Annotated in this window: 46 protein-coding genes; 21 read left to right on the top strand and 25 right to left on the bottom strand. The window is 69.2% G+C overall.

Going from position 1 to position 56,423, the window contains the following annotated elements:
• The first annotated feature begins 18 nt into the window (after positions 1-18).
• The 4 genes from QSJ95_RS14985 to QSJ95_RS14970 all read left to right on the top strand — a co-directional run bounded on the left by QSJ95_RS14985 (position 19) and on the right by QSJ95_RS14970 (position 3,190).
• Positions 19-1,059 carry an aldo/keto reductase gene (locus QSJ95_RS14985; protein ID WP_064582140.1) on the top strand — a complete coding sequence of 347 codons (1,041 nt, stop codon included), beginning with the start codon at positions 19-21 and terminating at the stop codon, positions 1,057-1,059.
• A gap of 175 nt (positions 1,060-1,234) precedes the next feature.
• On the top strand, positions 1,235-1,909 hold the full coding sequence (locus tag QSJ95_RS14980) for a polysaccharide lyase family 7 protein (protein WP_276215252.1): 675 nt from the start codon (positions 1,235-1,237) through the stop codon (positions 1,907-1,909).
• Between the two features lie 62 nt (positions 1,910-1,971).
• Positions 1,972-2,565, top strand: coding sequence for a GNAT family N-acetyltransferase (locus QSJ95_RS14975; protein WP_285643322.1), 594 nt, complete (start codon positions 1,972-1,974; stop codon positions 2,563-2,565).
• A 196-nt stretch (positions 2,566-2,761) separates the two neighbouring features.
• Positions 2,762-3,190, top strand: a complete 429-nt coding sequence (locus tag QSJ95_RS14970; RefSeq protein WP_058072709.1) for a hypothetical protein — start codon at positions 2,762-2,764, stop codon at positions 3,188-3,190.
• Between the two features lie 9 nt (positions 3,191-3,199).
• Here the strand turns inward: QSJ95_RS14970 and QSJ95_RS14965 are convergent, their stop codons facing one another.
• Complete coding sequence (locus tag QSJ95_RS14965; protein WP_285643595.1) at positions 3,200-4,294, bottom strand: DUF1615 domain-containing protein; 1,095 nt, start codon at positions 4,292-4,294, stop codon at positions 3,200-3,202.
• A 171-nt stretch (positions 4,295-4,465) separates the two neighbouring features.
• Between QSJ95_RS14965 and QSJ95_RS14960 the strand changes: the two genes are divergently transcribed.
• Complete coding sequence (locus QSJ95_RS14960; protein ID WP_285643319.1) at positions 4,466-5,872, top strand: DUF2252 domain-containing protein; 1,407 nt, start codon at positions 4,466-4,468, stop codon at positions 5,870-5,872.
• Positions 5,873-6,276: 404 nt separating this feature from the next.
• Here QSJ95_RS14960 and pcaC read toward each other — a convergent pair whose 3' ends face one another.
• The 6 genes from pcaC to QSJ95_RS14930 all read right to left on the bottom strand — a co-directional run bounded on the left by pcaC (position 6,277) and on the right by QSJ95_RS14930 (position 11,412).
• Positions 6,277-6,672, bottom strand: a complete 396-nt coding sequence (pcaC, locus tag QSJ95_RS14955; RefSeq protein WP_058072711.1) for a 4-carboxymuconolactone decarboxylase — start codon at positions 6,670-6,672, stop codon at positions 6,277-6,279.
• Between the two features lie 29 nt (positions 6,673-6,701).
• Complete coding sequence (locus tag QSJ95_RS14950; RefSeq protein ID WP_285643318.1) at positions 6,702-8,051, bottom strand: 3-carboxy-cis,cis-muconate cycloisomerase; 1,350 nt, start codon at positions 8,049-8,051, stop codon at positions 6,702-6,704.
• Between the two features lie 105 nt (positions 8,052-8,156).
• Positions 8,157-8,762: a protocatechuate 3,4-dioxygenase subunit alpha gene (gene pcaG / locus QSJ95_RS14945; RefSeq protein ID WP_009618058.1), complete on the bottom strand. Its 606-nt coding sequence runs from the start codon at positions 8,760-8,762 to the stop codon at positions 8,157-8,159.
• An 11-nt stretch (positions 8,763-8,773) separates the two neighbouring features.
• A complete protein-coding gene (pcaH, locus tag QSJ95_RS14940) occupies positions 8,774-9,493 on the bottom strand; it encodes a protocatechuate 3,4-dioxygenase subunit beta (RefSeq protein ID WP_058072712.1) in 720 nt (239 codons plus the stop codon).
• 120 nt (positions 9,494-9,613) lie between these two features.
• A complete protein-coding gene (pcaQ, locus tag QSJ95_RS14935) occupies positions 9,614-10,543 on the bottom strand; it encodes a pca operon transcription factor PcaQ (RefSeq protein WP_009618054.1) in 930 nt (309 codons plus the stop codon).
• Positions 10,540-11,412: a helix-turn-helix domain-containing protein gene (locus tag QSJ95_RS14930; RefSeq protein ID WP_249917696.1), complete on the bottom strand. Its 873-nt coding sequence runs from the start codon at positions 11,410-11,412 to the stop codon at positions 10,540-10,542. Before QSJ95_RS14930 ends, pcaQ begins: the two co-directional genes overlap by 4 nt.
• 163 nt (positions 11,413-11,575) lie before the next feature.
• On the opposite strand from QSJ95_RS14930, the gene pobA reads away from it, so the two are divergent.
• From pobA to hppD, 3 genes are all read left to right on the top strand, one after another.
• Positions 11,576-12,760, top strand: a complete 1,185-nt coding sequence (pobA, locus tag QSJ95_RS14925) for a 4-hydroxybenzoate 3-monooxygenase (RefSeq protein WP_285643317.1) — start codon at positions 11,576-11,578, stop codon at positions 12,758-12,760.
• Between the two features lie 128 nt (positions 12,761-12,888).
• Positions 12,889-13,518, top strand: coding sequence for a maleylacetoacetate isomerase (maiA, locus tag QSJ95_RS14920; RefSeq protein WP_285643316.1), 630 nt, complete (start codon positions 12,889-12,891; stop codon positions 13,516-13,518).
• 171 nt (positions 13,519-13,689) lie between these two features.
• Positions 13,690-14,766, top strand: coding sequence for a 4-hydroxyphenylpyruvate dioxygenase (gene hppD, locus QSJ95_RS14915; protein WP_043272420.1), 1,077 nt, complete (start codon positions 13,690-13,692; stop codon positions 14,764-14,766).
• A gap of 208 nt (positions 14,767-14,974) precedes the next feature.
• Here hppD and QSJ95_RS14910 read toward each other — a convergent pair whose 3' ends face one another.
• Positions 14,975-15,763: an IclR family transcriptional regulator gene (locus QSJ95_RS14910; protein WP_058488646.1), complete on the bottom strand. Its 789-nt coding sequence runs from the start codon at positions 15,761-15,763 to the stop codon at positions 14,975-14,977.
• Between the two features lie 101 nt (positions 15,764-15,864).
• On the opposite strand from QSJ95_RS14910, the gene hmgA reads away from it, so the two are divergent.
• Both hmgA and fahA read left to right on the top strand, forming a co-directional pair.
• Positions 15,865-17,154: a homogentisate 1,2-dioxygenase gene (hmgA, locus tag QSJ95_RS14905; protein ID WP_285643311.1), complete on the top strand. Its 1,290-nt coding sequence runs from the start codon at positions 15,865-15,867 to the stop codon at positions 17,152-17,154.
• A gap of 4 nt (positions 17,155-17,158) precedes the next feature.
• Positions 17,159-18,463 carry a fumarylacetoacetase gene (fahA, locus tag QSJ95_RS14900; protein ID WP_061560815.1) on the top strand — a complete coding sequence of 435 codons (1,305 nt, stop codon included), beginning with the start codon at positions 17,159-17,161 and terminating at the stop codon, positions 18,461-18,463.
• 217 nt (positions 18,464-18,680) lie between these two features.
• Here fahA and copD read toward each other — a convergent pair whose 3' ends face one another.
• The 3 genes from copD to QSJ95_RS14885 all read right to left on the bottom strand — a co-directional run bounded on the left by copD (position 18,681) and on the right by QSJ95_RS14885 (position 21,110).
• The gene (gene copD / locus QSJ95_RS14895) at positions 18,681-19,541 is read right to left on the bottom strand and encodes a copper homeostasis membrane protein CopD (RefSeq protein ID WP_069861755.1); all 861 of its coding nucleotides are present in this window, start codon (positions 19,539-19,541) and stop codon (positions 18,681-18,683) included.
• Between the two features lie 19 nt (positions 19,542-19,560).
• Positions 19,561-19,926, bottom strand: coding sequence for a copper homeostasis periplasmic binding protein CopC (gene copC, locus QSJ95_RS14890; RefSeq protein ID WP_069861757.1), 366 nt, complete (start codon positions 19,924-19,926; stop codon positions 19,561-19,563).
• Between the two features lie 320 nt (positions 19,927-20,246).
• Positions 20,247-21,110, bottom strand: coding sequence for an SDR family NAD(P)-dependent oxidoreductase (locus tag QSJ95_RS14885; RefSeq protein ID WP_285643304.1), 864 nt, complete (start codon positions 21,108-21,110; stop codon positions 20,247-20,249).
• A gap of 161 nt (positions 21,111-21,271) precedes the next feature.
• Between QSJ95_RS14885 and QSJ95_RS14880 the strand changes: the two genes are divergently transcribed.
• Entirely contained in the window at positions 21,272-21,964 is a 693-nt protein-coding gene (locus tag QSJ95_RS14880; protein WP_043272413.1) for a Crp/Fnr family transcriptional regulator, read from the top strand.
• Positions 21,965-22,127: 163 nt separating this feature from the next.
• Here the strand turns inward: QSJ95_RS14880 and QSJ95_RS14875 are convergent, their stop codons facing one another.
• The 4 genes from QSJ95_RS14875 to QSJ95_RS14860 are packed head-to-tail and all read right to left on the bottom strand — an operon-like array spanning position 22,128 to position 25,038.
• Positions 22,128-23,381 carry an RNA polymerase sigma factor gene (locus QSJ95_RS14875; protein WP_285643302.1) on the bottom strand — a complete coding sequence of 418 codons (1,254 nt, stop codon included), beginning with the start codon at positions 23,379-23,381 and terminating at the stop codon, positions 22,128-22,130.
• Positions 23,382-23,390: 9 nt separating this feature from the next.
• A complete protein-coding gene (locus tag QSJ95_RS14870) occupies positions 23,391-23,819 on the bottom strand; it encodes a YybH family protein (RefSeq protein WP_285643300.1) in 429 nt (142 codons plus the stop codon).
• A gap of 15 nt (positions 23,820-23,834) precedes the next feature.
• Positions 23,835-24,617, bottom strand: a complete 783-nt coding sequence (locus QSJ95_RS14865) for a DUF899 domain-containing protein (protein ID WP_285643298.1) — start codon at positions 24,615-24,617, stop codon at positions 23,835-23,837.
• Positions 24,618-24,666: 49 nt separating this feature from the next.
• Positions 24,667-25,038 (bottom strand): YciI family protein, encoded by a 372-nt coding sequence (locus tag QSJ95_RS14860; RefSeq protein WP_285643296.1) that lies wholly within the window; start codon positions 25,036-25,038, stop codon positions 24,667-24,669.
• A 353-nt stretch (positions 25,039-25,391) separates the two neighbouring features.
• On the opposite strand from QSJ95_RS14860, the gene QSJ95_RS14855 reads away from it, so the two are divergent.
• The 5 genes from QSJ95_RS14855 to QSJ95_RS14835 all read left to right on the top strand — a co-directional run bounded on the left by QSJ95_RS14855 (position 25,392) and on the right by QSJ95_RS14835 (position 31,448).
• Positions 25,392-25,922 carry a fimbrial protein gene (locus QSJ95_RS14855; RefSeq protein ID WP_009618021.1) on the top strand — a complete coding sequence of 177 codons (531 nt, stop codon included), beginning with the start codon at positions 25,392-25,394 and terminating at the stop codon, positions 25,920-25,922.
• 96 nt (positions 25,923-26,018) lie between these two features.
• Complete coding sequence (locus QSJ95_RS14850; RefSeq protein ID WP_285643293.1) at positions 26,019-26,747, top strand: fimbrial biogenesis chaperone; 729 nt, start codon at positions 26,019-26,021, stop codon at positions 26,745-26,747.
• A gap of 14 nt (positions 26,748-26,761) precedes the next feature.
• Positions 26,762-29,401 (top strand): fimbria/pilus outer membrane usher protein, encoded by a 2,640-nt coding sequence (locus QSJ95_RS14845; protein WP_285643291.1) that lies wholly within the window; start codon positions 26,762-26,764, stop codon positions 29,399-29,401.
• A gap of 20 nt (positions 29,402-29,421) precedes the next feature.
• Complete coding sequence (locus QSJ95_RS14840) at positions 29,422-30,720, top strand: fimbrial protein (protein WP_285643289.1); 1,299 nt, start codon at positions 29,422-29,424, stop codon at positions 30,718-30,720.
• On the top strand, positions 30,717-31,448 hold the full coding sequence (locus QSJ95_RS14835) for a fimbrial biogenesis chaperone (RefSeq protein ID WP_285643287.1): 732 nt from the start codon (positions 30,717-30,719) through the stop codon (positions 31,446-31,448). Before QSJ95_RS14840 ends, QSJ95_RS14835 begins: the two co-directional genes overlap by 4 nt.
• 9 nt (positions 31,449-31,457) lie before the next feature.
• Here the strand turns inward: QSJ95_RS14835 and QSJ95_RS14830 are convergent, their stop codons facing one another.
• From QSJ95_RS14830 to QSJ95_RS14795, 8 genes are all read right to left on the bottom strand, one after another.
• Positions 31,458-32,108, bottom strand: coding sequence for a response regulator (locus QSJ95_RS14830; protein ID WP_009618015.1), 651 nt, complete (start codon positions 32,106-32,108; stop codon positions 31,458-31,460).
• A 63-nt stretch (positions 32,109-32,171) separates the two neighbouring features.
• Positions 32,172-35,435 (bottom strand): hybrid sensor histidine kinase/response regulator, encoded by a 3,264-nt coding sequence (locus QSJ95_RS14825; RefSeq protein ID WP_285643284.1) that lies wholly within the window; start codon positions 35,433-35,435, stop codon positions 32,172-32,174.
• A gap of 45 nt (positions 35,436-35,480) precedes the next feature.
• On the bottom strand, positions 35,481-36,680 hold the full coding sequence (pvrR, locus tag QSJ95_RS14820; protein WP_009618012.1) for a response regulator cyclic di-GMP phosphodiesterase PvrR: 1,200 nt from the start codon (positions 36,678-36,680) through the stop codon (positions 35,481-35,483).
• On the bottom strand, positions 36,677-39,490 hold the full coding sequence (locus QSJ95_RS14815) for an ATP-binding protein (protein ID WP_285643279.1): 2,814 nt from the start codon (positions 39,488-39,490) through the stop codon (positions 36,677-36,679). Before QSJ95_RS14815 ends, pvrR begins: the two co-directional genes overlap by 4 nt.
• Before the next feature lie 83 nt (positions 39,491-39,573).
• A complete protein-coding gene (gene recD, locus QSJ95_RS14810) occupies positions 39,574-41,616 on the bottom strand; it encodes an exodeoxyribonuclease V subunit alpha (protein WP_285643277.1) in 2,043 nt (680 codons plus the stop codon).
• Positions 41,613-45,293, bottom strand: a complete 3,681-nt coding sequence (gene recB, locus QSJ95_RS14805; RefSeq protein ID WP_285643276.1) for an exodeoxyribonuclease V subunit beta — start codon at positions 45,291-45,293, stop codon at positions 41,613-41,615. Before recB ends, recD begins: the two co-directional genes overlap by 4 nt.
• Positions 45,290-48,778 (bottom strand): exodeoxyribonuclease V subunit gamma, encoded by a 3,489-nt coding sequence (recC, locus tag QSJ95_RS14800; protein WP_285643274.1) that lies wholly within the window; start codon positions 48,776-48,778, stop codon positions 45,290-45,292. The genes recB and recC overlap by 4 nt, the downstream gene beginning before the upstream one ends.
• Positions 48,779-49,264: 486 nt before the next feature.
• Complete coding sequence (locus QSJ95_RS14795) at positions 49,265-50,167, bottom strand: LysR substrate-binding domain-containing protein (protein ID WP_285643272.1); 903 nt, start codon at positions 50,165-50,167, stop codon at positions 49,265-49,267.
• 139 nt (positions 50,168-50,306) lie between these two features.
• Here QSJ95_RS14795 and QSJ95_RS14790 point away from each other — a divergent pair, with 139 nt between their 5' ends.
• Positions 50,307-50,909, top strand: coding sequence for a glutathione S-transferase family protein (locus QSJ95_RS14790; RefSeq protein WP_276214911.1), 603 nt, complete (start codon positions 50,307-50,309; stop codon positions 50,907-50,909).
• A gap of 245 nt (positions 50,910-51,154) precedes the next feature.
• Positions 51,155-52,294, top strand: coding sequence for an HPP family protein (locus QSJ95_RS14785; RefSeq protein WP_009618007.1), 1,140 nt, complete (start codon positions 51,155-51,157; stop codon positions 52,292-52,294).
• Here the strand turns inward: QSJ95_RS14785 and QSJ95_RS14780 are convergent.
• Both QSJ95_RS14780 and QSJ95_RS14775 read right to left on the bottom strand, forming a co-directional pair.
• Positions 52,291-53,154, bottom strand: a complete 864-nt coding sequence (locus QSJ95_RS14780) for a LysR family transcriptional regulator (protein ID WP_269964013.1) — start codon at positions 53,152-53,154, stop codon at positions 52,291-52,293. The genes QSJ95_RS14785 and QSJ95_RS14780 overlap by 4 nt on opposite strands.
• A gap of 31 nt (positions 53,155-53,185) precedes the next feature.
• Entirely contained in the window at positions 53,186-54,388 is a 1,203-nt protein-coding gene (locus QSJ95_RS14775) for an MFS transporter (RefSeq protein WP_285643266.1), read from the bottom strand.
• 149 nt (positions 54,389-54,537) lie between these two features.
• On the opposite strand from QSJ95_RS14775, the gene QSJ95_RS14770 reads away from it, so the two are divergent.
• From QSJ95_RS14770 to QSJ95_RS14760, 3 genes are all read left to right on the top strand, one after another.
• Complete coding sequence (locus QSJ95_RS14770; RefSeq protein ID WP_285643265.1) at positions 54,538-54,768, top strand: DUF2789 domain-containing protein; 231 nt, start codon at positions 54,538-54,540, stop codon at positions 54,766-54,768.
• A gap of 70 nt (positions 54,769-54,838) precedes the next feature.
• Complete coding sequence (locus QSJ95_RS14765) at positions 54,839-55,738, top strand: pseudouridine synthase (protein ID WP_285643263.1); 900 nt, start codon at positions 54,839-54,841, stop codon at positions 55,736-55,738.
• 117 nt (positions 55,739-55,855) lie between these two features.
• A complete protein-coding gene (locus tag QSJ95_RS14760; protein WP_009618002.1) occupies positions 55,856-55,990 on the top strand; it encodes a hypothetical protein in 135 nt (44 codons plus the stop codon).
• Positions 55,991-56,423: the final 433 nt, after the last annotated feature.

Genomic DNA, 56,423 nt, shown 5'->3' with positions numbered 1-56,423 from the left:
TCCCGAGGATTGCTCGCCATGCGCTACAGAAAGTTCGGCAACACCGGTCTGTTCGTCTCGGAACTCTGCCTGGGCACCATGACCTTCGGCGGCGAAGGCCAGCTGTGGAGCCAGATCGGCAAGCTGCAGCAGGCCGAGGCCGAGCAGCTGGTCGGCGCGGCCCTGGCGGCCGGCATCAACTTCATCGACACCGCCGACGTGTATTCCGAGGGCCGCTCCGAGGTCATCACCGGCCAGGCCCTGAAGAACCTCGGCGTGCCCCGCGAGGACGTGGTGATCGCCACCAAGGTGTTCGGCGAGACCGGCACCCGCGGCGCCAACTCCCGCGGCCTGTCGCGCTACCACATCGCCGGCGGCGTGCAGGCCAGCCTGGAGCGCCTGCAGCTGGACCACATCGACCTCTACCAGGTGCACGGCTTCGACCCGGCCACGCCGATCGAGGAAACCCTGCGCGCCCTCGACGACTTGGTGCGCCAGGGCCTGGTGCGCTACGTCGGCGTCTCCAACTGGGCGGCCTGGCAGATCATGAAGGCCCTGGGCATCGCCGAGCGCCTGGGCCTGGCCCGCTTCGAGTCGCTGCAGGCCTACTACAGCATCGCCGGCCGCGACCTGGAGCGCGAACTGGTGCCGCTGCTGCGCAGCGAGAAGGTCGGTCTGATGGTCTGGAGCCCCCTGGCCGGCGGCCTGCTCAGCGGCAAGTACGGCCGCGGCGGCGAGGCCGAGGCCGGCAGCCGACGCACCCAGTTCGACTTCCCGCCGGTGAACCGCGAACGCGCCTACGACTGCATCGACGCCATGCGCGGCATCGCCGAAGCCAAGGGCGTATCGGTGGCGCAGGTGGCCCTGGCCTGGCTGCTGCATCAGGAGGCGGTGACCAGCGTGATCATCGGCGCCAAGCGCCTGGAGCAATTGGAGGACAACATCGCCGCCACCCAGGTCGAGCTGAGCGCCGAAGAACTGGCCACCCTCGACCAGGTCAGCGCGCTGCCGGCCGAGTACCCCGGCTGGATGCTCGAACGCCAGGGCGAGTACCGCCGCGGCCAGTTGGGCGGGCGCTAAGCAGGCGCTCTGCGCGCGATTCGCAGGCAGGGCCCCGGCCACCCCGGCGCCCTGCCCCGGCCTACCGCTCATGCGGAAATCCTGAGCATTCGCCGCCGTCGTCAGTCGCATCCATCAGGCAGGCCCCGCGCCTGCCTTTTCGCTTGCGCCCTTCCCACAGCAGAGGACTGACGACATGAGCGTGAACATCGACAACCTGACCATCGGCCTGCCCGTCCCCCGCTCGGCCACCAACCCGGTGGCCCTGGAGATCCCCGGCAGCCAGGCGCTGCAGCAGTACCCGGAGCTGGTCACGCGCCAGCCCGACGGCAGCGTGCAGTTCACCGCGCCGACCCTCGGCGCATCCAGCAAGAGCACCCAGCGCACCCGCTGCGAATGGAAGGAGGCGAAGTACTGGCTGCTGGAAAGCGCGCGCGAGCACAGCAACCGCCAGGAGATGACGCTGACGCGGGTGAACTCGGCGCAGAAGGTGGTGATCTCGCAGATGCACGTGCTCAACGACGACAGCCCGGTGGTCAAGGTGTTCTGGAACAAGGGCAAGATCACCCTGGGCTTTCGTCAGCACTTCGACCAGCCCGACCCGGTGAACAGCACGGTGCTGGACAAGGTGCCGCTGGGCGCACGCTTCAGCATCCTCATCCACGCCACCGCCTCGGCCGTGATCACGGTGCAGGCCAGCTGCGACGGGCGCACCTCCAACCTCGCGCCCATGACCCTCGACCCGGACTGGGCCGGCCACGCCTTCGACTTCCACGGCGGGGTGTACAACCAGGTCGACTACACCAGCGCCACCCTGGCCACGGACGGTTCGGTGTGCATCATCCATGACCTGCAGCTGAGCCACGTCTAGCGTGCGGCTTTGCTTCCGCGCCCGAACGCGGCAAGCTCGGGGGCCCAGCCAAGGAAACCGCCATGACCGCCCCCGAGCCCCAGCCACGCCTCACCGGCGAGCACGCCGAACTCCTGCCCCTGGCCAGCGAACAGGCCGGCGAACTCCTCGCCGCGGCGGCCGACGGCGAGCTGTGGAAGCTCAAGGTCACGGTGGTGCCGGGGCCGGGCAGCATCGACGCCTACCTGGACAAGGCCCTGGCCGGGCGCGACGCTGGCACGGTGCTGCCCTTCGCCATCCGCGACCGGCGCAGCGGGCGCATCGTCGGCAGCACGCGCTTGTGGAAAATCGACCGCGCCAACCGCAAGCTGGAGATCGGCCACACCTGGCTGGCCGCCTCGGCGCAGCGCACGGCGATCAACACCGAGGCCAAGTTCCTGCTGCTGGAATACGCCTTCGAAGTCATGCACTGCGTGCGCGTGCAGTTCACCACCGACGTGCTCAACGAGAAGTCCCGCGCCGCCCTCCTGCGCCTGGGCGCGGTGCAGGAGGGCATCGTCCGCCACGAGCGGATCATGCCCGACGGGCGCAAGCGCGACTCGGTGCGCTTCAGCATCATCGACGACGAATGGCCGGCGGTGAAGGCCGCGTTACTGGCGCGCCTGGGCCGCAGCTGAAGCTCAGCCACCGCGCCGAGCTCGACTCAGCCTGAGCAGAACAGGGACGGGCCAGCCTGCACAAATGCACCTGAAACCAATACCTGGGCGCAGCGAACGCGTTGCCGAACAAAGAAATGGCCACTAGCCACTATCAATGTTAGTCTGCGCCGCCACCAGCAAGTGGCGGTTTTGTGACATGACATGGAGTGACAGGATGTTCGTTAAACGCATTATCGCCGGGGCCGCGCTGATCGCCCTGTGCAGCGGCTGCGCCAGCGGCCTGAGCGCCCCACAGAAAGCCGAGTACGCCCGCTACGAGGCCAAGGGTCAACTGATCGAGGAGAAGAGCCCCGGAGCCGGCGCGGCGCTTGGCCTGCTGCCGGGCGGCGGCTCCTTCTACGGTCGCGAGTACGGCTACGGCGTACTCAACCTGCTGCTGTGGCCGCTGTCGATTCTCTGGGACCCGGTCAGCGGATATGACGCTGCCAAGTCGATCAACTACCAGGCCACCCGCGCCAACCTCGAGTCGAAGTCGGAAAAGGAACTCAGCGCTCTCGACGACCAATTGAAGAACGGCCAGATCGATCTCGCCGCCTACACACTGGAAAAGCGCAAGATCGACAAGAAATACGGCACCGACTGAACCGCCGCCTCAGCGCTTGCCAGCGCGCGCCAGGCAGCGCTGGTAGCGCTCGTCCACGCGCTGGGCGAACCAGGCGGTGGTGAGGTTGCGGGTGATCTTCGGGCTGTGCAGGGTGATGCCCGGCAGCACCGCCCGGGCCAGGGGCTTGCCTTCGTTCTTCTCGGCCAGGGCGAAGACCTTGGCGTAGAGCTTCGTCTCGCCGAATTCGGCGCGCTCGCCCTGCTCCAGGTCGCGGCGGATCTGGCTGTCGCTCAGGCCCAGGCGCGGGCCCAGGGTGCGCACCGCCAGTTCGGTGGCGCCGGCGGCGCTGGAGTCGTAGCGGATCAGGTCGCCGTCCAGCGCCAACGGGATGCCGGTGGCCAGGCTCACCGCGCGCTGGAAGGCGGCGTTGCGGCTGGCGTACCAGCCGGCGTTGAAGTCGGCGAAGCGGTACAGCGGCCGCTGGTAGTCCGCCGGGTAGCCCAGCAGGTGGGCGATGCCGAAGTACATGCCGCCGCGGCGGCTGAACACTTCCTGGCGCACGCTGCCTTTCAGCGGGTACGGGTAGCCCTCGGCGTGCTGCTCGGCGAAGGCCACGCTGACCTGCATCGGCCCGCCGGTGCGCACCGGGTTGAAGCGGCCGAACAGTTGCTGGCCGAGCGGCACCATGCCGATGAAGTCGTCGAAGATGGCGCTCAGCTCGCGCTCGCTGCGCACCGCGTCCAGGCGCTGGCTGTAGCTCTTGCCGGTGGGCGACTTCAGCGCCAGGGCGGCGTCGAGCAGGAAGTTGGGGATGTGCAGGCGCGCGGCGCGCTTCTGCATCTCGCCGCGGGCGATGCGGCCCAGGCCCGGCACCTGCGGGTCGGACTGGAAGTTGGACTCCTGCTCGGTGATCGCCAGCACCGAGCAGAGGTTCTCGGTGCTCGGGCGGATGCGCTGGGCGGCGAAGGCCGCCTGGATGTCCGTGGCCCAGCCACTGCGGTCGCTCACCTTGGCCGGCATCAGTTGCGCCAGGGTGGCGCGCACCTGCGCCGGCGTCGGCTCCGGCGCCTGACGGGCGGACTGCGAGCTGCAGCCGGCCAGGGCCAGCAGGCCGAGGGCGATGCCCAGGGCGCGCCAGGGCATTTTGGCGGGACGGGCGAGCACAATGGCGATGGCGGACATGGACGCTTCCTGACGACGAGACGCCGCGACCATCGCAGAAATGCCCTTTCCAGGCCAGCCCAAGGCGCCGACTTGCAGGCCCCTGGCCAGCCTCTAAGCTCGAACTCATGGCCCCGGGATTGGAGGTGAACGATGGACATCAAGGAACTCCGCAAGCAGGGCAAGGACGCCCGCGACAAGTGCCCGCGCAGCAGCCATTCCGAACCCGGGAAAATCGACCGCGACCCGCTGCCGCTGATCGAGGCCTCCAGCGCCGGCCGCGTGCAATCCCTGGTGGCGCTGCGCTACGGGCGCATGCTGGTGTCGCCCTTCACCTTCTTCCGCGGCAGCGCCCTGCTCCAGGCCCACGACCTCTCGGGCACCCCGGACATGGGCATGGAGCTGCCGATCTGCGGCGACTGCCACCTGATGAATTTCGGCGGCTTCGCCTCCCCCGAGCGCAACCTGCTGTTCAACGTCAACGACTTCGACGAGGTCCACCCCGGCCCCTGGGAGTGGGACCTCAAGCGCCTGGTGGCGAGCTTCCTGATCGCCGCCCGCGACCTGCGCCACGGCGAGAGCGTGGAAGAGAGCGCCTGCCACGAGCTGGTCGCCTCCTACCAGCAGAACATGGCCGAGTGCGCCGAGATGGGCGCCCTGGAGCTGTGGTATGGGCGCATCGACTACGAGGTGGCGCTGGAGCAGGAGAAGGAAAAGGACCTGCGCGAGCACGTGCAGCGCGCCATCGAGAAGGCCAACCGGCGCACCCACGCCGAGCTGCTGCCGAAGATCGCCGAGCGCGACGCCAAGGGCCGCCTGCAGATCCGCGACGACCTGCCGGAAATCTTCCACCTGCACGCCTCGACCTCGCTGCTGGACAAGGACGACGACTGGATGGACCTGGAGCACTGGCAGGACCTGCACGACACCTTCATGCGCGACTACCGTTCCACCCTGCAGGCCGACCGCCGCGACCTGCTCGACCGCTTCGAGGTGCAGGACCTGGTGTTCAAGGTAGTAGGCGTGGGCAGCGTCGGCACCCGCTGCCTGGTGGCGCTGCTGATCGACGCCCAGGAACAGCCGCTGTTCCTGCAGTACAAGGAAGCCCGTCCCTCGGTGCTGGCCGGCTACGTGCGCAGCAAGCTGCGCACCCGCCACCAGGGCCAGCGGGTGGTGGACGGCCAGCGCCTGATGCAGTCGGCCAGCGACCTCTTCCTCGGCTGGACCACCGGCCCCGGCGGCCGCCACTTCTACGTGCGCCAGCTGCGCGACATGAAGGTCTCGGCGGAACTGGAGACCTTCGACGAAAACGCCTTCCTCGCCTACGCCCGCGTCTGCGGCCGCGCCCTGGCCTGCGCCCACGCCAAGTCCGGCGGCCAGGCGGCGAGGATCGCCGGCTACATCGGCAAGAGCGATGCGCTGAACGATGCGCTGGTGCATTACGCCAAGGCTTATGCGCTGCAGAACGAACGGGACTTCGAGCGGTTCCAGCGCGCTTGTCGCAAAGGGCAGTTGGAGGCGCGCTCGGAGGCGGATTTCGTGGCGGATCGGATGCCGTAGGGCGTATAACCATTCGCGGTTATACGCCGCTACACGAAGCCAACGCCAAGGTCAGCCCCGGAGCCGCCGGGAACCAAGGCGTTCTACCGGGCAGGTTTGGTGTGCCCCCTCAAGAGCGCCCTCTCCCTAACCCTCTCCCTGAAGGGAGAGGGGACCGTTGGGCAGAAATGGGAGCTCTGGAGTTAGCCGGCAATCTCGGTGCTATCCGGCTGAAACTGGCCTTTCCGCTGGCACGGACAAGCCCCCTCTCCCTTCAGGGCGGGGCGCGCAGCCGAGGGCTGGGGAGAGGGTGCTCTTGAACCCAACACCGCAGCCACCGACAAACTCCATTCGCGAGCAAGCTCGCTCCTACGAAAAGCGCCATAGCGTAGGGCCGTTCGCGGTTATACGCCGTTAGATCGGGCTCACCCCTCCAGCGACTCCGTCCCCAGCTCGTTCCACACTTCCTCCGCCAGGTGGAAGGTGGCGTTGGCCGCCGGGATGCCGCAGTAGATCGCGCTTTGCAGCAGCACTTCCTTGATCTCCTCGCGGCTCACGCCGTTGTTGCGGGCGGCGCGCAGGTGCAGTTTCAGTTCGCCTTCGCGGTTCATGCCGATGAGCATGGCGATGGTCACCAGGCTGCGGGTGTGCCGCGGCAGGCCGGGGCGGGTCCAGATGTCGCCCCAGGCGTGGCGGGTGATCATTTCCTGGAACTCTTCGTTGAAGGCGGTGCGGTTCTGCAGGCTGCGGTCGACATGGGCGTCGCCCAGCACCGCGCGGCGCACCTGCATGCCGGCTTCGTAGCGTTGTTTCTCGTCCATCGGGTTCTCTCTCGCTTGTCTGTCGCGCCTCAGCCGAGGCGCGCGTGTTCTTCCAGGGCGCGTTCCACCCAGCGGCGGCACTGGCCCAGGTAATGGGCCGGGTCGAGCAACTGGTCGAGTTCGGCTTCGCTCAATTGCGCGCAGACCTCGGCGTTGCCGCCCAGCACCTGGCGCAGGTGCGCGCCTTCGGCCACGGCCTGGCGGCAGCATTGCTCCACCAGGTGGTGCGCGGCGTCGCGGCCGATGCGCCGGGCCAGGGCGATGCTCACCGCCTCGGCCAGCACCAGGCCGCGGGTCAGGTCGAGGTTGCGGGCCATGCGCTGGGCGTCCACTTCCAGGCCCGGCACTACCAGCAGCGCCTGCTGTAGCGCGCCGGAGACCAGGCAGCAAAGCTCCGGCAGGCTTTCCCATTCGGCATGCCACAGGCCGAGGCTGCGCTCGTGTTCCTGGGGCATCGCGCTCAGCATGGTCGCCACCAGGCCCGGCGCGCGGGTGGCGGCGCCGATCAGCACGGCGGCACCCACCGGGTTGCGCTTGTGCGGCATGGTCGAGGAGCCGCCCTTGCCCGGCGCGGAAGGTTCGAAGACCTCGCCGGCCTCGGTCTGCATCAGCAGGCTGAGGTCGCGGCCGAGCTTGCCCAGGCTGCCGGCCACCAGGCCGAGCCAGGCGGCGAATTCGACGAGGCGGTCGCGCTGGGTGTGCCAGGGCTGTTCCGGCAGTTGCAGGCGCAGCTCCTCGGCCAGCGCCTCGGCCACGGCGAAGCCGTCGTCGCCCAGCGCCGCCAGGCTGCCGGAGGCGCCGCCGAACTGCAGGCTGAGCAGGCGCGGCTTGAGTTCGGCCAGGCGCTCGCGGTGACGGGTGACCGCGCCGAGCCAGCCGGCGATCTTCATGCCCAGGGTCACCGGGGTGGCGTGTTGCAGCCAGGTGCGCCCGGCCATGGGCACGTCGGCGTGCTGGCGCGCCTGTTCGGCCAGGGCCGCGCCCAGCCGCGCCAGGTCGTCTTCCAGCAGGCCGACGGCGGCGCGCAGTTGCAGCACCAGGCCGCTGTCCATGGCGTCCTGGCTGGTGGCGCCGAAGTGCACGTAGCGCTCGGCCTGCGCGTCCGTCGCGGCGACCTGCCGGCCCAGCGCCTTGGCCATGGGGATGGCCGAGTTGCCGGCGCTGCAGATGGCCGTGGCCAGGGCGTCGAAGTCGTACAGCTCGGCGCGGCAGGCGGCCTCGATGGGTGCCACCGCGCTGGCCGGGATCACCCCGCAGCGCGCCTCGGCGCGGGCCAGGGCGGCCTCGAAGTCGAGCATGCCCTGCAGGCGCGCGCGGTCGCAGAACAGCTCGCGCATCGCCGGCTGGGTGAAGTAGGCGTCGAAAAGTCGGTTGCTCACGCAAGGGCTCCAGTTTTCTTCGTCATCAGGCACAGCCTACGCCATGCCGTGAACGCCGACGGGCGGACCGCTCGCGCGGCCCGCCCGTTCAGGCGCCGGAACGCATCAGAAATCGAAGAACACTGTCTCGCCTTCGCCCTGGATGCGGATGTCGAAACGATAGGCCAGCTGGCCGTTCACTTCGCAGCGGCGGGCCACCAGGGTCTCGCGGCGCGGCGCTTGTTCGATCAGGTTGAGCACCGGGTCCTTGGCGTTGGCTTCGGCTTCGTCCTCGAAGTACAGGCGCGTCTGCAGGTGGATGTTGATGCCGCGGGCGAACAGCGACACGTTGATGTGCGGCGCCTGCGGGCGGCCGTCGGCGGCCTTGGTCACGCCCGGCTTGATGGTCTTCAGCGTCCACTCGCCGGCATCGAAGGTGGTGGCGGTGCGGCCGAAGCCGTTGAACGCCTTCTCGGCGTCGTAGCGGCTGTCGTAGTTGCCTTCGTGGTCGGCCTGCCAGAACTCCAGGAAGGAGTCGCGCACCAGGTGGCCGTTGCCGTCGTAGACGTGGCCCAGCAGCAGGATGTGCTCGCCGGCGGCGCCGGGCTTGGCCATCTGGTTCCAGATTTCCAGGTCGCGGGTCGGGTTGCCGGCCGCTTCCAGGGCCAGGCCGATGTGCACGTAGGGGCCGGCGGTCTGCGAGGGGGTTTCGGGGAGCAGTTGAACGGGCATGGCGAAGCTCCTCAGCGATTCTCGAAGTGGGTCTGGCGCTGGCCGCGCAGGACGATGTCGAAGCGGTAGGCCAGGCAATCCATGGGGTTGGCCATGCCCATGTCCAGGCGCGCGATCAGGCTCTGCACCGCCTCGGGGTTGGCGATCGACTTGACGATGGGGCACATGGGGATCAGCGGGTCGCCCTCGAAGTACAGCTGGGTGATCAGCCGGGTGGCGATGGATGGGCCGCTGATGGAGAAGTGGATGTGCGCCGGGCGCCAGTCGTTGGGGCCGTTGCGCCACGGGTAGGGGCCGGGCTTGATGGTGCGGAAGATGTAGCGGCCGTCGCTGTCGGTGATGGCGCGGCCGACGCCGCCGAAGTTCGGGTCCAGCGGCGCCAGGTAGCGGTCGTTCTTGTGCCGGTAGCGGCCGCCGGCGTTGGCCTGCCACATTTCCACCAGGGTGTTGGGCACCGGCTTGCCGTACTGGTCGACGACGCGACCGTGGACGACGATGCGCTCGCCGATGGGCAGGGCGCCGGTGTTGAAGTTGAGCAGCAGGTCGTTGTCGTGCTCGCCGAACTTCAGGTGCGAAAAGTCCGGGCCGGTGGTCTCGGAGATCGACTGCGGGATGCTCACCAGCGCCTGGCGCGGGGAGCGGGCGACGGAGGTCTTGTAGTCGGGGGTGAGGGCTTTGGGGTGCCAGTTGCGGTCACGGATGACGAACCGGCTGCTGTCCACTTCGGACATGGCGGTCTCCTGTTGTTGGAGTTATAGGAGCCTGTAGGGCACCAGGCATGTGCTCCGCAGTTTCCGCCAGCTCGACGCGCAGGAAAATTGAAAAGCTGCCCGCAACCCATAACCAAATGGTTATGGATAAACCCCTTCGCGGTATTCCTGCCCCACCTCGCGCAGCACCTCCTGGCACCAGTGCGCGCCGAGGGACAGCGGCAGCGAGGCGTTGCTGCAGATGCCCACCGAGCCGCCGGCCTCCTGCAGCTGCGGCGCCAGCTCGGCCAGCTCGCCCTTGCCCAGGGCCGCGCGCACCGCGTCCAGCGGCGCCATCCACACCGCGTCGCTGTCGTCGACGTAGCGCCGGCTCAGGCTCAGCGAGAGGGTTTCCAGGCGCCGCGACGACTGGCGCAGGCCGTGCTCGACGAACAGGCTGTCGACGCGCTTGCGGATGGTGGTGCCGGCGGTGGGCAGCACCAGCGGGTATGCCTCCAGCTCCGCCGCGTCCAGCGGCCGTCCCAGCAGCGGGTGGCCGGCGCGCACCACCAGGGTCAGCGGCTCGTTGTACAGGTGTTCGAAGGTCAGGCCCTGGATCTGCGGGCTGTCGGTCATGCGCCCGACCACCAGGTCCAGCTCGCCGACGCGCAGTTGCGAGAGCAGGTGCGCGCTGGGCCCGGTGACCACGCTGACCACCAGCGCCCCATGGCGCGCGTGCAGGCGCCGCACCACTTCCGGGAGGAAGGCGCCCTCCACGGTGGAAAGTACGCCCAGGCGCGCGCTGCTGGCCGCGTATTCGCCGCCGCGCAGGCTCTCCACGCCGTCGCGCAGGGCCTGCACGCAGGGCCCGGCGTAACGCAGGAAGGCGATGCCGGCCTCGGTCAGCACGGCGCCGCCCTTGCCGCGCTCGAACAGGCTGGCGTCGAGCACTTCCTCCAGCTCCTTGAGCGTCTTCGACACCGCCGGCTGGCTCACCGCCAGGCGGTCGGCGGCGCGCGCCAGGCTGCCCAGGCGGGCCACTTCGAGGAAGCACAGCAGGTGGCGGAACTTGATGCGTGAGTCGATGTTCATCGGTTACCCCGGAAGGCCCTGGGCGACTGCCCGGTGCCGCGCTTGAAGAATCGCGAGAAGTACGCCGGCTCCGAGAAGCCCAGCTGGTCGGAGACCTCCTGCACGGTCATGTCCGTGTACACCAGGTTGCGCTTGGCCTCCAGCAGCAGGCGCTGGCTGATCAGCTGCAGCGCCGAGACGCCGGCCAGGCGCCGGCACAGGGCGTTGAGGTGCGCCGCGCTGATGCCCAGGCGCTCGGCGTAGCGCTCGATCGGCAGGTGCTCGCGCAAGTGTTCCTCCACCAGCCGGCGGAACGCCTGCAGGTGCTCGCGGCCACGGTCCGGCGCGGCGCTGGCGGCGTGGCTGGCCTGCAGGTGGCGGCGGCCCAGCCACACCAGCAGGGCGCTGACCAGCGAGCGCAGCATCAGCTCGCGGCCCGGCTCCTGGCGCGCGTATTCGCGCTCGATGGAGTCGAACAGGGTGCTCAGGTAGCGCTCGTCCTCACCCACCGCGTAACACTGCGGCTGTTCCAGCACGGCGCGGTCGAACTGGCGCAGCAGTTCCTCGGCGAAGGGCTGGGCCAGGCTGAGGACGTAGCCGTCGATCTGCGCGGTGAAGCGGAAGCCGTGCACGCACAGGGGCGGCGAGACCTGCACTGTGGCCTCGCGCACGCGGGTGACGCTGCCCTCCACTTCCAGCTCGGCCTCGCCGGCGCGCACGTAGAGCAGTTGCACCAGGTCGGCGTGGCGGTGCGGGCGGATCTCCCAGTCGTAGAGGCTGCTGCGCGACGGGATGGTCTCGCAGTGCAGGGGGTCGGGTGTCGGCCAGGCGTGGGTCTCGCCGTAGAGCTGGAACACCGGGACCGGATTCGAAGCGGGCGTCTTGTGCATTTATAGGCCGCCGGGGCTATCCACGAAAAATCCAGATTATCTGTTGGATATTGCCTTCTGCGCAGCGATTCATCCACCAAAAATGCAGGTGCCAATAACAACTACGCGGCCAGGGGGCGTGCCTACGACCAGGCCCCGGCCCGCGACGACGAGGAAAACAACAATGAAAACCCAGGTTGCCATCATCGGCGCCGGCCCTTCCGGCCTGCTGCTCGGCCAACTGCTGCAACGCGCCGGCATCGACAACGTCATCCTCGAACGCCAGAGCCCGGACTACGTGCTCGGGCGCATCCGCGCCGGGGTGCTGGAACAGGGCACCGTGGACCTGCTGCGCGAGGCCGGCGCCAATGCCCGCATGGACGCCGAAGGCCTGCCCCACGACGGCTTCGAACTGGTGCTGGACGGCCGCCGCGAACGCATTGACCTCAAGGGCCTGACCGGCGGCAAGAACGTGATGGTCTACGGCCAGACCGAAGTCACCCGCGACCTCATGGAAGCGCGCCAGGCCAGCGGCGCCCTGAGCATCTACGAAGCCGGCGACGTGCAACTGCACGAAGTACAGGGCGAGAAACCCTACGTCACCTTCAGCAAGGACGGCGAGACAGCGCGCCTGGACTGCGACTACATCGCCGGCTGCGACGGCTTCCACGGCGTGTCGCGGCAGACCATCCCGGCGGACAAGCTCAAGACCTACGAACGCGTCTACCCCTTCGGCTGGCTCGGCCTGCTCAGCGACACCCCGCCGGTCAACCACGAACTCATCTACGCCAGCAGCGAGCGCGGCTTCAGCCTCAGCAGCATGCGCTCGGCCACCCGCAGCCGCTACTACCTGCAGGTGGGCCTGGAGGAGAAGGTGGAGGACTGGTCGGACGAGCGCTTCTGGGGCGAACTCAAGCGCCGCCTGCCGGCCGACGCCGCCGCACGCCTGGTCACCGGCCCGTCGCTGGAGAAGAGCATCGCCCCGCTGCGCAGCTTCGTGGTGGAGCCGCTGCAGTACGGCAAGCTGTTCCTGGTCGGCGATGCCGGGCACATAGTCCCGCCCACCGGCGCCAAGGGCCTGAACCTGGCGGCCAGCGACGTCGACGCCCTGTACCGCATCCTCGTCAAGGTCTACGGCGAAGGCCGCGTCGAGCTGCTGCAGCGCTACTCGGAAGTCGCCCTGCGGCGCATCTGGAAGGCCGAGCGCTTCAGCTGGTGGATGACCAGCATGCTGCACAAATTCCCCGACAACGACGCCTTCACCCAGAAGATGCTCGATACTGAACTGGCCTACTTCCTCGACTCCCAGGCCGGGCGCACCTGCATCGCCGAGAACTACGTCGGCCTGCCCTTCGAACGCATCGACTGAAGGCAGCGCGGCGAGCCCCCGAAGGAGGCGGGGGCTTGCCCTCGGCGGAAAAATTACGCAGAGTGTAAGGCAATTACGAAAACAACAGTGCCCGCCACGACGCGCACGCTGCCTGCGAGTGAGAGTCCATGGACCTCTACACCTACTACCGCTCCACCTCCAGCTACCGCGTGCGCATCGCCCTGGCCCTCAAGGGCCTGCAGCCCAGGCACGTCCCGGTCAACCTGCTGCAGGGCGAGCACCGCCAAGGCGCCTACCTGGCGCTGAACCCGCAAGGCCGCGTGCCAGCCCTGCGCACCGACGAAGGCGAGCTGCTGATCCAGTCGCCGGCGATCATCGAATACCTGGAAGAACGCTACCCCGAGCCCGCCCTGCTGCCGGCCGACGCCCTGCAGCGCGCCCACCAGCGCGGCGTGGCGGCGCTCATCGGTTGCGACATCCACCCGCTGCACAACGTCGCCGTGCTCAACCGCCTGCGCGCCCTGGGCATAGACGAGGGCGGCGTGAACCAGTGGATCGCCCACTGGATCGGCGAAGGGCTGAAGGCCGTGGAAGCGCTGATCGGCGACCAAGGCTTCTGCTGCGGCCCGCAGCCGGGCCTGGCCGACGTCTACCTGCTGCCGCAGCTGTACGCCGCCCGCCGCTTCGAGGTGGACCTGAGCCCATTCCCGCGCATACTCAGGGTAGAGCGCCTGGCCCTGGAGCACCCGGCCTTCCGCCAGGCCCACCCGGACGTCCAGGCCGACAAGCCGGCCTGAGGAGCGCGCCATGCACAGCCTCGGATTCAAAGTCACCATCGGCGACTTCCTCGCCCGCAGCGTGCGCGGCGTGCCCTGCTCGCCGCCGCGCCAGCCGCGCAGCTGACCCCACGACTTTCCGAATCCCGGACGCGCACAAGAAGAAGCGCGTCCACCGCGAGGAACACGAACATGGCAGACCTCTTCGACAACCCCATGGGCCTCATGGGCTTCGAATTCATCGAATTCGCCTCCCCCACCCCCGGCGTGATGGAACCCATCTTCGCCAGCCTGGGCTTCACCAAGGTGGCCAGCCACCGCTCCAAGGACGTGCACCTGTACCGCCAGGGCGAGATCAACCTGATCCTCAACAACGAGCCCAAGAGCCTGGCGGCCTACTTCGCCGCCGAGCACGGCCCCTCGGTGTGCGGCATGGCCTTCCGCGTGAAGAACGCCCACCAGGCCTACGCCCGCGCCCTGGAGCTGGGCGCGCAGCCGGTGGAAATCCCCACCGGGCCGATGGAACTGCGCCTGCCGGCGATCAAGGGCATCGGCGGCGCGCCGCTGTACCTGATCGACCGCTTCGGCGAGGGCTCGTCGATCTACGACATCGACTTCGAGTTCATCGAAGGCGTGGACCGCCACCCCAAAGGCGCCGGCTTGAAGATCATCGACCACCTCACCCACAACGTGTACCGCGGGCGCATGGCCTACTGGGCGGACTTCTACGAGAAGCTGTTCAACTTCCGCGAGATCCGCTACTTCGACATCAAGGGCGAGTACACCGGCCTGACCTCCAAGGCCATGACCGCGCCGGACGGCATGATCCGCATCCCGCTCAACGAGGAATCCTCCAAGGGCGCCGGGCAGATCGAGGAATTCCTCATGCAGTTCAACGGCGAGGGCATCCAGCACGTGGCCTTCCTCACCGACGACCTGGTGAAGACCTGGGATGCCCTCAAGGGCCTGAACATGCGCTTCATGACCGCGCCGCCGGCGACCTACTACGAGATGCTCGAAGAGCGCCTGCCCAACCACGGCGAACCGGTGGAAGAACTGCGCAACCGCGGCATCCTCCTCGACGGCACCTCCGAGGGCGGCAGCCGCCGGCTGCTGCTGCAGATCTTCTCGGAAACCCTGATGGGCCCGGTGTTCTTCGAGTTCATCCAGCGCAAGGGCGACGACGGCTTCGGCGAAGGCAACTTCAAGGCGCTGTTCGAGTCGATCGAACGCGACCAGATTCGCCGTGGGGTGTTGGAGACGAAGTGAGCCAGACCCACCGCTCCGAAGCGCTCTCGTAGGATGGGTTGAGCTTGCGATACCCATCGGGCCACGGTGATTGGTATCGCTTCGCTCAACCCATCCTACGGAGCTTTGTTTGGCCCCGTAGGGCGCATAACGCCTACGGCGTTATCCGCCATCGTCCCCGGCAACGGTGTTCCGACCAACGGCGGATAACCGCGAACGGTTATCCGCCCTACTCCGGCCTACGCCCCGCCATCCGCGCGGTAATCGCCGCCGCCGCTTCCTTGAGCAACTCCGCCGCCCGCCCCTGGGTCTCCGCACGAAAGGCACTCGCTGCCCCCACCACCGTCACCACCCCGGCCAGTTGCTCACCCACCGCAAATACCGGCGCCGACAGCGCATTCACCCCCGGCATCAACAGCCCATGCACATGGTGCAAGCCGGAAGCCCGGATTTCCGACGTCTGCTTGTGCAACTCCGCCTCGTCCAGCGCGCCAGGCATGCCTTTCTCCTCCTCGCGCAGCGGCGCGGTCTCGCCGTCGGGCAGGTAGGCGTTGAACACCAGGCCGGTGGACGAGCCCAATAGAGGCAGCACCGAGCCCACCCGGGTGACCAGGGTCACCGCGCGCAGCGGCTGCTCCACCTGCACCACGGTCGGCCCCTTGTTGCCCCACACGGCGAGGAAGCAGGTTTCGTTCAGCTCGTCGCGCAGCGCGCTCAGGTGCGCCGTGGCGGCGCGCACCACGTCCAGCCGGCCGATGGCGGCCAGGCCGACGAACAGCGCCTCCGGGCCCAGGGCGTAGTGGTTGGTGGCCGCGTCCTGCTCGGCGAAGCCGCTGGCGATCAGCGCCTGCAGGTAGCGGTGGACCTTGGCCGCGGGCATGCCCACGTGCTCGGCCAGGCGCGACAGCGAGGTGGCCGGGGCCAGGTCGGCCAGGCCCTTGAGGATGTCGGTGCCGACTTCGGCGGCCTGCACTTTCTGGCGTTTCGGCGCGTCGCCGGTGTCCCTGGGAATGGCCATGCAATGACTCGTTCGTCGATGGAGGCGCTGTTATAGCTTGACCCCTTCCGGCGTTCAAATTACGTTATTCGTAATTCGATTACAAAAACAACGAGGTCGCCATGTCGTCCGCCGTATCGCTCACCTACCTGTCGGGTTTCAACAACCAGTTCAGCAGCGAGGCCCTGCCCGGCGCCCTGCCCCAGGGGCAGAATTCGCCGCAGCAGGTGCCCTTCGGGCTCTACGCCGAGCAGCTTTCCGGCACCGCCTTCACCGTGCCGCGCAGCGAGGCCCGGCGCACCTGGCTGTACCGCATCAAGCCCTCGGCCAGCCACCCGCGCTTCGAGCGCCTGGCGCGGCAGATTCCCGGCCGCGAACTGGGCCAGGTGAACCCCAACCGCCTGCGCTGGAACCCCCAGGACATCCCCGGCGAGCCCACCGACTTCCTCGACGGCCTGCTGACCCTCGCCGCCACCGCCGACGCCGAGCAGGCCAGCGGCGTCAGCGTGCACCTGTACCGCGCCAACCGCTCCATGGACCGGGTGTTCTACGACGCCGACGGCGAGCTGCTGATCGTCCCGCAACAGGGCCGCCTGCGCCTGGCCACCGAGCTGGGCCGGCTGGACATCGAGCCGCTGGAGATCGCGGTGATCCCGCGCGGCATGAAGTTCCGCGTCGAACTGCTCGACGCCAGCGCCAGCGGCTACATCTGCGAGAACCACGGCGCCGCCCTGCGCATCCCCGACCTGGGCCCGATCGGCAGCAACGGCCTGGCCAACCCGCGCGACTTCCTCGCCCCGGTGGCCCACTACGAAGACATCGACGCGCCGGTGCAGCTGGTGCAGAAGTTCCTCGGCGAGCTGTGGGCCTGCGAGCTGGACCACTCGCCGCTGGACGTGGTCGCCTGGCACGGCAACAACGTGCCCTACAAGTACGACCTGCGCCTGTTCAACACCCTCGGCACGGTCAGCTACGACCACCCGGACCCGTCGATCTTCACCGTGCTCACCTCGCCCAGCGACACCCACGGCATGGCCAACGTCGACTTCGTGATCTTCCCGCCGCGCTGGATGGTGGCCGAGAACACCTTCCGCCCGCCGTGGTTCCACCGCAACCTGATGAACGAATTCATGGGCCTGCTCCAGGGCGCCTACGACGCCAAGGCCGACGGCTTCGCCCCCGGCGGCGCCTCGCTGCACAACTGCATGAGCGCCCACGGCCCGGACAACGCCAGCACCGTGCAGGCCATCGCCGCCGAGCTGAAACCGCACAAGATCGAAAACACCATGGCCTTCATGTTCGAGACCGGCCGCGTGCTGCGCCCGAGCCGCTACGCTCTCGAATGCCCGCAACTGCAGCGCGACTACGACGCCTGCTGGAGCGGCATGGCCAAGACCTTCCAGAGGAACTGAACCCATGAACCAGGCAGACACCCGCCGCAGCTGGCTCGACTCCGCCAACGGCCACCCCGACTTCCCCCTGCAGAACCTGCCGCTGGGCGTGTTCAGCAGCCCCGGCCGCGAACCGCGTGGCGGCGTGGCCATCGGCGAGCACATCCTCGACCTGAAGGCGGCGCTGGCCGCCGATCTGTTCGAAGCCGAGGCCCGCCACGCCGCCGAAGCCGCCAGCGGCGCCAGCCTCAACGCCTTCTTCGCCCTGGGCGCCGGCCCGCGCCGCGTGCTGCGCGAGCAGTTGCAGGCGTTGCTGGCCGAAGGCAGCCCGCAGCAGGCGCGGATGCAGGAGCTGGGCGCCAGCCTGCTGCCGGCCCAGGCCAACTGCCAGCTGCACCTGCCGGCCCAGGTCGGCGACTACACCGACTTCTACGTCGGCATCCACCACGCCAACAACGTCGGCCGCCTGTTCCGCCCGGACAACCCGCTGCTGCCCAACTACAAGCACGTGCCCATCGGCTACCACGGCCGCGCCTCCACCGTGGTCGCCTCCGGCGCCGCGGTGCGCCGGCCCAACGGCCAGACTCTGGCGCCGGGCGCCGAGGCCCCGGGCTTCGGCCCGAGCAAGCGGCTGGACTACGAACTGGAGCTGGGCATCTGGATCGGCCCGGGCAACGAGATGGGCGAGGCCATCGGCATCGGCCAGGCCGAGCAGCACGTGGCCGGCTACTGCCTGCTCAACGACTGGTCGGCGCGCGACGTGCAGGCCTGGGAATACCAGCCGCTGGGCCCGTTCCTGGCGAAGAACTTCGCCACCAGCGTTTCGCCCTGGGTGGTCACCGCCGAGGCCCTGGCGCCGTTCCGCAAGGCCCAGCCGGCGCGCCCGGAAGGCGACCCGCAGCCGCTGCCCTACCTGCTGGACGAGCACGACCAGGCCCATGGCGCGTTCGACATCCAGTTGGAAGTGCTGCTGCAGACCGCCGCCATGCGCGAGCAGGGCATCGAGCCGCTGCGCCTGGCGCTGAGCAACACGCAGAACATGTACTGGACGGTGGCGCAGATGGTCGCCCACCACAGCGTCGGCGGCTGCAAGCTGCAGGCCGGCGACCTGTTCGGCTCCGGCACCCTCTCCGGGCCCGCGCCGGAAGCCTTCGGCAGCCTGCTGGAGAGCACCTTCGGCGGCAAGCAGCCGCTGCAGCTGCCCGGCGGCGAGCAGCGCACTTTCCTACAGGACGGCGACGAAGTGATCTTCCGCGCCTGGTGCGAACGCGAAGGCTACCCGCGCATCGGCTTCGGCGAGTGCCGCGGAGTCATCCTGCCGGCGCGTTGAAACACCTGTTCGCGGTTATCCGCCGATACACCGGGGCCTCAGCCAACGCTCAGATCAACCCCGGAGCCGCCGGGAACCAAGGCCAAACGGCGGATAACGCCGTAGGCGTTATGCGCCCTACGCCAGGCCCGACCTTGACGTAGGGCGAATAACCGTTCGCGGTTATCCGCCGCCTGACCTTGGCCCAGCATCGCGCGGAGCCAACCTTGGCGTCCCTCTACCCCGCCGGTGACAACGTCCCCAACAGCGACACGACGGCCACCGCAGCCACCCCGCACACCCACTCCAGCACCACGCTGCGCCGCAGCGCCAGCAGGCGCTTCTCACGGAAGGCCAGGGCCACGCGGTTGAGCAGGGCCAGGGCGAGCATCCCCGCCACCAGCAGCAGCTTGATCGTCAGCACCAGCCCGAAGGTGGAAGTGCGCGGGTCCGGCCATTGCCCGACCAACGCCCAGACGTTCACCAGCCCACTGGCCGCAACCCCGACCACCAACAGGTAGCCGACGCCACTGAAGCGCCGCAGCGCCTCGCCATGGGTGGAATCCGGCGCGCGGTACAGCAGCGCCGCCAACAACAGCAAGCCGCCGAGCCAGGCGCCGGCGCAGAGCAGGTGCAGCGCCTGGTTGAGCATCAGCCCGACGCCGGCCCAGCCATCGAGCATGGCGCCATGGCCCACCGGCGCCAGGCTGGCCAGCACCGCGCCGGCCAGCAGCACGCGCAGCGGGTTGTCCACCGACAACGGCAGGCACAGCGCAACCAGCAGCACGACGTTCGCCAGCAGGTGCCAGGCCCAGACCTGGCCGAAGAAGGTCTGCCCCAGCACCAGCCGCAGCGTCGGGCCGTCCAGGGCGGCGGACCAGTCGCCGGCCATGCTCGCCGCCACCAGGCCGAGCCAGGCCAGGCCGCTGAGCAGCGCCAGCGCGGCGGCGATGCGTTGCCCGGCCAGCACGTGGCCGTCCAGCGCAGCGAGCACGGCGGGCTCCTGGCGGCGCAGCACCGCACGGAACAGCGCCACGCCGAACAGCGTCAGGGTCAGGGCGAGATGCAGGAAACGGCAGAAGACCAGGGCGTCATCCATGGCGGATGCGGCTCATGGTTCAGGGCGCGACCTTGAAGGCGTAGCTGCCGTTGCTCTTGTGGGTGTCCACCGAAACCGCGTGCCATTCCACCTTGTACTCGCCGGCCGGCAGCGGCTGGTCGAAGGTCACCACCAGCACCTTGGCGTCGCCTTCGGTGGTGGCGATGCCGGTCACCTTCACGGCCTTGCCGTCGGCGGCGGTGACGGTGACCTTGGTGAACTTCGCCTCGACGCCTTCGGAGAAGGTCAGGCGCAGCTCCTTGGGGGGCGCGGCGGTGCTGTCGGCGGCGGGGGTTTCGCTCTTCAGGTGGGCGTGGGCGAAGACGGCGGGGGCGTTGAGAAGGGCGAGCAGGCCAAGGGTGGCGAACAGGGGGGAACGGCGCATGGCGGAACCTCGAATGGATTGCGGCGCCCGGCAGCTTAGCAAACCCGGCAGCTTAGCAAAGAGGTTGGGGGTGTAGGGGGTTGGTGCTTGCTGGTGAGTTCGGTGCTGTGGTTTTGCTCCCCCCCTCTCCCTAACCCTCTCCCTGAAGGGAGAGGGGACCGTTCGGCATGCTTGGGTACTCCTGAGTCAGCCGGCAAACGCCATTCTCTCCGCCGGCACGGACAAGCCCCCTCTCCCTTCAGGGAGAGGGCTGGGGAGAGGGCGCTCTAGAACCCAGCCACCCAACTCCCCTGGAAGCACCATTCGCGAGCAAGACAACATCACCCCTGCAACCGACTCACATCCCCCGGATCGATAGACGCCCCAGCCCCCAACTCCTCCCGCTGCTGCGCCAGACGCGCCCCCTCCTGCGCAACCAGCGCAAAAAGCTTCTCCGGATCAGCCTGCCGCAGTTGCAAGGCCAGCTTCTCCATCCCCTCGGCCACCACGATGTCATGCTGCCGCGCAGCCAGGCCGGCGAGGATGGTCTGGGCCGCCACCGCCGGGTCGATGCCGTTGTCGATGTTGGTGTCCGAGCGGCCGCGCTGGGTGCCGTTGCCTTCCAGGGAGTTCAGCGCGATGGCGGTGCGCACCGAGCCCGGCAGGATCACGCTGACGCCGATGCCGTAGGCCGCCTCCACTTCCGCACGCAGCGCCTCGAAGTAGCCGACCACCGCGTGCTTGGCGCCGCAGTAGCCGGTGCGCAGCGGCGCGCCGACCTTGCCGGCCACCGAGCTGACCACCGCCAGTTGCCCGCCGCGCTGTTCCACCAGGCGCGGCAGCAGGGCCTGGGTCAGGGCCACGGGGGCCAGGTAGTCCACTTCCATCAGCTGGCGGTAGACCGCAAGGCCGGTGTCCAGGGCCAGGCTGCGCTGGCTGACGCCGGCGTTGTTCACCAGCAGGTCGATGCGCCCGCGCCAGGCCCAGGCCTGCTCCACCAGGGCCGGCAGGCGCTCGTAGTCGGTGCTTTCGAAGGGCAGCACCAGGGCCCGATGCGGGGCGCGTCCGGCCAGCGCCTGCAGGGCCTCGACGCGGCGGCCGGAGAGGATCACCTCGGCGCCCTGCTCCAGCAATGCCAGCGCCAGCGCCTCGCCGATGCCGGAAGAGGCGCCGGTTATCCACACTACCTTGGCTGCGAAACTCATCTTGTTGTTCTCCTTGGCCTGCGGGCGCACGCCGCCCGCGCTGCCAGGCAGGCTAGGCCAGCGCGCGGCGCAGGACTGCCGGAAACCCGACAATTGGCCCTGGCTTGCAGCGGCCGGGCAAGGCGGTCAAAGTGCCTCGACCCACTGCCCGAACCCGCCCCATGACCGACACCGAAGCGCTGCTGCAACAGCTGGACGCCAACCCCTGGTTCGCCCGCCTCGCCCCCGCGGTGCGCCATGCCCTGGCCGCCGAGGGCCGGCGCCTGCGCCTGCGCGCCGGCGAGTTCGTGTTCCGCCAGGGCGACCGCGGCGAGCACTTCCTCACCCTGCTGCAGGGCAAGCTGAAGGCCTCGACCCTGCGCGAGGACGGCAAGGAGGCGATCCTCGCGGTGCTGGAGCCGGGCCACTGGTTCGGCGAGGCCTCGATGCTCGACGGCCTGCCGCGCACCCACGACGTGATCGCCAGCCGCGACAGCGAGGTGCTGGGCGTGGACCAGGCGACCTTCGACCGGCTGATGCTCGACAACGGCTTCGCCCGCGCCGTCTGCGTGCTCCAGGCGCAGCACACGCGCCTGGTCTACCGCCTGCTGGAAGACGCCATGCTGCGCTCCACCCGCGCCCGCATCGCCAGCCGCCTGGAACAGCTGGCGCGCGGAGACGGCAGCATCGACGGCGAACAGCGCCAGCTGGTGCGCATCAGCCAGGACGAGCTGGCGATGATGCTCGGCATCAGCCGCCAGACGCTGTCCCTGGAACTGCGCGAGCTAGTGGCCGGCGGCGCGCTGGAGCTGGGCTACCGGCAGCTGCGCATCGTCTCGCTGGAGCGGCTGCGGGAGATGGCGGCGCAAACGTAAATGATGGGCTGGGCGTAGGGCGTATAACCGTTCGCGGTTATCCGCCGTTTGGCCCAGGTCACAGCCACGCCAAGGTCAGCCTTGGAGCCGCCTGGACCACGGTCAAACGGCGGATAACGCCGTAGGTGTTATGCGCCCTACGTCGTGGTCGAGCTTGGCGCGGTTACGTTTCCAACTCCCGCAGGCGCTGTTCGAGGAAGCGTCGTTCCGGCTCCAGGCGCGTCAGCGCCAGCGCGCGCTGGTAGGCCTCGCGGGCCTCGGCGGGGCGGCCCAGGCGTCGGCAGAAGTCGGCGCGGGCGGCGTGGGCCAGGTGGTAGTCGGCCAGTTCGCCGCGGGCGAGGATGGCGTCCACCGCTGCCAGCCCGGCCTCGGGGCCGTCGCGCATGGCCAGGGCCACGGCGCGGTTGAGTTCCACCACCGGCGAGGGCTGCAGTTGCAGCAGCGCGCCGTACAGCGCCAGCATCCGCGGCCAGTCGGTGCTGGCCAGGTCCGGTGCCTCGGCGTGCACCGCGGCCAGGGCCGCCTGCAGGCTGTAGGGGCCGAAGCGGCGGCTGGCCAGGGCCAGGCCGACCAGGCGCTGGCCCTCGGCGATCAGCCCGGCGTCCCAGCGCGAGCGGTCCTGATGCTCCAGCAGCACCAGTTCGCCGTGCTCGTCGCTGCGCGCGGCGCGCCGCGACTCCTGCAGCAGCATCAGCGCCAGCAGGCCCAGCACTTCCGGCTCCGGCAGCAGCTCCAGCAACTGGCGGCCCAGGCGGATGGCCTCGGCGGAAAGCTCGGCGCGGGTCAGGGATTCGCCGCTGGAGGCCGCGTAGCCCTCGTTGAACACCAGGTACACCACCCGCAGCACGCTGGCCAGGCGCTGCGGCAACTCGGCCGGCTCCGGCACCTGGTAGGGAATGCGCGCGTCGCGGATCTTCTGCTTGGCGCGGACGATGCGCTGGGCGATGGTCGCAGGCTGCGCCAGAAAGGCCCGGGCGATTTCCTCGGTGCGCAGGTCGCAGACTTCGCGCAGGGTCAGCGCCACCTGGGCGTCGGCGGCCAGCGCCGGGTGGCAGCAGGTGAACACCAGGCGCAGGCGGTCGTCCTCCAGGCCTTCGTGCTCGGCCTCCTCCTCGCCCTGGGCATCGATCTCCAGCTGGCGGGCGATCTGCTCCAGCGAGGCGTCGAAGCGCACCCGCCGGCGCAGGTGGTCGATGGCCTTGAAGCGCCCGGCGGAGACCAGCCAGGCCCGCGGGTTGTGCGGCAGGCCATCGCGCCCCCACTGCTCCACGGCGGCGGCGAAGGCGTCGTGCAACGCCTCCTCGGCGCGGTCGAAGTCGCCCAGCAGGCGGATCAGCGTGGCCAGCACGCGCCGCGATTCGCGGCGGTAGATGTCATCCACCGTATCGCGCAGCGACGGCGGCGCGTAGTCATGCATGCGGCCGGCTCATGGCTGGGCGTCGAACAGCAGTTGCCCGGTGTGCATATCGAAGGGAATGGAGAAATGCTCGTGGACGATCTTCCACTCCCCGTCCACCCGCCGCAGGCCTATGCTCGCCCGCACCCAGGAGGCCTTCTCCTCGCCCTTCTCGTCCTTGCCGCCGCAGTACGACAGGTAGTGGCCGAAGGCGACGTCGCCGCCCTGCTCCACCGCCAGGTGGTGGCGCTCGAAGCGCGTCTGCTGGCAGGCCTGCAGGCAGGTGCGCCAGTGCTGCGCGTAGGCCTCGCGGCCGACGAACTGCAGCTGGGCCACGGCGTCGAAGGCCAGCACGTCGTCGCTGTAGTGGCGGACGATGGCCGCCACGTCGCCGGCCTGTACCGCTTCCAGCCAGCCGTCCAGCAGGCGCTGGATGGCCGGGTCGATGGGACTTCCCATGGCGATTCCTCCTCCTCAGGACGCGCAGCAGCCGTGCGGCGGTTGCTCGTCGTCGTAGCGGTCATGGTAGCGCAGCCAGTTCATGCCCTTGCCGTCGAGGTCGGCCATGCCGCCCCAGCCCTCGCCGCGGCCCAGGGGCGTGAGGTCGAGCAGGTGGTAGGTGAACAGCGGCGCCTCCAGCCCGCGGCCGTAGGCGGAGTAGCTGTGGTAGACGCTGTCGCCGTCGCGCAGGAAGACGCTCATGCCCGGCTGCTCGCCCTGGATGTGGTAGTCCTGGCCCAGGCGCCGCAGTTCGTCCAGGTCGCGGTAGTTGTATTCGATCGGCGCCACCTTCTCGTCGAGGGTGACGTGGAAGTCGTAGTTGAAGTCGCTGCCGAAGGACGAGTACCAGGGCAGCCGCCAGCCCATGCGCGCGCGGAACGGCGCGATCTCCGCCAGCGGCGCGCGGGACACCAGGGCCAGGGTGGTGCCGCGGGCGTGCAGGTGCTCCAGGCGGCCGAGGTTGTCGACCAGGAAGGAGCAGCCCTCGCAACCCTCGCCACGGTCGCGGTGGAACATGAAGTGGTAGACGATCAGCTGCGGCCGGCCCTCGAACAGGTCGAGCAGGCGCAGCGGGCCGCTGGGGCCTTCGAAGCGGTAGTCCTTGTCGATGCGCACCAGCGGCAGCTTGCGCCGCTCGGCGTTGAGGGCGTCGCGGGCGTGGGTGGCCTCGCGCTCCAGCCGCCACAGGCGCTTGCGCGCGGCCAGCCAGTCTTCGCGGGGCACCACGGGCGGCAGGGTGAAGTTGTCGATGCTCATGCTTGGCTCTCCTCTTCGCGCGGCTCGCCGCCGCGGCGGGTGGCGGGGCTCAGCCCCGGGCGGCGAAGTGCTGCTCCCAGTCGCGGATCGGCCGCACCTCGATGCAGCCCAGGCGCCCCGGCGGGATCTTCGCGGCGATCTGGATGGCCTCGTTGAGATCGCACGCCTCGATCAGGTAGAAGCCGCCGAGCTGCTCGCGGGTCTCGGCGAAGGGCCCGTCGGTGACCGACAGCTGGCCGTCGCGGTGGCGCAGGGTGGTGGCGTTCTCCACCGACTGCAGGGCCTCCACCGCCAGCAGCTGACCGCGCTCGCGCAGCTGCTGCTCGTAGCCCAGGCACTCTTCCACCACGGCGCGGTAGTCATGGGCGGGCAGCTGCGCGGCGGCTTTCTCGTCCAGGTAGATCAGGCACAGGTATTTCATCCTCGGCTCCTCCGGCGGTGGGACGCAGATACCTATAGTCGCGCCGGGCCGGAGGGGATCGACACCGGACCGGAAAAAACGCGGCGGGCAGACCAACGGTCAGCCAGGGCGTGGCGGAGAGAGACGATTCGCCGCTTCGGAACGGCGAGAAAAATTGATCTAAATCAATCGACTAGATCCCACAAAACTGATCGGGATTAAGAAACATCTGATATCTGACAGATGGCCACTCGGAAATAGTTGTAGGTGTTTTCCGAAGAAGGGCCGACGCCTGGGCAGAGGCTGTTCCGCTACCCACGACACGCACCTTGAGGGGAAACACCACCGACAATCTCGATCACTGGGTGAACACCATGAAACTCTCGACTCTGCTCTTCGCTGTAGGCGCGCTTCCGGGCATCGTCCTCGCCGCCCCGACCGTGACCTTCCAGGGCGAGGTCACCGCGCAGACCTGCCAGGCCACCATCAACGGCGAAACCAACAGCATCGTGCTGTTGCCCACCGTCACCGCCACCGAGCTGAGCGGCGCCGGCGCCAAGGCCGGCCTGACTCCTTTCACCATCTCCGTCAGCGATTGCCAGGCACCGACCGGCGACCTGCAGATCACCACCAACTTCCTCGGCCACAACGTCACCACTGGCGGCAACCTGGGCAACATCGCCGCCAGTAACCCGGCTGGCAACGTCGCCATCCAGCTGACCAGCGACGCTGCCGGCACCACGCCGATCGTGCTCAACGGCGTGACCCCGGTGTCCGGCCTGGTGCTGTCCGACGGCGAGACCAGCGCCAGCTACCAGTTCGGTGCCCAGTACATCTCCGAAGACGGCGGCGCCACCGCCGGGGCGGTGACCGCGGTCGCCGAGTACACGCTCAGCTACCTGTAAGCACCCCACGTCCGCCTGCCGGCTGATGGCACGGCGGGCGGACGTTATTCCCGAACTCCGTCTCGGCGTGCGCTGTGTCGCGCGCGGGAGGTTGTCATGTCCACAAATCTGAAACACTTGTCCACTGCCCTCGCCCTGCTCGGTATCCTGTGCCTAGGCCAGGCACAGGCCAGCGTAGTGATGACCGGGACGCGGGTGATCTACCCCGCCGCAGCCAGGGAAAAGACCATCCAGCTGACCAATACCGACGCACACCCCAACCTGGTGCAGGTCTGGCTGGACAAGGGCAACCCGAAGTCCACCGTGGAAAGTGCCGATGCGCCCTTCGTCGCCAGCCCGCAGATCTTCCGCATGGAGCCCCACGCCGGGCAGATGGTACGGCTGGTCTATACCGGCGAGGGCCTGCCGCAAGACCGCGAGTCGGTGTTCTACCTCAATTTCAGCCAGGTGCCGGCGATCAAGGTCCGCGACCAGGACGCCAACAAGCTGGTACTGATGTTCAACAGCCGCCTCAAGGTGTTCTATCGACCCAAGGGCCTGGCCGGCTCGCCGGACGACCTGGCTGGACAGCTGTCCTTTCAGTTGCGTGACGGCTCCCTGCAGGTCACCAACCCCACCGGTTATCACGCGGTGGTGCGCCAGGCCAGCCTGCTGCTGAACGGCAAGAGCGTGCCCCTGGCCGATTCGCTGATGGTGCCGCCGCACTCGCAGACCCAGTGGCGCCCACGCACCCCGCTCGGCGCCCCGGGCAAAGCCCGCCTGCGCCTGACGCTGGTCAACGACTACGGCGTCGACGTCACCCGCGAACTGCCCCTGCTGCCCTGATACGGAAGCGCGCCATGGCCTTCCCATTCACGCCTCCGCGTCGCGTCGCGCGCCAGTCGGCAGGACTCGCCGGGCCGGTCCTGCTGCTGTGCTCCGCCGTCGCCATGGCGGTGGGGGGCAGCAAGTCCACGGAGGAGTTGCTGGCAGACAGCTACGTCTTCGATTCCAGCCTGTTCCGTGGCGGCCCGCTGAGCCAGGCGACGCTGTCGCGCTTCAACAAGGTCAACGCAGTCGCCCCGGGTACCTACAAGGTCGACCTGTTCATCAATAACCGTTTCGTCGACCGCACGGACATACGCTTCGTCAATGTCGCCGACAGCCAGGTGCAACCCTGCCTGACGCCAGACCAGTTGCAAGCCTCTGGCATCAATGCCGAGAACATCGGCGACGGCACACCGGAGCATGCTGCCAAAGGTGACTGCGTGCTGCTCGATCAGGCGCTGAAAGGCAGCTCCAGCCAGTTGGACATGGCCCGCCTGCGCCTGGACCTGAGCGTGCCCCAGAGCCTGATGAAACGCATGCCACGCGGCTACGTGAACCCTGCCGACCTGGACGCCGGCAGCGCCATCGGCTTCGTCAACTACATCGGCAATTACTACCACGTGTCCTACACCGGGGATTATTCCGGCAGCCAGGACTCGGCCTACCTGTCGCTCAATGGCGGGGTGAACCTGGGCATGTGGCAGTACCGCCAGCAGTCGAACCTGACCTACGACCGCGACTACGGCAATCATTGGCAGAACATCCGCAGCTATGTGCAGCGGCCGCTGCCGTCCATGGACAGCCAATTGTCGCTCGGCCAGACCTACACCACCGGACGTTTCTTCTCCGGCCTGGCCTACACCGGCCTGAACCTGTCCAGCGACGAGCGCATGCTGCCGGACTCCATGCGCGGCTACGCGCCAACCGTGCGCGGCGTGGCGCGGACCAACGCCAGGGTATCGATCCGCCAGAACGGCCAGGAGATCTACCAGACCACCGTGGCCCCCGGCCCCTTCGAGATCGCCGACCTCTACCCGACCAGCTACAACGGCGACCTGGAGGTCGAGGTGACCGAGGCCGACGGCTCCACCAGCCGCTTCAGCGTGCCCTTCTCGGCAGTGCCCGAATCCCTGCGCCCGGGCATCTCGCGCTACAGTTTCTCCCTGGGCCGCACCCGTGACATCGGCGACGACTCGCTGTTCGGCGACCTCACCTACCAGCGCGGCCTGAGCAATACCGTCACCGCCAACAGCGGCGTACGCGTCGCCGACGGCTACCAGGCGCTGATGCTCGGTGGCGTGTACGCCAGCAGCCTGGGCGCCTTCGGCCTGGATCTGACCTACTCGCGCGCCGACCTGCCGGACATCGGCTACCTCGACGGCTGGATGGCGCACCTGTCCTACAGCCGCACCTTCCAGCCGACCAACACCACCCTGTCCATCGCCGGCTACCGCTACTCCACCAGCGGCTACCGCGACCTCGGCGACGTGCTCGGGGTGCGCGACGCGGCGCGCGATGGCTATACCTGGCAATCCAACACCTACCTGCAGCAGTCACGCTTCGAGGTCTCGGTCAACCAGAGCCTGGGACTCTACGGCAACCTGTTCCTCTCCGGCTCGACGCAGAACTACCGCGACGGCCGCGACCGCGATACTCAGTTGCAGCTGGGCTACGGCAACGCCTTCAGCAACGGTGTGAGCGTCAACCTATCCGTCGCCCGCCAGCGCATCGGCGGCTACGACTCGCGGGTGCCGGGCGGCTATGACCAGAACGACCCGTCCTACCCTGGCTTCGGCTACAACGGCAGCACTTCCGGCGATGTCGACACCATCACCACCCTCTCGGTGTCCCTACCGCTGGGCAGCCAGGCCAACACCCGCACGCCAACCCTGAGCAACTCCTACAGCCACAGCACCAGCGGTGGCAGCCAGTACCAGAGCACAGTCTCCGGCATGGCCGACCAGGACCAGACTCTGAGCTACAGCCTGGGCGTCACCCGCGACCAGGAAATGCGCCAGACGGTATGGAACGGCAACCTGCAGAAGCGCCTGCCCAGCACCAGCCTGGGCTTGAGCGCCTCGCGCGGCGACGACTACTGGCAGGCCGCGGGCAACGCCCAGGGCGCCCTGGCCATCCACTCCGGCGGGGTCACCTTCGGGCCCTACCTGGGCGACACCTTCGCCCTTGTCGAGGCCAAGGGCGCCACTGGAGCCAAGGTGCTCAACGCCCAGGGCACCACCATCGACGGCAACGGCTACGCCCTGGTGCCTGCGGTCACGCCGTACCGCTACAACAGCGTGGCCCTCGACCCCCAGGGCATGCAGGGCAAGGCCGAACTGGAAGATGGCGAGCAGCGCGTGGCGCCCTATGCCGGCGCCGCAGTGAAGGTCAGGTTCAAGACCCGTACCGGCAATGCCCTGCTGATCCGCACCCGCCTGGCCAACGGCCAGGCCGTGCCGCCGGGCGCCGAGGCCTACGACGAAAGCGGCAGCGTGATCGGCATGGTCGGCCAGGGCAGCCAGGTCTACGTGCGCAGCGACAAGCCCCGGGGCCGCCTGAGCCTGCGCTGGGGCGAGGACAGCGACGAGCGCTGCAGCCTGCCCTACGACACCACCGGAAAGGACCTGGAACAGGTGCTGATCCGCCTGGAAGCCACCTGCACCCCCGAATGACGGCCGCCAAGGAGACAAGCATGCACAGACGACCTATCCTCTCCGCCGCCCTGCTGTCCTGCACCCTACTGGGCTTGCCGCTGCTCGGCCACGCCGCCTGCACCATGAGCGGCAAGGCCCAGACCGAAGACACCCGCACGGCGCAGATTCCTTTCGGCAAAATCAACCTCACCGACACTTACCTGCAGCCGGTGGGCAGCCTGCTGGGCAGCGCCCTGGTGCCGCCGACCAACTACACCTACGGCGGCGCCACCGCCTCGACGGTGCTGTGGACCTGCGCCAAGACCGACCTGCCGAACCTCTACTTCCTGGTCGCGACCAATGGCGACAGCCGCGTCGGCGGCCAGCACGAAACCGGCGCGGTCGACGGCTTGAGCGGGGTCTACGCCACCTACTTCTCCTACGTCGGGCTCAAGCTGACCATGTCCGGGGTCACCGTCAGCCGCTACTGGCAGAAGGTCCCGCTCACCACCTACGTCGAATCCGGCAACAACATCCAGATTCGCCTACAGGACATTCCCCCCCTGCAGGCCGAACTGTACCGCATCAGCACACTCCCCCCCTCCGGCGCCTATGCCTGCGGCGGCCCGCTGGCCCCGCCGCGCAACTACACCTGCGTGCAGCCCAACGCCTACATCCAACTGGTAGGACCGGGCATCAGCCACGACGAAATCGGTGAGGACAGCTACAGCCACTACGATTTCTGGGGTGTCGACAACGGTTTCGGCTACGGTATGCGCGACGCTGCCAGCATCACCCAGACCGCCACCTGCGTGGCGCGCAACGCCACCCCGCTGGTGCTCTTCCAGAGTATCTCGGTGCAGCAATTGCAGGCCGGCGCCAGTACCCAGGCAAACTTCAACGTACAGATCGAATGCAGCAACTCGGCGGCCTCAGGCACCGCCAGCGGGCAAACAGCCATCGGCATCCAGGTGTCGCCGGGCGCCTACAGCGCGGCCCAGAGCCTGGGCCTGGTCAACGGCAGCGGTGGCGTGGAGGCCCTGGTCTCGGACAACTACGGCAACGATCCGAACCTGGCCCAGGGGGTCGGCATCACCCTGAGGAATGCCGGGGCCGGCACCGCGATGGTCTTCGTCGGCCAGCCCGGCAACACCGGCAACCTGCCCAGCCAGTACCCGACCGGCCCCAACGCCGGCTGGTACCCGGTGCTGGATGGCGCCAATCCCCTGGGTAGTTCGCAGTCCGGCTACACCAACTACCTGCAGACCTTCACCGCCAGCCTGCAGCAACTGCCGGGCAATACCGCCACGCCCGGCAAGGTACACGCCACAGCCTACGTCCTGGTGAAGGTGCAATGAACACCCTTGCCCGGCTCCTGCTGCTCGCCCTGCTGGCCGCCGGGCTGCCGGCGGCCCAGGCCGGGGTGCTGGCCGGCGGCACCCGGGTGATCTACGACGAGGGCCTGCGCGAACGCTCGCTGATGCTGGCCAACACCAACCCCTACCCGGTGGTGGTGCAGACCTGGGTGGACGGCGGTGGCGGCGCGCCGGAAAACGCCCAGGCGCCGTTCATCGTGTTGCCGGCGGTGTTCCGTATGCAACCGGGCGGCCTGCAGGGCCTGCGCATCATCCACACCGGCGAGGCGCTGCCGCGCGACCGCGAATCGGTATTCTGGCTGAACCTCTATGAAATCCCCCCCCTCGCCGGGCGCAAGGAGCCCGACCCGGCGCGCGTGGAGCTGGCGATGAACACCCAGCTGAAGCTGTTCTATCGCCCGGCGAAGCTGCCGCTGCCGCCGGACCAGGTCGCCGGAAAGCTGACCTTCGACCTGCGCCGCGAGGACGACGCCTGGTTCCTGGTGTGCCGCAACCCAACGCCCTACCATGCCTCCTTCACCACCCTGGGCCTCAGCGGCGACGGCCGTACGCTGGCCGCGCAGCAGCAGATGGACATGATGACCCCGCCCTTCAGCGAAAAACGCTACCAGCTCGAAGAGGGCGCCCTCCCCAATGGCGCACGGGTCAGCTTCAGGCTGGTGGACGACACCGGCTTCCCGATTCCCGGCGAAGCGCCGCTGGCCCCCTGAGGCGGGCGGTTACTGGAACAGATTGGCCTTCACGCAGAAGGTCAGCAGGGCCTGGTCGCTATCCACCTCCAGCTTGCGCATGGCCGAGATCTTCTGCGCGCTGACGGTCTTCACGCTGCGGTTGAGCACCCGCGCGATGTCACGCACGCTCAGCCCGGAGACGAAGTGGCGCAGCACCTCGAATTCCTTCAGCGACAAACGGGCGATACGCCCTTCCACGTCGTCGTGGCTGGCCAGTACGCTGTTCGGATCCTGCATGCCGGGCCCACGGTAGGCACGGCCCTGGAGTATGACGTCGAGGGCCCTGAGGATCTCGTCGAGGTCACCGCTCTTCAACACCACGCCGGACACACCGAGGTCATACAGGCTGGAAAGGATCAGGCTGTTGCTGAGCATGGTGAAGATCAGCACCCGGGTACGTGGGAAGTTGCGCAGCAGGTAGTCCATCAGCTTCAGGCCATCACCATAGCGCTCGTCCCCGGGCATGCTGTAGTCGGTGATGACGATGTCCGGATCGGTCTGCTGATACAGCGTCACCAGTTCGCTGGGGCTGGAGGCTTCGCCCACCACCTGAAAGCGGCCGTCGCGCTCGAGCATGTCGCATACGCCCATGCGCACGATCGGATGGTCATCGGCTACCACGACTTTGAACTTGTCCATAAACCTCTCTTGGATCCTGACTGCATTGCCGAACCACTGGCCCCGCCGTCGGCGGGGACCTCGTCAGCCCGCTTCCCTCAGGCGCTCCAGCGCCTGCTCGATGCGTCCGAGTACCTGCGCCGTCTCGCTGGCCGTACATCCCAGGCGGCCCTCCATGAGGCCTTCCTCGACCTCCCGGCAGGCCATTACCAGCGCCTGTGCGCGCGCCACCGCCAGGGCCCCGGCCATGCGGTGCACGCCCTGCCGCAGCGCCTCCGCGTCGCCCCGGCCGGCAGCCTCGCGGGTCGCCGCCAGATCCTTGCCCATGGTCTCCAGGAACAGCGAGCGCATGCGCTCGGGCACCTGCAAGGGCTCCTCCGCCATGGCCGGCTCGCTGGACTCCTGCGGCGCAACCAGGCCGGGCTTACCGACCAGTTCGCCGAGCAGATCGTTGAGGGTCCGCAGGCTGATCGGCTTGACCAGCCAGGCATCCATTCCCACCGCCCGGCAGCGCTCGCCCTCTTCACGCAAGGCGTTGGCGGTGACGCCGATGATCGGGAGAGTCTCTCCGCGCCCGCGCAACGCCTGGGTCAGCTCATACCCATTCATGTTAGGCATGTTGACGTCGCTGAGCAGCACATCGAAGTGGCGGTCGTCGAATAACCGCAGGGCCTCCCGACCATCGCTGGCCAGGCTCACGCTGCAGCCCAGCTCTTCGAGCTGCTCGCACAACAGCGTCTGGTTGATCGGATTGTCCTCGGCAACCAGCACGTGCAGACCCAGGCCCTCGGAGCGGATGTTCGCGGTCGCGCGGGCCGGCGCCGGCAGCTCGCTACCCTGGGCCAGCGCCAGGGCCAGGGCAATGCCCGTCAGGCTATAGAGGCTGACGTACCAGCCATCCTCGCGCAGCTCAGGCTGGGTGGGTGCATCAGCCGTCGCACATACCCGCGGCCCCGACCAGGCTCGGGGCTCCGCCGCCGGTAGTAGTTCCAGCAATACCGCTCCCCCGTAGCCGTCGGACGATGGCTCGCCGCCAAGCACATTGCAGCCCCAGCACTCCAGCCAGGCAGCAACGCTGTCGGCCAGTTCGCGGACCGGCGAATGGACGTATACGGGGCCGGGCCGCAGGCACGCCGGATGGAAGGCCAACCCCTGGCGCCCACCCTCGGGCAGTTCGAGCAACAGGCTGAAGCTGCTGCCCAAGCCCACTTCGCTGACCACTCGCAAGCTGCCGCCCATCATCTCGGCCAGGCGCCAGCTGATCGACAACCCCAAGCCGGTACCGCTGGTGTGGTGTACCCCGGGCACCTGGTAGAAAGCCTCGAACAAGCGCCCCTGTTGTTCCTCGGCTATGCCAGCGCCGGTGTCGGCGACCTGCCATTGCAGATTGGCACGGCCGTTCTCGCGGGCCAGCAACTTCAGGCGCAGCACCACACGACCGATATCGGTGAACTTCAGCGCGTTGCTCACCAGGTTGTTGAGGATCTGGCGGATGCGTGCGGCGTCGCCCAGCAGTTGCGCCGGCACCCCCGCATCAATGCAAGCATAGAATTGCAAGCCCTTCGCCGCGGCGCTGGCGGCATAGTTGCGCAGCACTTCCTCCACAAGCTCCGCGGGGTTGAATGCGGCGGGGTTCAGGGCCATCTGCCCGGCCTCGATCTTGGAAACGTCGAGCACGTCGCTGATCAACTGCAGGAGGGTCGACGAGGAGTTCTGGATGGTGCGCAGGTAGGCTCGCTGCCGGCTGTCCAGGTCGGTCAGGCCGAGCAGTTCCAGAGTGCCGAGCACACCATACAGGGGGGTGCGGATCTCATGGCTCATGCTCGCCAGGAACAGCGTCTTGGCCTGGCTGGCGGCATCGGCCGCGCGCTTTGCGCTGGCCAGCGCCTCCTCCGCCTCGCAGTGCACGGTGATATCGTTGAACACGCACAGCACCGCCTCGACACCGGCATAGCGAGTCGCCGCGAAGGCTGCCTGCAGGTAGCGTCCGCCGACCTGGATGCAGATGCCCCCGGGCACCTGGCCATGCGACTCGAAAAGGTTCCAGCCGGCGGTCAGGGCGAGGATGTCCGCCTCGTCGCCCAACCACTGCGCGGCCAGGTGATTGCAGGTGACCAGTTTCCGACCGTCGTGGCTGAGCACCACCAGAGCCACGGGCGCGGTCTGGATCAGGGTACGGCTGAAGGTATCGCTCTCGACCAGTTGCCGGTGCGCCCGGTGCACCGGGCGCACCACGCGGCGGGCATACCAGCGCAAGCCCAACCAGCCGGCCAGCAGGAAGCCGGGCAAGAGCAGCAGCAGGCCCGCCAACAGCCACTGGGCCTGGCGGAAGAAACTGGCGTAGTCGATCCGGTAGACGGCAGTCCAGCCGCTCTCCGGCTGGCTGCGCAACTGGATCAGAATGCCCTGGCGACTCAGGTTCAGGCCATCGACCAGGTCCGCCGGCGGCGCTGTCCCCACCAGTATCTCGCCATCCGGCGAAGCCAGGCTGAAGGACGCGAAGGCCGGACGCTCCATCAATTGTTCGAAATCGTTGATACGCCCCAGGTCGAGCAGGCTCGCGGCGACGATCGAGCGGCGCGTTTCGCCCTGCCACCACAGCGGAGCGGGCAGCTCAACGCCGACGTAGCCGAGCAGCTCCCGGGCCTGACCGCGGTAGTGGTCGGCACGCGCCCAGTGCACGCGCAGGTCGTCGCTCCCTGGTGGCCGCTCGTGCAGACGCGCGAGGATACGCGCGGCGAGCTCCGGGTAGGTATCGCGCGGACCGTCATGCGTCGCCGAGGTATCGATGGCCGGCACCGCCAGGTTGGTGTCGCCGTTCAGGTCGAAGACCAGCAGCTGCGGCGCCGGGTATGGCGAGATACTCCAGAAGCTGCCATAGAAGTTGGCCAGCAGCACGCCCAGGGAGAAGGGTCCCCACGAACCGCCTTCGTCCAGCTCGCGCCCGGTGGCCAGGATGAAAGGCATGGCAAAGGAGAACTCGCGCCCTTCATAGATTTCCAGGCCGCTTTCCCGCGTCAGCAGCCGACGTTGCAATGGCACGACATCCTGGTCCTTCTTCTGGGTGGCATCATCGCTTTTCTGGGCAATGCGGGCGAGAAAGGTCTCATGCTCGCGGATATCCCCCATCAGGCGGGTGAAGTGGAAGCTGACTTTGTCCTTCTCTTCCTCGACCACCCGCCCCAGCGCCCAGTAGCAGATGCCGAACAGCGACACGGCCAGCACCGCTACGCAGAGCAGGCCGATGTTCAGGCCCTGCGAAATGCTCGCCCATTTCAGCAACAATCTGTTGTCGTGTTCCACGGAGCGATCGGACTTCACGAGACACGGTTCCTTCAGCAGCGACAATGCGCTGACTGTAGATGCCCGCGACCGATTCCGCGACAGCCGGCGCTAGCCACCGGCGCTTGGCCCGTCCTCTTGCAACTGCTGCTCGAATACGCGGGCGGTGACCGCCTCGGAAATCAGGAAGCCTTGCACCCGGTCGCAACCCAGGCGGCGCAGCAGGCTCAACTCCTCCCAGGTCTCCACGCCCTCGGCGACCACGTCCAGGCGTAGCTGGCGGCCCAGTTCGATGCTGCTTGCCACGGCGGCGGCCAGATCGCTGTCCTCCACGCAGCCATGCACCAGGGAGCGGTCGATCTTCAGCTCGGTGAAGGGTGTCGAGACCAGGTTGTACAGCGAACTGTAGCCTTGCCCGAAGTCGTCCTGGGCCAGGCCGAAGCCCTTCATGCGCAGGCGGCAGGCTCCGGCATAGTAGTTGCCCGGCAATGTCGTGGCACTGTTCTCGGTCAGCTCGAAGCACAGCGAACCGGGGTTGGCACCATGATCGCCAACGAATTCGCCGAGGCGATCCGGCAGGTCCGGGATGTCCAGCAACTGGGTCGGCAGGTTCACCGACACCGGCACTTCGTAGCCCGACTCACGCCACAGCGTCTGGGCCCGCAGGGTCTGCTCGAGCATGTGCCAGAGCAGCGTTTCCTGCAGGCCATGGGCCTCGATGTCGGCCATGAAACAGCCTGGCAGAAGTAGCCCCTGCTGTGGATGCAGCCAGCGTACCAGTGCCTCGGCACCAACGATGCGCCCCGTGTGCAGGGACTTCTTGGCCTGGAACCAGGCCTGCAGTTGATCTTTGTCCAGTGCTTCGGACAGAGCCGAACGGCCGCTGCGGCCGACTCCGACGTGGGACTCCACCCCCTGCCGCAGGCGTTTATCCAGGCGCGCCAGCAGGCGGCCGATGGCGCTGGGCAGAGCCGGCTTGGGCAGCAAATCGATCACCGACAGGCCAAGGCTCTGCGCCACCAGGCTGGCGCTGACCATCATGCGTCGCGAAGTCGAGCTCATCAGCGCCAGTTGCGGGCGATGCTCCAGGCGCGACAGTTGCTGAATCATCTGCACGCCGTCCATACCCGGCATCATCAGGTCGCTGAGCATCAGATCGAACTCCTCCCGCTCCAGCCAACGCAGGGCGTCTGCTCCATCGCCGGCGCCCACCAGGTATTCCACGCCTCGCTCACGGAACAGGTTGAGCAGATACTCGCGCTGGAACGGCTGGTCCTCGACCACCAGCACCCGATAGGATTGCGTGCTCATAGCTCCACCTCGAGCGCCGCCACCAGGCAGCGCTGCAGCGAGTCCAGGTCCACCGGCTTGAGCAGGCAATCACTCATGCCGGCGGCCATGCAACGCTCGCGTTCCTCGCGCATGGCATTGGCGGTGGCGCCGATGATCGGCTGCTGGCAGCCACGTCGACGCAGTTCGGCAGCCAGTTGGTAGCCGTTCAAGCGCGGCATGTTGATGTCGGTGAGCACCGCATCGAAACGTTCCGGGCGCCAGCGCTGCAGCGCCTCCTGACCGTCGGAGGCCAGTTCCACCACGCAGCCGAGCGCCTCCAACTGATCCTTGAGGATCAACTGGTTGATCACGTTGTCCTCGGCAACCAGCACACGAATACCCAGGTCGCGCACCGGTTTGGCCGGTCCCTGGCAGGCGACGGCGCTGCTTACGCAGCCCTGAGCCAGACCCAGGGCACGGCGCAACCCATCCAGGCTGTTGAGCCCCACCAGCCAGTCGCAGCCTTGCAGGCGCGGCTCGACATAACCCTCCACGGAGAGGATCACCCGGCAGCCGGGCCACTGCGGCACCGACGCCTGAGGAGCCTCCGGCAACTGCACCTCCACCAGCAGGGTGCGCTCGTCCGCCTCGGCCAGCACCTCGGGTACGGCGACCCGGGCCCGCCCGCCCCAGCGTGCGATCCAGCCACACAGGCTGTCCGCCAACTCACGCACCGGGGCCAATACTTGCACCGCGCAACCGACCAGTTCCTGGGTCTCGGTGGGCGCGGCGATACGCTCCAACGGCAGGCCGAGGCTGAAGCTGCTACCCAGGCCCGGCTCGCTGACCAGCTTCAGGCTGCCGTTCATCAGTTGCGTCAGGCGCTGGCAGATCGACAGTCCCAGGCCCGTGCCGCCAACCTGGTGCACCGAACGGCGCACCTGGTAGAAAGGCTCGAACAGGCGGGCCTGCTCCTCGGTGCCGATTCCCGAGCCGGTATCGGTGACCTGCCAGGTCAGCATCATGCGCTCGGCATCCGCTGCGCCAGCCTTCACCCGCACTACGATACGTCCGCTATCGGTGAACTTCACCGCATTGCTCAGCAGGTTGTTGAGGACCTGCCGGATGCACGCGGCGTCGCCACGCATCCGCGCCGGCAGCTCCGGGTCAAGGCAGGCGTATATCTGCAGGCCCTTGGCCTGGGCCGCGGCGGCAAAGGACTGAACCGCGTCCTCGGTCAGTTCCACCGGGGAAAACTCCACCGGCTCCAGGTCCAATTGCCCGGCTTCGATCTTGGATACGTCGAGCACATCGCTGATCAATTGCAGCAGGGTCGACGAGGAGCGCTGGATAGCCTGCAGATAGCCGGTCTGCTGCAGGTCCAGCTCGGTACGGCCGAGCAGTTCGAGCGTACCGAGCACCCCGTACAGGGGCGTGCGGATCTCATGGCTCATGGTGGCCAGGAACAACGTCTTGGCCTCGTTGGCAGCATCGGCCAACTGCTTGGCACGGGCCAGCTCCGCCTCGGTCTGCTTGCGCGCGCTGATGTCGCTGAAGGCACAGAACAGTACGTCTTCGCCCTTGTAGCGAGTGGTCGCGTAGCAGAGGTAAAGATGCAACCCGGCCTCGGTCTCGATCTCCTCCCCGGTCGCCTCGCCAGACCCGGCGAAAGCACGGGAAATCCAGCGCGGCCCCTCGCGGGCGATCACCCGGCCATCACCCAGCCACTGCTTCGCCTGCGGATTCTCCAGCACCACCGCGGCATCGACACGGCGCAGCACGCACAAGGCCACAGGCGCCGTCTGGATCACCGCGCGGGAGAAGGCCTCGCTCTCCTTCAGTGCCTCGAGGCGCTGCTGCGCCGGCCGGATCAGCCGCTGGTCGATACGCCGCCCCAGCCGGTACAGCAACATGCCGACGCTCAGCGCCAGGCTGAAAGCCAGCACCAGAGGCAACCACAACGCCACGAGCAACTGCCCGATGCCCAGGTAATAGACCAGCATCCAGTTCGAGGCGCCCAGGTGCTTGAGCAGCACCATGCGCTGCGGTAGCGGGCCGTAGCCGGTGATGTCGAAGCTGTCGCCATCCCAGAGCGTACGAAGGGCATCGACCTGGGTGCTCCCGGCGTCGCTGGCGAAAACGACCTGATGTCGCCGGTCGAGAAGCAGGTACTCGCCGGCACCCGCCCCATGCAACACCGCGTCGAGGTCGTCACCACGGATCTCCAGCCCCAGCCAGCCGGCATCATGGCCGTCGCCCAGGGGCTCGAACAGGAACAACCGGCGCTCGCCGTCCTCGGCGTCTGCCAGCCAGTGCACGCGCACCGCCGGCGCCGTCGACGACGCCTGGCGTAGCGCTTCGAGCACTGCCACGGGCAATGGCGATTCGGGCATGCCGGTAGGGATCAGGCGGTCGACCACCGGGCGCGCGCCAGCCTCGACGACGTACAGCAGCCCCAGGCGCTTGTCCTGCAGCTCGGCGAGGTCGCGGGCGGAAAGCAGCAGCCCCTGGCCGGCATTCAACGACAGGATCGTCGGCACGTGTTCCTGCCCGCGGCTCAGGGCCTCGCCGACCAACGTCCTGCCCACCGATACGGGCATCACGTTGCGGCTGAGATGGTCAATCAACGACTCACGATGGCTCAGGTACAGCTGGGCCTCGTACATGGCGGCGTTCATGGTGCGGCGCCTGAGCGACACTTCGTGGTTGAACGCCATGCTCAAGGCGAACGCCAGGCTGCACAGCAGGCAGAACATCAATGCGCAACTGAGCATGCGCAGTAGCTTGCGCGCAGCGCTGGGCGTGGAGAAACCGGCATCGAGCGGCTGTAGGAATTGCTTGAGTTTCATGCCGCCAGCATGTCGGCATGGTGCCACCCCCTCTATCAGACGATTCTAATTGTGACGTCCAGCACATGTAACGAAAGCAGCCCTCAGCCCTCCAGCAACCCGCTGGCCCGCTGCACCCGCCGCTCGATGGCCGCCTCCAGCACCCACTGGCCGCGCCCGGCGCTGGCCAGGCTGAACCAGCTGCGCGCGCGGGTGATGCCGGTGTAGACCAGCTCGCGGGTGAGGATCGGGTTGAGCGCGTCGGGCAGCACCAGGGCGGCGTGGGTGAACTCCGAGCCCTGGGACTTGTGCACGGTCATGGCGAACACCGTTTCCACCGCCTGCAGGCGGCTGGGCAGCACCCACTTGATGCCGCCGCGGCCGTCGGCGAAGGCCACCCGCAGCGGCCATTTGCGCTCGCCACCCTCCTCCCGCGGCAGCGCCAGGGTGATGCCGATGTCGCCGTTCATCAGGCCCAGGCCATAGTCGTTGCGCGTGACCAGCAGCGGGCGGCCGAGGTACCAGGCGCCGCTGTGGGGCTGGATCAGCCCCTCGTCCTGCAGCAGGTCGGCGATGCGCAGGTTCAGCCCGTCCACGCCCCAGGGGCCGCGGCGCAGGGCGCAGAGCACCTGGAACTGGCCGTGGGCAGCGAGCACGCGCCCGGCCCAGGCGTCGAACTCGGCCTGGGCGGCGTCCGGCGCCGGGCGGGTGTCGCGCAGCACCTGCAGGTAGTGGCGGTAGCCCTGGGGCGGGGTCACGCCCGTGCGGGCGGCGGCGTCGAGGAAATAACGGCCGCCGCCTTCCACCACCAGTTCGCGCAGGTCCTGGTTGTCGCGGGCGTCCAGGGCCAGGCGCGCCAAGTCGGCGTAGCCCCGTTCCCAGACCGCACGCATGGCCGCCACGTCGCCGGCGTTGACCGCCTCGGCGAGCTGGCCGATGCCGCTGGCGGAACTGAAGCGGTGGCTGTGGCGGAGCATGGCCACGGCCTGGTCGAGGGGCTGGCCGTGGGCGTCGAGCAGATCATCGTCGACCTGCTCGCCGCTGACCGCCTGCAGCCAGTCGCGGGTCGCCGCGCGGTAGTGGCCCTCGCGGGCGCGGCTGCACAGTTCGCCGAGCACCGCGCCGGCTTCCACCGAGGCCAGTTGGTCCTTGTCGCCGAGCAGGATCAGCCGCGCCTTGTCCGGCAGCGCGCCGAGCAGCGCGGCCATCATTTCCAGGTCGACCATGGAGGCCTCGTCCACCACCAGCAGGTCCAGCGCCAGCGGGTTGCCGGGGTGGTGGCGGAACTGGCGGCTGTCCGGGCGGCTGCCGAGCAGGCGGTGCAGGGTGGTGACTTCCTTGGGCACCTGCTGGCGTATCTGCTCGCCGTTGGCGAAGGCGCCGAGGTCCAGGCGGTCCACGGCGTTGGCGATGGATTCGTTGAGCCGCGCCGCCGCCTTGCCGGTGGGCGCAGCCAGGCGGATGCGCAGCGGCCGCCCGCCCTCGCCGCCCAGGGCCAGGCTCTGCAGCAGCGCCAGCAGGCGCACCACGGTGGTGGTCTTGCCGGTGCCGGGGCCGCCGGTGACGATGCCGAAGGCGTTGCCGGCGGCCAGGGCGCAGGCCAGTTTCTGCCAGTCCGCCGGGGCATTCGCCTGTTTCGGGAAGAGCGCGTCCAGGGCCTGGCGCAGGGCGTCGGTCGGCAACGCCGCGCGCAGGGCCTCGCCGCGGGTCAGGCGCTGGTCGATGCCGGCGCGCACCTCGCGTTCGTACTGCCAGTAGCGGCGCAGGTACAGGCGCGAGCCGGCCAGCACCAGCGGCGTGGCGCCGGGGCCCTCGCCCACCAGGCGCGGGTCGGCCAGGGCGGCCTGCCAGGCGGCCAGGTCGAGGCCGTCGAGCAGTTCACCGGGCAGCGTCAGCGGCGTGCCTTCCAGTTCGCCGTCCGGCGGCAGCGACAGGGCGAAGCGGCTGTCGGCGAGGGTCGCGGCCAGGTCCAGGCACACGTGGCCGCGGCCCAGCTGGTGGCTGGCCAGGGCGGCGGCGAGGATCAGCAGCGGCTCGGCGTCGGGCGCCTGCTCCACCAGGAAGGCGGCGAAGGCGCGGTCCAGCTCGCGCAGCCAACCGCGCTCGGCCCATTGGCCGAGCAGTTCCAGCAGTTGCTCGCGGGTCATGCCGGCACCTCCTCGGCGTGTTGGCTGAACAGCGCTTCCAGCGCCTCCATCAGCGCCTTCGGCGGGCGTTCGTGGAACACGCCGTGCTCGCCGCCGCGCAGGAACAGGTAGAGCGCGCCGCCGACGTGGCGGTCGTAGTCGTAGTCCGCCAGGCGCGCCTTGAGCAGGCGGTGCAGGGCGAACAGGTAGAGCGCGTACTGCAGGTCGTAGCGGTGCTCCAGCACAGCCGCGCGCAGGGCCGGCGCGGTGTAGGCGGCGGCGTCGGGGCCGAGCCAGTTGGATTTGTAGTCGGCCACGTAGTAGCGCCCCTCGTGTTCGAAGACCAGGTCGATGAAGCCCTTGAGCATGCCGCCCAGTTGCGTCGGCTGCAGCGCCGGGCGCGCCTCGCCGGGCAGCACGTGGGCGCGCACGGCGGCGTCGAGGCGCGCGCTGTCGGTGGGTTTCACGGCGAACCAGAACTCCATTTCCTTCTGGTAGCTGGCCAGCGCCGCCAGTTGCACCGGCGCCGCGCCGGGCACCGCCAGTTCGGCCTGGAGGAAGGCCGGCAGCCACTGCGCCAGGGGCTCGATCCAGGCTTCCCAGCCGCGCAGCTGGCAGCGCCGGGCGATCAGGTCGCGCAGCGCCTCGGGTTGCTCCGCCACGGCGGCGAAGCCCTCGTCGGCGGCCCATTCCAGCAGGCCGTGGAGGAAGCTGCCGGGGTTGGGCCCGCGCGGGAAGGCGTGCAGGCTGCCGGCGGCCGGCGCGGCCTGGGCCAGTTCGGCCGCGGCGCTGTCGGCGTCGCCTTCGCGCAGGGTGGCCTCTTCGGCGCTGATGGGTTCGCTGGCCGGCGCCGGGGCGTCGCCTTCGGCGTCCAGGGTGGCCAGCGCGGAGTAGCTGGCGATCCACCATTTCTCCGCCACCCGCCGCTGCGGCTCGCGGGCCTGGCCGAGCTGGCCGGCGCGGGCCTCGTCGTAGGCCGTGGCGTCCACCGCCGGAACCGGTTCGATGCGAATGCCGGGGCAGCCGCCGCCCAGGGCCTGCAGGCTGCCGGCGAAGCCGTCCAGGGCGATGGCCGCGCCGCCGCCGAGCAGGTAGCCGAAGGCGCCCTTGTGCAGCTCGGGGTTCTTCGCGTTGCCCGCCACCAGCGGCGCCACGCCCAGCCACAGGGCATGGCGGGCGCGGGTCAGGGCCACGTAGAGCAGGCGCATGTCCTCGCCCAGGCGTTCGTCGTTGGCCAGGCGGTAGGCGGCCTCGGCCAGGTCCTTGCCGCGCGCCAGCTCGATCACCTTGCCGTCCTCGCCCTGGAAGCTGGGCGGCGTCTGGCTCTTGCCGTCCAGCTCCTTCCAGCTGCAGATGAACGGCAGCAGCACCAGCGGGTATTCCAGGCCCTTGGACTTGTGGATGGTCACCACCTTGATCAGGTCGGCGTCGCTTTCCAGACGGAGGATTTCCTCGCTCGACGGGCTGGCCAGCTGCTCGGCCAGCACCCGCAGCAGGGCGTGCTCGCCGTCCAGCTCGGCGGCCTCGCGCTGCAGCCATTCGGCCAGGTGCAGCAGGTTGGTCAGGCTGCGCTCGCCGTCGGCGCGCCGCAGCAGCCGCGCCGGCAGTTCGAAGTCGGCCAGCAGCCGCCGCAGCATGGGCAGCACGCCCTGTTGCTGCCACTGGCTGCGGTAGTCGCGGAAGCGCATGAGCATGCCTTCCCAGAACTGTTCGTCCTGGTTCAGCCGCTCCAGGGTCTGCCAGCCCAGGCCCAGGGTGCGGGTGGCCAGGGCGCTGCGCAGCAGGGCGTCGTTGCCCGGCTCGGCGCAGGCGCGCAGCCAGTGCAGCAGGTCGCCGGCCTCGGGGCTGTCGAACACCGAGTCGCGGTCGGACAGGTAGACGCTGGCCAGGCGCCGCGCCGCCAGTTCGGCGCGCACCGCCTCGGCCTCGCTGCGCCCGCGGACCAGGATGGCGATGTCCGCCGGGCGCAGCGCGCGGCCCGTGCCATCGGCCTTGTACAGCCCGGCGCGGCCCTGCTGGGCCAGGCTCAGCCAGTGGCGGATGGCGCTGGCGGCGCCGGCGGCCATCTGCTCGCGGTAGAGCCGGCTGCCGACCACCTGGCCGTCGTTCTCCAGCTGCCAGAGGGTCAGCGCCGCTGCTTCCTCGCCGTCGATCAGCAGGCGCTCGTCGCGGCCCTTGGCGGCCACCGCCTGGAACGGCACCGGGTTGTCGCCCTGCGCGGCGAAGCGGAAGGCGCCGCGCTCGTGGCCCTCGGCGAAGGCGAAGCAGTGGTTCACCGCCTCCACCACGGCGAGGGTCGAGCGGTAGTTGGTGCCCAGGGTGTAGTGGCGCCCGGCGGTGGCGGCGCGGGCGCGCAGGTAAGTATGGATGTCGGCGCCGCGGAAGGCGTAGATCGCCTGCTTGGGGTCGCCGATCATGAACAGGCCGCAGTCGCGCGGACTCTCGGCGATGCGGTAGATGCGCTCGAAGATGCGGTACTGCAGCGGGTCGGTGTCCTGAAATTCGTCGATCAGCGCCACCGGGAACTGCAGGCGGATGCGCTCGGCCAGGTGCTCGCCGCCGGGGCCGGCCAGGGCGCGGTCCAGGCGCGCCAGCAGGTCGTCGAAGCCCAGTTCGGCGCGGCGCTGCTTCTCCGCCTCCAGGGCGCGGCTGACTTCGCCCAGGGCGTGCAGCAGCAGTTGCGGGGCGATGTCCGGCTGCTGCTCGGCGGCCTCCAGCCAGGCATCGATGGCCTGGAACGCGGCGTGCTCGGGCACCTGCGTCTTGGCCTTCACCTTGATCCGCGTCTGGCCGAAGCGGTGGAGGTTTTCCGGCGCTTCGCCGCCCAGGCTCCAGGCTTCCAGTGCCTGCAGCCAGCCTTCGAACACGGCGTCGTCGTCCTTGTTGCGGTAGCTGTTGCCGTTGAGCTGCGGGCGCAGGTCGATCAGCAGTTGGCGCAGGCCCTGGGCGTCGGCGGCCCAGGCGGCGCGGGCCTGCTGCTCCAGTTCGTCCAGGCGCGCGTAGAAGGCACCGGTTTCCTCCAGCAGCTCGCGCAGCGAGCCGGGCGCGCTCAGCGGCTGGTCGGCATAGCGGAAGCCGGCTTCCTGCTGCGCCAGCAAGGGCTGCAGCAGGCGCGCCAGGGTCTCGGGGCCGCCCTTGTAGATGTCGCCGACCACCTTCGCCGCCGGCGCCGGCAGCGGGTAGAAGTTGCGCCGCCAGTAGTCGCGCACCACTTCGGCGAGCAGTTCGCTCTGGTCGGTGATCAGGTCCTGGGTGAACAGGCTGCCGCTGTCGAAGGCGTGCTCGCGGAGCATGCGGTAGCACCAGCTGTGGATGGTCGACACGGCGGCCTCGTCCATCCATTCGGCGGCCAGGCGCAGCAGGCGCGCGCAGCCGGGCCAGCGCTGCTCCGGGTAGCTGGCGCGCAGCTCGACCAGCAGCGCGTCGTGCTGCAGCGCCGGCTCGGCGAAGCAGGCGGCGGCCTCGCCCAGGCGCGCGCGGATGCGTTCGCGCAGTTCCTGGGTGGCGGCGTCGGTGAAGGTCACCACGAGGATTTCCGGCGGGCTCAGCGGCCGGCCGAAAGCCAGTTCGCCGCCGTGGTCGAGCACCAGGCGCAGGTACAGCAGGGCGATGGTGAAGGTCTTGCCGGTGCCGGCGCTGGCCTCGATCAGGCGGCTGCCGTGCAGGGGGAATTCCAGGGCGCGCAGTTCGCGGCTCATTGGCCTTGCTCCTCGTCGTCGCGGCGTTGCAACAGCTGGTACAGCGGGCCGTAGAGGTTCTCGGCCCAGGTGGCGAATTCGCCGCTGGCGTTGAGGCTGGCGAAGTCCGGGTAGACCCGCGCCAGGGCCGGCGAGGAAGCCGCCTCGCCGCTGCTGCCGAAGCCGCCGTCATAGCGCTTGGCCGCCTCGCTGGCGGCGCGGGCCTCGTCACCGCCGGCGCCCAGCCAGGCGAAGGCCGCCTTGCAGGCCACCGGCAATGGCCGGCGCAGGCCTTCGAGCCAGGCGGTGATCAGCGCGTCCAGGTGGCCACGGGCGATGTCCGCGGACAGCGGCGGCAGTTCCAGGGTGCCGGTCTGGCTGACCAGCAGGCTGCGCACCGGCGCACCGCACAGTTGCAGGCCCAGGTGGCGCACCCAGTGGCGCACCAGGCTGTGCCACTTGTAGCCGCGGCCTTCGTGCAGCTTGCCACTGACCAGCTGCACGCTGGCCCACTGGCCCTCGGCGTTACGCCGCAGGCCGCCGAGCCAGTCGCCCAGCTCCACGCCGCTGGCCGCGTGGCTGTGGATAAGCTCGCGCTGGCCTTCCTCGGCCTCGCTCCAGTGCTCCAGCTCCTCGCGGTAGCGCGTCAGCAGTTCGCCCAGCGGCGCGCTCAGCTGGCGGGCGCTGAAGGCGCCGAAGGCCGCCAGCGGCAGGCGCCCCTCGCCGCGCAGGCGCGCCAGCTGCCCCTCGATGCGGCCGGGCAGTTCGCCGTCGGCCCAGTGCTGCTCGATCCACGGGCGCAGGCGCTCGCACAGTTCGAACTGCAGCTGCCAGACCTGCAGGCCGTCGAGGGCGAAGGTTTCCTCGTCGTGGCCGGTCAGGTCTTCCTCGGCGAAGCGCACCTTCAGGCGCTGCTGGAAGAAGGCGTTGACCGGGCTGGCGAGGAAGTCGGCGAGCACGCGCAGGCCGATGGGCGCGTCCGGCAGCAGTTCGGGCAGCGGCGCCTCGGCCTGTTCCGCCGGCTCGTCGTCGCGGTGCACCTCGCGCCATTCGCGGGCGTAGGTGTAGAAGCCGTCGACTCCCTCGCCCCGGCCTTCGAAGTAGCGGCGGCTGAAGGGTTGCAGCGGGTGTTCGGTGGTCAGCGCGTGGAGCAGCGCCTTGCCGTCGCCAGGCTGGCCGGCCAGCGACCAGCCGGCCGCCAGGTGGTCGCGCAGCTGGCCGATCAGCACCGAGGGCGGGCGCTCGCTGTTGTCGCGGATGCTGCGGCCCACCCAGCTGACGTAGAGCTGGTCGCGCGCCGAGAGCACGGCTTCGAGCAGCAGGTAGCGGTCGTCCTCGCGCCGCGAGCGGTCGCCGGGACGGTAGTCGTTGCGCATCAGGTCGAAGTCCAGCGGCGGCTGCTGGCGCGGGTAGTCGCCGTCGTTCATGCCCAGCAGGCAGACCACGCGGAAGGGAATGGCGCGCATCGGCATCAGCGTGCAGAAGCTCACCGCGCCGGCCAGGAAGCGCTGGTTCAGGCCGCCGGCGTCGAGGCCGCCGAGCCAGGCCTCGCGCACCACCGACAGCGGCAGCGGTTCGCCGAAGGCGGCGCGGCCGCAGGTTTCCAGCCAGCGTTCGAGCAGTTGCAGCAGTTGCTGGCGCAGCAGTTCGTCATGCTCGTCGCGGGTCAGGAAGAAGTCGTCGAGCAGCTGGCGCAGGCGCTCGCGCCAGACCTCCGGCGGCGCCGGCTCGGCCAGGCGCTCGCAGGCCTCGGCCAGGCGTTGCAGCAAGCCGGCCAGGGGGCCGAGCACGGCGGCGTCCAGGCCGCCGATCTCGGCGTAGGGCTGGATGCCCTGGAAGGCCTCGCCCTCGCCCACCGCGAAGCCCAGCAGCATACGCCGCAGGCCGAAGCGCCAGGTATTGGCCTCTTCGGCGGCGGGCAGGCCGAGGTCTTCGCGCTGCTCGCCGTCCAGGCCCCAGCGCACCCCGGCGCCGTCGATCCAGCGTTGCAGCAGCGGCAGGTCGGCCTCGCCGATGCCGAAGCACGCGCGCAGGGCGCCGACGTCCAGCAGGTCGAGGATCTCGCTCACCGCGAAGCGGCTGTCGGGCAGCTGCAGCAGGTGTTCCAGGGCCACCAGCAGCGGCTCGCGGCCACGCTGGCCCTGGTCGGCCAGGGTGAAGGGGATGAAGCGCCGGTCGTCGCGCCCGAGCTGGCCGAACACCGCCTGGATGTGCGGCGCGTAGGCGTCGATGTCGGGGACCATGACGATGACGTCGCGCGGGCGCAGCGTAGGGTCGGCGTCGAAGCGCGCCAGCAGCTGGTCGTGCAGCACCTCCACCTCGCGCTGGGCGCTGTGGGCCAGGTGGAAGCGGATGGAGCGGTCCCGCGCCGGCTCCAGGGCCGGCCATTGCGCGCGGGTCTCGGCCAGCGGGCGCAGTTCGAGGATGTCGTCCTGCAACTGGCCGAGCAGGTGCGCCGGCGACTCTTCGCTGAACAGGTCGATGCGCCCGCCGCTGACCTCGCCGAAGCGGCTGCGGTAGCTCTCGGGGTTGTCGTACTGGTCGAGCAGGTTGATGTAGTCGCGGCCCTGCTTGCCCCAGGCCGCCAGCAGCGGCTGGGCGTACTGGTGCTGGAGGTCGTCGTCCAGTTGCAGCGGCACGCCGGGGCGGCGCTGCTGGCGGCGGTATTCGTGGCGCAGCAGGTCCTTGTCGGCGACGATGTCGGCCCAGTGGTGGCGGCAGGGGTTGTGCACGCACAGCAGCACCTGGGCCACCTGCGCCAGCGCGGCCAGGGCCTCCACCGTCTGCGCCGGCATGGCGGAGATACCGAATACCACCACCCGGCGCGGCAGCCCCTTGGGCGGCGCGCCTTCGCGCAGGCGTTCGAGGAAGCGCCGGTGCACGCCGGCGCGGCTGCCGGCCAGGCCGTCCTCGCCCACCTCCGCCAGCAGGGCGCGCCACAGCTCGGCCTGCCAGCGTTCGTCGTCGTTCAGCGGGCGAAGGTTGCCGCCGGCGGTGCGCAGCTGGTCGCGGTGCTCGCTCCAGTCCTCCAGCCAGTCGGCGCGGTACACCTGGTACTGGTCGAACAGGTCGGCCAGGCGCTCGGCCAACTGGTAGCGCTTGCGCAGGTCGGCGTCGTCGGCGAGGAAGCGGCGCAGGGCCTGGAACTCCTCGCGCGCCAGGAGGGTCGGCAGCAGGCGCATCAGGCGCCAGGTGAGCGGCGCCTTGTCCAGCACCGAGACTTCCGGCACCTGGTCCTTGCCCAGCGCGCCGCGGTAGGCGCGCCAGAGGAACTGCGCGGGCAGCTGCACGTCCAGCGCCGCGGTGATGCCGCAGCCGCCGTCGGCGACGTCGCGGCCCAGGGCCAGTTTCAGCCACTGGGCGATGCCGTTGCTCTGCACCAGGATGGTTTCGCTTTCCAGCGGCGCCAGCGGGTAGCGCGCCATCCAGGCCACCAGCAGGTCGCGCAGCGCCTCGGGGTGGTTGCCGTGGATGACCATCAGGCCGGGGCTCAGGGCTTCGCTCATGGTTTCTCCAGGTTTGCCGGGGGGCCCGGCAATTTGAGCAGAAGCCGGGGTGGGGTGGGGGGGTTTTCCCAAGATGGGGGATTGTATCGGGGTGGGGCGACGTTCTGTGTCGCGAAGCGCGTGCTTTGGCTGGGGCAGGTGTAGGGCGCATAACGCCTACGGCGTTATCCGCCGTTTGACCTCGACCCCAGGCGCGCTTCGGGTTGGGCCACGAAGCACCTGCTTCCGGGCACTCCGGACTCGACCGCGAAGCCGGGCATAAGCTCTGTGAAACGGCGGATAACCGCGAACGGTTATTCGCCCTACGCCAAGGCTGGGCCAGGCGTAGGGCGCATAACGCCTACGGCGTTATCCGCCGTTCGACCTCGATCCCAGGCGCGCTTCGGGTTGGGCCACGAAGCACCTGCTTCCGGGCACTCCGGACTCGACCGCGAAGCCGGGCATAAGCTGGGTGAAACGGCGGATAACCGCGAACGGTTATTCGCCCTACGCTGGACGCGAATCACCCCGCCCCAGGTACTCTTCCACCTCCTCCGCCAACCACTGGGCGAACACCGCCACCTTGGTCCGCGTCTCCTCCCGCTGTGGCCACACCAGCCAGTAGGGGTAGGCGTAGGGCGCGCTGACCTCGCCCAGTTGCACCAGTTCGCCGCGGGCCAGGGCGCCGGCCACCAGGCTGCGGCGTTCGACGCTTATGCCCAGGCCCAGGCGCAGGGCTTCCACCACCAGGTTGGAGTCGTTGACGGTGAACAGGCCGTCGCCTTCGGGCAGCGCCACGCCCGCCGCCTGGCACCAGGGCAGCCAGGACTCGAAGCCGTGGATCAGCGGGCCGGCGAGGATCTGCTGCGGCGTGCGCGGCAGGCGCCCGCCGTTGAAGTGCGGGGCGCAGACCGCCAGCAGTTCGTCGTCGAACAGGCGTTGCTGGGCCAGGCCCTCCCAGTGCCCCTGACCGATGCGGATGGCCACGTCGGCCAGGCCCTGGCGCAGATCGATCACTTCCAGGCTGGCCAGCAGGCGCAGGCGGTATTCGGGATGGCGTTCGCGGAACGCCGGCAGGCGCGGCAGCAGCCATTGCTGGGCGAAGGACGGCAGCACCGCCACCACCAGTTCCCCCTCGCTGGGCCGCGCCCGCGCCAGGCGCGTGGCTTCGGCTATGTCGCGCAGGGCGCGGCGCACCTGCAAGGCGTAGAGGCGGCCCTCCTCGCTCAGGCGCAGGCCGCGGCCCTCGCGCTGCAGCAGGGTGACGCCGAGCAGTTCCTCCAGCTGGCGCACCTGCTGGCTGACCGCCGAGTGGGTGACGTGCAGCTCGGCGGCGGCCTGGGTCACGCTGCCGAGCCGGGCCACGGCCTCGAAGCTGCGCAGCGCGGACAGGGGTGGATAGGCGCTCATGTAAGTTCTGCTAACCCTTGCAGTTATAAATCGTCGATTTTTTCCGGCCTTTCCAGCCGCTAGATTTAGCGACAACAGCGCAGCCATGCGGCCTTCTCGGCCGGCCACCCCATGTAATCTCCAATAACAGGATGCCTCCATGCAACTGATCGGAATGCTCGACTCGCCCTACGTCCGCCGCGTGGCCATCAGCCTGCGCCTGCTGGACGTCGACTTCAGCCACCGCTCGCTCTCGGTGTTCCGCCACGTCGAGGAATTCCGCGCCATCAACCCGGTGGTCAAGGCGCCCAGCCTGGTGCTGGACGACGGCCAGGTGCTGATGGATTCGAGCCTGATCATCGACCTGGCCGAACACCAGGCCGGGCGCAGCCTGATGCCCGCCGAGCCGGCCGAACGGGTGCGCGCCACGCGCCTGCTGGGCCTGGCCCTGGCGGCCTGCGAGAAGGCCGTGCAGCTGTACTACGAGCTGCAGCGCGACGAGGCCCGCCGCGACGCCGCCTGGTACGCCCGGGTGGACCAGCAGCTGCGCGCCGCCTGCGCCGGCCTGGAGCTGGAGCTGCTGACGCAGCCGCTGCCGCGCGACGGCCGCCTGGACCAGGCCGGCCTGACCTCCGCCGTGGCCTGGACCTTCATCCAGCTGGTGCACGCCGAACGCGTGGCCGCCGGCGACTACCCGGCCCTGCGCGACTGGACCGCCCATGCCGAGACACTGGAGGCGTTCAAGGCCTTCCCGCCGGTGTGAGGCCCGCGCGGGCGCGTCCACACTTCACCGATATTGCACTCAAACAGCAATAACATTCATTGGATATGGATCGTCACGCTGTCTAGGATGGCCGTCGGCCTCGCCCCTGCGACAGAACGCCGCTCGACCAACCATAAGGAAGCGCCCGCCCGACCGGCCCCAGGCCGGAATCGTGATGCGCGGTGCCTGCGTGACATGCATCCATTGACTGCCCCCCTTCCCGGCGCCTCCCGCGAGGTGCCGCGATGAAAGCCGCTGCCTTCGGTTCCTGGCTGCACCGCCTGGCGCCCTGCGCCGGCCCCTCGTCCAACCGCGACTGGCTGCGCGCCGTGCTCGGCTGCGGGTTCGCCCTGGGCCTGTGCATGCCCTTGTGCGCCTGGCTGTTCGGCGTCGACACCATGCTGCGCATCGGCCCGCCGCTGGCCGCCTCGGCCCTGCTGGCCATCGCCGTGCCGTCCAGCCCGCTGGCGCAGCCCTGGTCGCTGCTGGGCGGCAACCTGGTGGCGGCGCTGGTGGGCCTGCTGCTCGGCCACTGGCTCGGCCACAGCTGGCCGCAGGCGTCGCTGTCCATGGTGGTGGCGGTGCTGCTGATGCTCGGCCTGCGCTGCCTGCATCCGCCGAGCACGGCCATGGCCTTCAGCCTGGCCGTGGGCGGGCCGCTGGTGGACCAGCATCTGCTGCACCTGCTGCTGCCGGTGGGCGTGGCCTCGCTGGCGCTGATCGGCGTGGCCCTGGTCTACAACAACCTCACCCGCGCGCCCTACCCACGCAAGCTCGCCGTCCCGGCCAGCAACCCGCACCTGACCGCCGACCCGCTGCCCGGCGAGCGCCTGGGCCTGCATGCCGACGACCTGGAAAGCGCCCTGGCCAGCGCCGGCGGCTTCGTCGACGTCACCCCCGAGGACCTCGAACGCCTGCTGCTGGCCGCCGAGAAGCACGCCAGCGAGCGCCTGCTGGGCGGCATCCGCGCGCGCGACATCATGTCCCGCGACATCCGCTCGGTGAGCCCGGACGCGCGCATCGAGGAAGCCTGGGGCCTGCTCGACAAGCACCACCTCAAGGCCCTGCCGGTGCTCGACCGCGGCCACCTGGTGGGCATCCTCACCTTGAGCGACCTGTTCCGCGGCCAGCGCCGCCTGCGCTCGCCCTTCGGCCAGCGCGTCGGCAACCTGATGACGCACCGCGTGCAATCGCTGCGCGAGGACGCCCAGCTGCCGGAGCTGATCCAGCTGCTCTCCGACCAGGGCCGCCACTGCCTGCCGGTGGTCGACGGCGCCGGCCGGCTGGTCGGCATGCTCAGCCAGACCGACCTGATCGCCGCCTTCCGCCACCTCTGGCTGCAGCCGCAGGTGCAGGCCGAGCGCGCCTTGCAGGTGGCGGTCTAGGCCTCGTAGTCCCAGCGCTGCGACCAGTCGATGTCCCCGGCCACCACCTCGCGGAGGATGGCCAGGGCGTTCTGCAGCGCCGGCGAATCCTTCTCGCGGGAATACACCAGGTAGGTCGGGTAGATGAACTCCGGCGCCAGCGGCACCCGCTCCAGCACCCCGGCCTTCAGGTAGCTGTGCACCACCCGCGTGCGGAAGTAGCCGCTGCCGCCGCACTGCAGCAGGTGCTGCAGGGCCAGCGGGCCGAGGCTGAAGCTGGTGGCGGCGTGGGCCCGGTCGGGCAGCGCGGCGTCGTGCTGGCGGCGGAATTCCTCGCCCCAGTCGATGTAGATGTAGGGCTCCGGCTGCTGCGTCGAGCGCACCAGGATCAGCTTCTCCTCCAGCAACTGCTCCACCTGCATGCCCGGCCAGTAGTCCGGGCGGTAGACCAGCGCGGCGTCGAGCACGCCCAGCTCCAGCTGCTTCTGCAGGCGCTCGCCGCTGCCGATCTCGGCGTGCAGGGCCAGGGCCGGCATGCGCTGGCGCAGGCGCACCGTCCAGGCGAGCATCAGCGGGTTGCTCAGGCTCAGCTCGCCGCCGATGTTGAGCACCTCGCGGTAGCCCGCCGGCAGCGGCAGGTCGCGGCGCGCCGCGTCCCAGGTCTGCACCAGCTGGTTGGCGTAGCCGAGGAAGCGCTCGCCGTCATCGGTCAGCCGGGCACCGGCGCGGCTGCGCTGGAACAGCCGGCAGCCCAGTTGCGTCTCGAGGTTGTGCACCCGCGCGGTGACCGTGGTCTGGGTCACGTGCAGGCGCTGCGCGGCGGCGACGAAGCTGCCGCCACGGGCGATTTCCAGGAAGGTGCGCGCCAGTTCGATGTCCATGGGAAGCGGTCACGGCGGGGGATGCCGCAGTCTAGTCGAAGTCCAGTTCCTCGTGGCGTTGGCGGGTGAAGCGCAGCAGCCAGAGGCAGATGAGGAAACCGCAGGCGGCCAGCAGCGCGGCCACCAGGAAGATGCTGGCGTAGTCCGAGTGCGCGGCCACCGCGCCCATCAGCGGGCCGGCCAGGCCCAGGGCCAGGTCGAAGAACAGCGCGTAGGCGCCCAGCGCCGAACTGCGGCTGGCGGCGGGGATGCGCAGCACCGCCTCGACGCCCAGCGCCGGGTACACCAGCGACAGCCCGGCGCCGGTCAGCGCCGTGCCGAGCAGGGCGAAGGCCGGGCTCGGCGCCTGCCACAACAGCAGCAGGCCGGCGCTTTCCACCAGCAGGCAGAGCACCGCCACGTTGAAGCCGCCGAAGCGGTTGATGGTCCAGGACAGCAGCAGCCGCGCGCCGACGAAGCTGATGCCGAACAGGCTCAGGCACCAGGCCGGGTCGGCCCAGCCGCGGCTGCCGTAGTAGAGGGTGATGAAGGTGGCCAGGCTGCCGAAGCCGATGGAGCCCAGGGCCACGCACATACCGTAGGGCAGTACCCGGCCGAGCACGGCGAAGAAGGCCATGCGCGTGCCGGCGATGATCGGCGCCGGCGCCTTGCCGCGGGCCAGCAGCAGGCCCAGACCGGCCAGCGCCAGGATGCCGGCGCCCAGGCTCCACAGCCCCAGCTGCGCGGCCATGCCCACGCCCAGCGGCGCGCCCAGGGCGATGCCGCCGTAGCAGACGATGCCGTTCCAGGAGATCACCCGCGCGGTATTCTGCGCGCCGACCCGGGCGATGCCCCAGCTCGCGGTGCCGATGCCCATCAGGCCCTGGGCGAAGCCGATCAGCAGGCGGCTGCCCAGCAGCAGCGCCAGGCTCACCCAGGCCAGCGCCTGCAGGCTGGTGGCCAGCAGCACCAGCGCCCCGCCGCCGGCCAGGCTGAACAGGCCGTAGATCACCGCGCGCTTGGCTCCCAGGGTGTCGGTCAGGCGCCCGGCCAGCGGCCGCGAGGCGAGGGTCGCCAGGTACTGCGCGCCGATCACCAGGCCGGCGGTGGTGGCGTCGAAGCCCAGGTCATGGTGGACGAAGCCGGGCAGCACCGGCAGCAGGAAGCCGATGCACAGGAACAGCAGGAAGGTGAAGCTGACGATCGAGACGATCTGCAGGGTGACGGCGTGCGGACGCTGCTCGGGAGAGCTCATGAAGAACGGGCCTGGCGCGAGGGGATGTCAGGGACTGCGCCATCATTGCCCGGCGCCGGGAAAATTGAAAGCCACCTATCGATTCCGCGGCCGACCGGCCCGCGCCGAACGCCTATAGTTGATGCACGACCGACCACAGGAGGCCCGCCATGGACACCACACCCCACACCTTCGCCGAACTGTTCAAGCAACTGGGCCTGCCCAGCGGCCGCCAGGAGATCGACGCCTTCCTCGCCGCGCACCGCCTGCCCGCGAACCAGGCCCTGGCCGACGCGCCCTTCTGGAACGAGGCCCAGGCGGCCTTCATCCGCGAGGCCCTGGAAGAGGACTCGGACTGGGCCGAGGAAGTCGACGAACTGGCCGCGCGGCTGTCCCACTGAGCGCCGGGCGGCCTTTGACGGCGACTCCCATCTGCGGCCTAATGCACGCCCCCGACCGCCACCGCCGACCATGTCCGAGAAGCCGTTTTCCGCCGCCCAGCACCGCGCCAGCACCCTGCACCTGCCGGCCGGGCCCTGGTCGACGGTGCTCGACTGCCTGTGCGCGCGCTTCCCGGCGATCCCCCGCCAGACCTGGCTGCAGCGCCTGGCCCGCGGCCGCGTGCTGGACGCCGAGGGCAAGCCGCTGGACGCCAGCACACCGCACCGCGAGGGCCTGCGCGTGCACTACTTCCGCGAGGTGGAGGCGGAAACGCCGATCCCCTTCGAAGAACGCATCCTGCACGTCGACGAGCACCTGGTGGTGGCCGACAAGCCGCACTTCCTGCCGGTGACGCCCTCCGGCCAGTACGTCGAACAGACTCTGCTGGCGCGCCTGGCCCGGCGCCTCGGCAACCCGCTGCTGGTGCCGCTGCACCGCATCGACCGGCCCACCGCCGGGCTGGTGCTGTTCTCCGCCAACCCGGCCAGCCGCGCGGCCTACCAGGCGCTGTTCCGCGAGCGGCGCATGCACAAGCGCTACGAGGCCATCGCCCCGCCGCTGCCGCAGTTGGACTTCCCCCATGTGCGGCGCAGTCGCCTGGTGGACGGCGAGCCCTTCATCCTCATGCGCGAGGCCGAGGGCGCGATCAACAGCGAAACCCGCATCGAGGTGCTGGAGCGCCGCGAGCACTGGTGGCGCTACGCGCTCTACCCGGTGAGCGGCAAGCGCCACCAGCTGCGCGTGCACATGGCCGCCCTGGGGGCGGCGCTGCGCAACGATCCGCTTTATCCACAGCTGCTGCCGGAAGAGCAGCGGCGCAGCGACGACTATTCCCGCCCGCTGCAGTTGCTGGCCCGGCACCTGGCCTTCGACGACCCGCTGACGGGCCGGCCGCGGCAGTTCGACAGCCAGTTACAGCTGGACTGGTGAGCCGGGTCTTTCATCGATTTCATCAATAGTCGAAAGCAGGAAGTTCCATTTCCGTTGATGGTGGCCGTTGCGTTTTCATAGCTCCGTCCCCCACTGACGGAACGCAAGGAGCCCGCCATGAGCTATACCGCGAAGTCCTTCTCGGCGCTGGTCAACGCCCTGCGCGCCAATGGCATCACCCGCCCGGAGCAGATGGCCCGGCAGCCCTTCCGCAACGCCCAGGGCTACTGGTCGGCGGAGGTGAAGGCATGAACATGAACGCACGGCATGCTCTTCAATCGCCGCTGGGCGAGGATGGGTCGGTGTTGTTCTATCTGCTGGCGGTGGCCTGGTTGTTGTGTTCGGGGGTTTGAACGAGTGGGCTTTGGCCTCTCGCACCGCCCACCTCGCTATTCCCGCGAACGTGGAAAGCCAGTGGCTTGGGGGCTTGGTGTAGCGCGCCGCTCCGAGACTGCGGAGATTTTTTGTTTCGCCCCCTCGGGCGAGTCCCTTTTGTCAAACGCCACAAAAGGAACCAAAAAGGCTTGCCCCGCATACGGGCCCGACAGAGTCGGGCTACCCTCGCGAACTCCCCCGCCACGGAGGCCCGCCCCGAGGGTACGTCCCTGTAGCCCATCGGGGCTCTCGCGACATCCATGTCGCATGACCTCCTGAGCGCCGGTTTCGCTCGGCCTTCTGAAGGGGC

The sequence above is a fragment of the Pseudomonas sp. NBRC 100443 genome (genome assembly GCF_030268185.1).
Classification (GTDB): Bacteria; Pseudomonadota; Gammaproteobacteria; order Pseudomonadales; family Pseudomonadaceae; genus Pseudomonas; species Pseudomonas citronellolis.
Note: the sequence above shows the minus strand (reverse complement) of the source record. Positions and strands in the feature narration are given on the sequence as shown.

Excerpts from the sequence above, each read along its gene's own strand:
- hmgA (WP_285643311.1), top strand. The coding sequence starts at position 15,865 with ATGTCGTCCGCCGTATCGCTCACCTACCTGTCGGGTTTCAACAACCAG.
- QSJ95_RS14865 (WP_285643298.1), bottom strand. The coding sequence starts at position 24,617 with ATGAGCATCGACAACTTCACCCTGCCGCCCGTGGTGCCCCGCGAAGAC.
- QSJ95_RS14835 (WP_285643287.1), top strand. The coding sequence starts at position 30,717 with ATGAACACCCTTGCCCGGCTCCTGCTGCTCGCCCTGCTGGCCGCCGGG.
- QSJ95_RS14860 (WP_285643296.1), bottom strand. The coding sequence starts at position 25,038 with ATGAAATACCTGTGCCTGATCTACCTGGACGAGAAAGCCGCCGCGCAG.
- pcaQ (WP_009618054.1), bottom strand. The coding sequence starts at position 10,543 with ATGAACATCGACTCACGCATCAAGTTCCGCCACCTGCTGTGCTTCCTC.
- pcaG (WP_009618058.1), bottom strand. The coding sequence starts at position 8,762 with ATGCCCGTTCAACTGCTCCCCGAAACCCCCTCGCAGACCGCCGGCCCC.
- QSJ95_RS14960 (WP_285643319.1), top strand. The coding sequence starts at position 4,466 with ATGGACATCAAGGAACTCCGCAAGCAGGGCAAGGACGCCCGCGACAAG.
- QSJ95_RS14885 (WP_285643304.1), bottom strand. The coding sequence starts at position 21,110 with ATGAGTTTCGCAGCCAAGGTAGTGTGGATAACCGGCGCCTCTTCCGGC.
- maiA (WP_285643316.1), top strand. The coding sequence starts at position 12,889 with ATGGACCTCTACACCTACTACCGCTCCACCTCCAGCTACCGCGTGCGC.
- QSJ95_RS14760 (WP_009618002.1), top strand. The coding sequence starts at position 55,856 with ATGAGCTATACCGCGAAGTCCTTCTCGGCGCTGGTCAACGCCCTGCGC.
- fahA (WP_061560815.1), top strand. The coding sequence starts at position 17,159 with ATGAACCAGGCAGACACCCGCCGCAGCTGGCTCGACTCCGCCAACGGC.
- QSJ95_RS14795 (WP_285643272.1), bottom strand. The coding sequence starts at position 50,167 with ATGAGCGCCTATCCACCCCTGTCCGCGCTGCGCAGCTTCGAGGCCGTG.
- QSJ95_RS14830 (WP_009618015.1), bottom strand. The coding sequence starts at position 32,108 with ATGGACAAGTTCAAAGTCGTGGTAGCCGATGACCATCCGATCGTGCGC.
- QSJ95_RS14985 (WP_064582140.1), top strand. The coding sequence starts at position 19 with ATGCGCTACAGAAAGTTCGGCAACACCGGTCTGTTCGTCTCGGAACTC.
- QSJ95_RS14970 (WP_058072709.1), top strand. The coding sequence starts at position 2,762 with ATGTTCGTTAAACGCATTATCGCCGGGGCCGCGCTGATCGCCCTGTGC.
- QSJ95_RS14765 (WP_285643263.1), top strand. The coding sequence starts at position 54,839 with ATGTCCGAGAAGCCGTTTTCCGCCGCCCAGCACCGCGCCAGCACCCTG.
- copD (WP_069861755.1), bottom strand. The coding sequence starts at position 19,541 with ATGGATGACGCCCTGGTCTTCTGCCGTTTCCTGCATCTCGCCCTGACC.
- QSJ95_RS14855 (WP_009618021.1), top strand. The coding sequence starts at position 25,392 with ATGAAACTCTCGACTCTGCTCTTCGCTGTAGGCGCGCTTCCGGGCATC.
- recD (WP_285643277.1), bottom strand. The coding sequence starts at position 41,616 with ATGACCCGCGAGCAACTGCTGGAACTGCTCGGCCAATGGGCCGAGCGC.
- recC (WP_285643274.1), bottom strand. The coding sequence starts at position 48,778 with ATGAGCGAAGCCCTGAGCCCCGGCCTGATGGTCATCCACGGCAACCAC.
- hppD (WP_043272420.1), top strand. The coding sequence starts at position 13,690 with ATGGCAGACCTCTTCGACAACCCCATGGGCCTCATGGGCTTCGAATTC.
- QSJ95_RS14930 (WP_249917696.1), bottom strand. The coding sequence starts at position 11,412 with ATGCACAAGACGCCCGCTTCGAATCCGGTCCCGGTGTTCCAGCTCTAC.
- QSJ95_RS14770 (WP_285643265.1), top strand. The coding sequence starts at position 54,538 with ATGGACACCACACCCCACACCTTCGCCGAACTGTTCAAGCAACTGGGC.
- QSJ95_RS14815 (WP_285643279.1), bottom strand. The coding sequence starts at position 39,490 with ATGAAACTCAAGCAATTCCTACAGCCGCTCGATGCCGGTTTCTCCACG.
- pcaH (WP_058072712.1), bottom strand. The coding sequence starts at position 9,493 with ATGTCCGAAGTGGACAGCAGCCGGTTCGTCATCCGTGACCGCAACTGG.
- QSJ95_RS14840 (WP_285643289.1), top strand. The coding sequence starts at position 29,422 with ATGCACAGACGACCTATCCTCTCCGCCGCCCTGCTGTCCTGCACCCTA.
- QSJ95_RS14870 (WP_285643300.1), bottom strand. The coding sequence starts at position 23,819 with ATGGGAAGTCCCATCGACCCGGCCATCCAGCGCCTGCTGGACGGCTGG.
- QSJ95_RS14980 (WP_276215252.1), top strand. The coding sequence starts at position 1,235 with ATGAGCGTGAACATCGACAACCTGACCATCGGCCTGCCCGTCCCCCGC.
- QSJ95_RS14785 (WP_009618007.1), top strand. The coding sequence starts at position 51,155 with ATGAAAGCCGCTGCCTTCGGTTCCTGGCTGCACCGCCTGGCGCCCTGC.
- QSJ95_RS14775 (WP_285643266.1), bottom strand. The coding sequence starts at position 54,388 with ATGAGCTCTCCCGAGCAGCGTCCGCACGCCGTCACCCTGCAGATCGTC.
- QSJ95_RS14975 (WP_285643322.1), top strand. The coding sequence starts at position 1,972 with ATGACCGCCCCCGAGCCCCAGCCACGCCTCACCGGCGAGCACGCCGAA.
- QSJ95_RS14780 (WP_269964013.1), bottom strand. The coding sequence starts at position 53,154 with ATGGACATCGAACTGGCGCGCACCTTCCTGGAAATCGCCCGTGGCGGC.
- QSJ95_RS14875 (WP_285643302.1), bottom strand. The coding sequence starts at position 23,381 with ATGCATGACTACGCGCCGCCGTCGCTGCGCGATACGGTGGATGACATC.
- pvrR (WP_009618012.1), bottom strand. The coding sequence starts at position 36,680 with ATGAGCACGCAATCCTATCGGGTGCTGGTGGTCGAGGACCAGCCGTTC.
- QSJ95_RS14845 (WP_285643291.1), top strand. The coding sequence starts at position 26,762 with ATGGCCTTCCCATTCACGCCTCCGCGTCGCGTCGCGCGCCAGTCGGCA.
- pobA (WP_285643317.1), top strand. The coding sequence starts at position 11,576 with ATGAAAACCCAGGTTGCCATCATCGGCGCCGGCCCTTCCGGCCTGCTG.
- copC (WP_069861757.1), bottom strand. The coding sequence starts at position 19,926 with ATGCGCCGTTCCCCCCTGTTCGCCACCCTTGGCCTGCTCGCCCTTCTC.
- recB (WP_285643276.1), bottom strand. The coding sequence starts at position 45,293 with ATGAGCCGCGAACTGCGCGCCCTGGAATTCCCCCTGCACGGCAGCCGC.
- pcaC (WP_058072711.1), bottom strand. The coding sequence starts at position 6,672 with ATGGACGAGAAACAACGCTACGAAGCCGGCATGCAGGTGCGCCGCGCG.
- QSJ95_RS14880 (WP_043272413.1), top strand. The coding sequence starts at position 21,272 with ATGACCGACACCGAAGCGCTGCTGCAACAGCTGGACGCCAACCCCTGG.
- QSJ95_RS14965 (WP_285643595.1), bottom strand. The coding sequence starts at position 4,294 with ATGCCCTGGCGCGCCCTGGGCATCGCCCTCGGCCTGCTGGCCCTGGCC.
- QSJ95_RS14850 (WP_285643293.1), top strand. The coding sequence starts at position 26,019 with ATGTCCACAAATCTGAAACACTTGTCCACTGCCCTCGCCCTGCTCGGT.
- QSJ95_RS14790 (WP_276214911.1), top strand. The coding sequence starts at position 50,307 with ATGCAACTGATCGGAATGCTCGACTCGCCCTACGTCCGCCGCGTGGCC.
- QSJ95_RS14910 (WP_058488646.1), bottom strand. The coding sequence starts at position 15,763 with ATGGCCATTCCCAGGGACACCGGCGACGCGCCGAAACGCCAGAAAGTG.